The 43,560-nt window shown below is 70.5% G+C and carries 52 protein-coding genes and 2 pseudogenes; 14 read left to right on the forward strand and 40 right to left on the reverse strand.

The window, feature by feature from the left end; all coding sequences use genetic code 11:
- From IE142_RS32860 to IE142_RS32955, 20 genes and pseudogenes are all read right to left on the reverse strand, one after another.
- A pseudogene (locus tag IE142_RS32860) lies at positions 1-275 on the reverse strand (hypothetical protein); the annotation flags it as partial.
- Positions 272-700, reverse strand: coding sequence for a RapZ C-terminal domain-containing protein (locus IE142_RS32865; protein ID WP_229831108.1), 429 nt, complete (start codon positions 698-700; stop codon positions 272-274). The gene IE142_RS32865 and the pseudogene IE142_RS32860, both read right to left, overlap by 4 nt.
- 97 nt (positions 701-797) lie before the next feature.
- The gene (locus tag IE142_RS32870) at positions 798-1,220 is read right to left on the reverse strand and encodes an NUDIX domain-containing protein (RefSeq protein WP_191889117.1); all 423 of its coding nucleotides are present in this window, start codon (positions 1,218-1,220) and stop codon (positions 798-800) included.
- A gap of 22 nt (positions 1,221-1,242) precedes the next feature.
- Positions 1,243-1,431, reverse strand: a complete 189-nt coding sequence (locus IE142_RS32875) for a DUF8839 family protein (RefSeq protein ID WP_191889118.1) — start codon at positions 1,429-1,431, stop codon at positions 1,243-1,245.
- On the reverse strand, positions 1,431-1,913 hold the full coding sequence (locus IE142_RS32880) for a hypothetical protein (RefSeq protein ID WP_191889119.1): 483 nt from the start codon (positions 1,911-1,913) through the stop codon (positions 1,431-1,433). Before IE142_RS32880 ends, IE142_RS32875 begins: the two co-directional genes overlap by 1 nt.
- A complete protein-coding gene (locus IE142_RS32885; protein WP_191889120.1) occupies positions 1,910-2,119 on the reverse strand; it encodes a hypothetical protein in 210 nt (69 codons plus the stop codon). The genes IE142_RS32880 and IE142_RS32885 overlap by 4 nt, the downstream gene beginning before the upstream one ends.
- A gap of 20 nt (positions 2,120-2,139) precedes the next feature.
- The gene (locus IE142_RS32890; RefSeq protein WP_191889121.1) at positions 2,140-2,442 is read right to left on the reverse strand and encodes a hypothetical protein; all 303 of its coding nucleotides are present in this window, start codon (positions 2,440-2,442) and stop codon (positions 2,140-2,142) included.
- Complete coding sequence (locus tag IE142_RS32895; RefSeq protein WP_191889122.1) at positions 2,439-2,879, reverse strand: ASCH domain-containing protein; 441 nt, start codon at positions 2,877-2,879, stop codon at positions 2,439-2,441. Before IE142_RS32895 ends, IE142_RS32890 begins: the two co-directional genes overlap by 4 nt.
- A complete protein-coding gene (locus tag IE142_RS32900; RefSeq protein ID WP_191889123.1) occupies positions 2,876-3,553 on the reverse strand; it encodes a GGDEF domain-containing protein in 678 nt (225 codons plus the stop codon). The genes IE142_RS32895 and IE142_RS32900 overlap by 4 nt, the downstream gene beginning before the upstream one ends.
- Before the next feature lie 90 nt (positions 3,554-3,643).
- A complete protein-coding gene (locus IE142_RS32905) occupies positions 3,644-3,949 on the reverse strand; it encodes a hypothetical protein (RefSeq protein WP_191889124.1) in 306 nt (101 codons plus the stop codon).
- A 111-nt stretch (positions 3,950-4,060) separates the two neighbouring features.
- Positions 4,061-4,366 (reverse strand): hypothetical protein, encoded by a 306-nt coding sequence (locus tag IE142_RS32910; protein ID WP_191889125.1) that lies wholly within the window; start codon positions 4,364-4,366, stop codon positions 4,061-4,063.
- Between the two features lie 14 nt (positions 4,367-4,380).
- Positions 4,381-4,575, reverse strand: coding sequence for a hypothetical protein (locus IE142_RS32915; protein ID WP_191889126.1), 195 nt, complete (start codon positions 4,573-4,575; stop codon positions 4,381-4,383).
- Positions 4,572-5,072, reverse strand: a complete 501-nt coding sequence (locus IE142_RS32920; protein ID WP_191889127.1) for a hypothetical protein — start codon at positions 5,070-5,072, stop codon at positions 4,572-4,574. The genes IE142_RS32915 and IE142_RS32920 overlap by 4 nt, the downstream gene beginning before the upstream one ends.
- 110 nt (positions 5,073-5,182) lie before the next feature.
- Positions 5,183-6,025 (reverse strand): hypothetical protein, encoded by an 843-nt coding sequence (locus IE142_RS32925; protein ID WP_191889128.1) that lies wholly within the window; start codon positions 6,023-6,025, stop codon positions 5,183-5,185.
- A gap of 84 nt (positions 6,026-6,109) precedes the next feature.
- Positions 6,110-7,090 (reverse strand): ATP-binding protein, encoded by a 981-nt coding sequence (locus IE142_RS32930; protein WP_191889129.1) that lies wholly within the window; start codon positions 7,088-7,090, stop codon positions 6,110-6,112.
- Positions 7,087-7,428 carry a hypothetical protein gene (locus tag IE142_RS32935; RefSeq protein WP_191889130.1) on the reverse strand — a complete coding sequence of 114 codons (342 nt, stop codon included), beginning with the start codon at positions 7,426-7,428 and terminating at the stop codon, positions 7,087-7,089. The genes IE142_RS32930 and IE142_RS32935 overlap by 4 nt, the downstream gene beginning before the upstream one ends.
- The gene (locus IE142_RS32940; RefSeq protein WP_191889131.1) at positions 7,425-8,021 is read right to left on the reverse strand and encodes a hypothetical protein; all 597 of its coding nucleotides are present in this window, start codon (positions 8,019-8,021) and stop codon (positions 7,425-7,427) included. The genes IE142_RS32935 and IE142_RS32940 overlap by 4 nt, the downstream gene beginning before the upstream one ends.
- Positions 8,022-8,135: 114 nt before the next feature.
- A complete protein-coding gene (locus IE142_RS32945) occupies positions 8,136-8,594 on the reverse strand; it encodes an RRQRL motif-containing zinc-binding protein (RefSeq protein ID WP_191889132.1) in 459 nt (152 codons plus the stop codon).
- A gap of 291 nt (positions 8,595-8,885) precedes the next feature.
- Positions 8,886-9,656 (reverse strand): hypothetical protein, encoded by a 771-nt coding sequence (locus IE142_RS32950; protein WP_191889133.1) that lies wholly within the window; start codon positions 9,654-9,656, stop codon positions 8,886-8,888.
- A gap of 121 nt (positions 9,657-9,777) precedes the next feature.
- Positions 9,778-10,344: a DUF6197 family protein gene (locus IE142_RS32955; protein ID WP_191889134.1), complete on the reverse strand. Its 567-nt coding sequence runs from the start codon at positions 10,342-10,344 to the stop codon at positions 9,778-9,780.
- A gap of 152 nt (positions 10,345-10,496) precedes the next feature.
- Here IE142_RS32955 and IE142_RS32960 point away from each other — a divergent pair, with 152 nt between their 5' ends.
- The gene (locus IE142_RS32960) at positions 10,497-10,658 is read left to right on the forward strand and encodes a hypothetical protein (RefSeq protein WP_191889135.1); all 162 of its coding nucleotides are present in this window, start codon (positions 10,497-10,499) and stop codon (positions 10,656-10,658) included.
- Here IE142_RS32960 and IE142_RS32965 read toward each other — a convergent pair whose 3' ends face one another.
- From IE142_RS32965 to IE142_RS33040, 16 genes are all read right to left on the reverse strand, one after another.
- Positions 10,659-10,847: a hypothetical protein gene (locus tag IE142_RS32965; protein WP_191889136.1), complete on the reverse strand. Its 189-nt coding sequence runs from the start codon at positions 10,845-10,847 to the stop codon at positions 10,659-10,661.
- Between the two features lie 82 nt (positions 10,848-10,929).
- Positions 10,930-13,068, reverse strand: a complete 2,139-nt coding sequence (locus IE142_RS32970; RefSeq protein ID WP_191889137.1) for a chromosome segregation protein ParM — start codon at positions 13,066-13,068, stop codon at positions 10,930-10,932.
- An 88-nt stretch (positions 13,069-13,156) separates the two neighbouring features.
- The gene (locus IE142_RS32975) at positions 13,157-13,573 is read right to left on the reverse strand and encodes a conjugal transfer protein TraB (protein WP_191889138.1); all 417 of its coding nucleotides are present in this window, start codon (positions 13,571-13,573) and stop codon (positions 13,157-13,159) included.
- A 20-nt stretch (positions 13,574-13,593) separates the two neighbouring features.
- Positions 13,594-15,825, reverse strand: a complete 2,232-nt coding sequence (locus IE142_RS32980) for an ATP/GTP-binding protein (RefSeq protein ID WP_229831110.1) — start codon at positions 15,823-15,825, stop codon at positions 13,594-13,596.
- A gap of 127 nt (positions 15,826-15,952) precedes the next feature.
- On the reverse strand, positions 15,953-16,261 hold the full coding sequence (locus tag IE142_RS32985; protein WP_029394214.1) for a hypothetical protein: 309 nt from the start codon (positions 16,259-16,261) through the stop codon (positions 15,953-15,955).
- The gene (locus IE142_RS32990) at positions 16,258-16,731 is read right to left on the reverse strand and encodes a hypothetical protein (protein WP_191889139.1); all 474 of its coding nucleotides are present in this window, start codon (positions 16,729-16,731) and stop codon (positions 16,258-16,260) included. The genes IE142_RS32985 and IE142_RS32990 overlap by 4 nt, the downstream gene beginning before the upstream one ends.
- Before the next feature lie 114 nt (positions 16,732-16,845).
- Positions 16,846-19,017, reverse strand: coding sequence for a hypothetical protein (locus IE142_RS32995; protein WP_191889140.1), 2,172 nt, complete (start codon positions 19,015-19,017; stop codon positions 16,846-16,848).
- Between the two features lie 65 nt (positions 19,018-19,082).
- On the reverse strand, positions 19,083-19,460 hold the full coding sequence (locus IE142_RS33000; RefSeq protein WP_191889141.1) for a hypothetical protein: 378 nt from the start codon (positions 19,458-19,460) through the stop codon (positions 19,083-19,085).
- A 112-nt stretch (positions 19,461-19,572) separates the two neighbouring features.
- On the reverse strand, positions 19,573-19,959 hold the full coding sequence (locus tag IE142_RS33005) for a hypothetical protein (protein WP_191889142.1): 387 nt from the start codon (positions 19,957-19,959) through the stop codon (positions 19,573-19,575).
- 112 nt (positions 19,960-20,071) lie between these two features.
- A complete protein-coding gene (locus tag IE142_RS33010; RefSeq protein ID WP_306432641.1) occupies positions 20,072-20,263 on the reverse strand; it encodes a DUF5999 family protein in 192 nt (63 codons plus the stop codon).
- A gap of 189 nt (positions 20,264-20,452) precedes the next feature.
- The gene (locus tag IE142_RS33015) at positions 20,453-20,758 is read right to left on the reverse strand and encodes a WhiB family transcriptional regulator (protein ID WP_191889144.1); all 306 of its coding nucleotides are present in this window, start codon (positions 20,756-20,758) and stop codon (positions 20,453-20,455) included.
- 64 nt (positions 20,759-20,822) lie between these two features.
- On the reverse strand, positions 20,823-21,002 hold the full coding sequence (locus IE142_RS33020; protein ID WP_191889145.1) for a hypothetical protein: 180 nt from the start codon (positions 21,000-21,002) through the stop codon (positions 20,823-20,825).
- On the reverse strand, positions 20,995-21,195 hold the full coding sequence (locus IE142_RS33025) for a hypothetical protein (RefSeq protein WP_191889146.1): 201 nt from the start codon (positions 21,193-21,195) through the stop codon (positions 20,995-20,997). The genes IE142_RS33020 and IE142_RS33025 overlap by 8 nt, the downstream gene beginning before the upstream one ends.
- Positions 21,195-21,635: a hypothetical protein gene (locus tag IE142_RS33030; protein WP_229831113.1), complete on the reverse strand. Its 441-nt coding sequence runs from the start codon at positions 21,633-21,635 to the stop codon at positions 21,195-21,197. The genes IE142_RS33025 and IE142_RS33030 overlap by 1 nt, the downstream gene beginning before the upstream one ends.
- A gap of 147 nt (positions 21,636-21,782) precedes the next feature.
- A complete protein-coding gene (locus IE142_RS33035; protein WP_191889147.1) occupies positions 21,783-22,058 on the reverse strand; it encodes a hypothetical protein in 276 nt (91 codons plus the stop codon).
- A 273-nt stretch (positions 22,059-22,331) separates the two neighbouring features.
- Positions 22,332-22,940 (reverse strand): hypothetical protein, encoded by a 609-nt coding sequence (locus IE142_RS33040; RefSeq protein ID WP_191889148.1) that lies wholly within the window; start codon positions 22,938-22,940, stop codon positions 22,332-22,334.
- Between the two features lie 357 nt (positions 22,941-23,297).
- Between IE142_RS33040 and IE142_RS33045 the strand changes: the two genes are divergently transcribed.
- The 5 genes from IE142_RS33045 to IE142_RS33065 all read left to right on the forward strand — a co-directional run bounded on the left by IE142_RS33045 (position 23,298) and on the right by IE142_RS33065 (position 29,462).
- A complete protein-coding gene (locus IE142_RS33045; RefSeq protein ID WP_191889149.1) occupies positions 23,298-24,056 on the forward strand; it encodes a GntR family transcriptional regulator in 759 nt (252 codons plus the stop codon).
- Entirely contained in the window at positions 24,053-24,763 is a 711-nt protein-coding gene (locus IE142_RS33050) for an ATP-binding protein (RefSeq protein ID WP_191889150.1), read from the forward strand. Before IE142_RS33045 ends, IE142_RS33050 begins: the two co-directional genes overlap by 4 nt.
- A gap of 235 nt (positions 24,764-24,998) precedes the next feature.
- Positions 24,999-26,231: an NsdA family TPR-like regulatory protein gene (locus tag IE142_RS33055; protein ID WP_191889151.1), complete on the forward strand. Its 1,233-nt coding sequence runs from the start codon at positions 24,999-25,001 to the stop codon at positions 26,229-26,231.
- An 834-nt stretch (positions 26,232-27,065) separates the two neighbouring features.
- A complete protein-coding gene (locus IE142_RS33060) occupies positions 27,066-28,574 on the forward strand; it encodes a helix-turn-helix domain-containing protein (RefSeq protein ID WP_191889152.1) in 1,509 nt (502 codons plus the stop codon).
- Positions 28,575-28,583: 9 nt separating this feature from the next.
- The gene (locus IE142_RS33065) at positions 28,584-29,462 is read left to right on the forward strand and encodes a DciA family protein (RefSeq protein WP_191889153.1); all 879 of its coding nucleotides are present in this window, start codon (positions 28,584-28,586) and stop codon (positions 29,460-29,462) included.
- Positions 29,463-29,540: 78 nt separating this feature from the next.
- Here the strand turns inward: IE142_RS33065 and IE142_RS33070 are convergent, their stop codons facing one another.
- On the reverse strand, positions 29,541-29,792 hold the full coding sequence (locus tag IE142_RS33070) for a hypothetical protein (protein ID WP_229831117.1): 252 nt from the start codon (positions 29,790-29,792) through the stop codon (positions 29,541-29,543).
- A 328-nt stretch (positions 29,793-30,120) separates the two neighbouring features.
- Between IE142_RS33070 and tap the strand changes: the two genes are divergently transcribed.
- The gene (tap, locus tag IE142_RS33075; protein ID WP_191889154.1) at positions 30,121-32,358 is read left to right on the forward strand and encodes a telomere-associated protein Tap; all 2,238 of its coding nucleotides are present in this window, start codon (positions 30,121-30,123) and stop codon (positions 32,356-32,358) included.
- Between the two features lie 12 nt (positions 32,359-32,370).
- Positions 32,371-32,928 carry a telomere-protecting terminal protein Tpg gene (gene tpg, locus IE142_RS33080; protein ID WP_191889155.1) on the forward strand — a complete coding sequence of 186 codons (558 nt, stop codon included), beginning with the start codon at positions 32,371-32,373 and terminating at the stop codon, positions 32,926-32,928.
- 100 nt (positions 32,929-33,028) lie between these two features.
- Here tpg and IE142_RS33085 read toward each other — a convergent pair whose 3' ends face one another.
- Together IE142_RS33085 and IE142_RS33090 are read right to left on the reverse strand one after the other, a co-directional pair.
- Positions 33,029-33,451, reverse strand: coding sequence for a MarR family transcriptional regulator (locus IE142_RS33085; RefSeq protein ID WP_031066160.1), 423 nt, complete (start codon positions 33,449-33,451; stop codon positions 33,029-33,031).
- Positions 33,448-34,146, reverse strand: a complete 699-nt coding sequence (locus IE142_RS33090; RefSeq protein WP_191889156.1) for a hypothetical protein — start codon at positions 34,144-34,146, stop codon at positions 33,448-33,450. Before IE142_RS33090 ends, IE142_RS33085 begins: the two co-directional genes overlap by 4 nt.
- 860 nt (positions 34,147-35,006) lie before the next feature.
- On the opposite strand from IE142_RS33090, the gene IE142_RS33095 reads away from it, so the two are divergent.
- The 3 genes from IE142_RS33095 to IE142_RS33105 all read left to right on the forward strand — a co-directional run bounded on the left by IE142_RS33095 (position 35,007) and on the right by IE142_RS33105 (position 37,902).
- Positions 35,007-35,297, forward strand: a complete 291-nt coding sequence (locus IE142_RS33095; protein WP_191889157.1) for a hypothetical protein — start codon at positions 35,007-35,009, stop codon at positions 35,295-35,297.
- Between the two features lie 127 nt (positions 35,298-35,424).
- Entirely contained in the window at positions 35,425-35,730 is a 306-nt protein-coding gene (locus IE142_RS33100) for a hypothetical protein (protein WP_229831119.1), read from the forward strand.
- A 309-nt stretch (positions 35,731-36,039) separates the two neighbouring features.
- Positions 36,040-37,902: a pentapeptide repeat-containing protein gene (locus tag IE142_RS33105; RefSeq protein ID WP_191889158.1), complete on the forward strand. Its 1,863-nt coding sequence runs from the start codon at positions 36,040-36,042 to the stop codon at positions 37,900-37,902.
- A gap of 454 nt (positions 37,903-38,356) precedes the next feature.
- Here the strand turns inward: IE142_RS33105 and IE142_RS33110 are convergent.
- Positions 38,357-40,960 (reverse strand): annotated as a pseudogene (locus IE142_RS33110) (AfsR/SARP family transcriptional regulator); the annotation flags it as partial.
- A gap of 20 nt (positions 40,961-40,980) precedes the next feature.
- Here IE142_RS33110 and IE142_RS33115 point away from each other — a divergent pair.
- From IE142_RS33115 to IE142_RS33125, 3 genes are all read left to right on the forward strand, one after another.
- Complete coding sequence (locus tag IE142_RS33115) at positions 40,981-41,163, forward strand: hypothetical protein (RefSeq protein ID WP_191889159.1); 183 nt, start codon at positions 40,981-40,983, stop codon at positions 41,161-41,163.
- Positions 41,164-41,321: 158 nt separating this feature from the next.
- The gene (locus IE142_RS33120) at positions 41,322-42,470 is read left to right on the forward strand and encodes a ParA family protein (protein WP_191889160.1); all 1,149 of its coding nucleotides are present in this window, start codon (positions 41,322-41,324) and stop codon (positions 42,468-42,470) included.
- Positions 42,467-43,441 (forward strand): ParB/RepB/Spo0J family partition protein, encoded by a 975-nt coding sequence (locus IE142_RS33125; protein WP_191889161.1) that lies wholly within the window; start codon positions 42,467-42,469, stop codon positions 43,439-43,441. Before IE142_RS33120 ends, IE142_RS33125 begins: the two co-directional genes overlap by 4 nt.
- Positions 43,442-43,560 lie beyond the last annotated feature (119 nt).

Consider the following 43,560-nt stretch of genomic DNA (forward strand, 5'->3'; position numbering starts at 1 on the left):
TAGAGGTGCAGGTTCCGCCACCCGTGGACGCGGGCCATGTACGCGGCGGCGGCCTCGATGATGCCGGCCCACCGCTGGTGTCCGAGGACGACGAAGCCGATCGGGAAGAGGCGGTCCTCGGTCGGGTCGTCGATGCCGGTGACGTACAGGCCGCGATGGACGATGAAGCCGTTCTCCGCTGCGTCCTCGCCGGGCGTCCAGAGCTGTTCGGCGGGGTGCATCATGCCGTCGTCGCCCTCGCTGGTCACGAGGTCGTACAGGCCGGTGGTGGTCATGCGCTCGCTCCGTTGCTGGTGTCGGCCGCTTTGAGAACGCGCGGGAGATGGACGTGGAGGTGTTCGACGTTGACCTGGCGGCCGCGGTCCCGGAGTGCTCGGGCCAGGAGTTCGGTGAGACCGCTGGCACGGTGCCGGCCTCCCGCGCAGCCGATGGCGATGCGGCGGGGGCCGGCGGGGAGGTCGGCGTAGTCGGCGAGGTTGGCGAGCAGCTCGCGGGCGCCGGGGGTGTTGAGGACGACGTCCTGGACGCGGGGGTCGAGGCCGTCGAGGTCGAGGATGCCGCGGGCGGCGGCCGGGTCGCGGAGCCGGTCGCGAACGTCCTCGATCCGGTCGGCGCCAGGCGGGATGGGAGTCCCGTCGGGGCCGGTGGGCAGGTGCAGGTAGCCGAACGAGATCAGACGGATCGGATGGGTCGGGCGCACGAAGGGCCTCCAGGTCGCTGGTGAAAAGCGGGAGCGCCAGAGCGCCACGCCTGTCCGGGGAGGGCAGGCGCGGCGCTCTGGTGGGGGTGTGTGGTGTTCAGGGGGTCGATGCCACGGCCGTGCTGAGGATGTGGGCGTGGTCGAACGCGAGGCGTTCCGGCAGGTCGTTCAGGGGCCACCAGCGGGCGGTGCGGGCGTCGTCTCCGGCGGTGATCGTGGTACCGGTGGGGACGACGGCCGCGAAGGCGACGGTGACGTACCGGCCGCGAGGGTCGCGGTCGGGGGCGTCCCAGACGCCGATCGGGCGCAGGTCGTCGACGGTGACGGTGACGCCGGTTTCCTCCGCCAGCTCGCGGGCGGCAGCTGCGAGGCTGGTCTCGCCGGGGTCGACGTGGCCGCCGGGGAGCGCCCATGCGCCTTCGTGCGGCGGCCATCCGCGCTGGATCAGCAGGACCTCACGGTCGGGTGTCAGGGCGACGACGTCGGCGGTGTAGCGGATCGTCTCGAAGGTCTCGGTCATGGGTGCCTCTCGGTTGGGTGGGCTAGTGGACGGTGTCGGTGACCACGAGGAACTGGTCGGTGCGCAGGTCCATCACGACCCGGGCGTCCGGGTGGCCTTGGGTGCGCTGGGCGGCGGCGTACTCTTCGGCCGGCCAGGAGCCGCGGGGGCTTCCGGCGGGGAATCGCTCGAGGACGGTCCGGGGCGGGGTGCTGGTGTCGGAGGTGGTCATCAGGCGTCGCCGCCGTTCACGCGCTCGTGGATGTCGATGAGGGTGGCGATGGCGTCGGGGTTGTCCGCCAGGCCGACCCACTGGCCGTGCGCGGTGAAGACGGGCACGGCGTCGGTGTCGGCGTTGAAGACGACGCAGTAGTCGCCGTACCGGTCCATCACCATGTCCCGCAGGATCGGGACCAGCGCGGTGTCCAGGACCTCCAGGGCGTCGACGGTGAGCCGGGCGGGCTCGCCGGGCGACGGCGGCTGGACCAGGGTGCCGGTGACGCGGACCAGGTCGCTGGGCTGTATGCCGGTCAGCAGCTCGTGGGTGATCCGGGCGTCCTCGCTGGTGCAGGACACGATCGTGTCGGGGGCGTCCTTGGCGACGGTGTCCGGGTCGTCGGGTCGGACGACCAGGTCGAAGGTGGCGGTGCCGCGCGGGCCGGGGGCGGGCGGCACGTCGATCCAGCCGTCGACGGTGCAGTGCTTGGTGGTCATGAGTGGGCCTCCGCCAGGGTCTCGGTGGGGCGAGGGGAGCGGGGTCGGGTGGTGCGCTGGGCGATGTCCAGCAGCTCGCGGTTGCGCCGCTTCTGGGCGTCGGTGAGCGGGCGGGCCGTCGCGCCGCCGTGGCGGTGCCAGAGCGGGGAGGCGGGCGGCTCGGGGTAGGCGAGGGCGTGGTCGACGTCGCGTTCGGTTCTGCTCATGGAGGTCCTCCAGGTGGAGGTCAGGCGTGGTCGCCTTGGCCCTTCTTGGACTTGGACTTGGGCTTCGGCGCGAGGTCGGAGGCGAACCGCCCGAGGCGGGCCTCAACGGGGTTGGCGGTGATCCAGTCCTCCGCGCATGCCTTGTGTACGGGCTCCTCGGAGTGGGAGCGCATGGGCGTGGGCTGGCCGCACAGCGTGCAGGGGAGGTCCTGCCAGCGGTCGAAGTGCCGGCTGTCGCGCCAGACGAGAAGGTGGCCGGGAGCCGGGATCAGGCCCGGCTCGAACGGCGGCTTCTTCTCCTTCTTGCGTCCCTGGCGGGTCACGGCCGGAAGTTGGGCAGCTGCTGGAACACGCGGTGCAGCAGGTCCGGCGACGGCTTCCAGGGCACGACCTGCCCGCGGGCGGGGACCGGCAGCGGCAGCTCCTGGACGTCGTCGAGCACCAGGTGCCAGGCGGCCGGGTGCGCCCACTGCGAGCAGAGCGGCGCTCCCTCGGGGTCCTGGTGGCAGTCGGTGATCCGGGCGACACCGACGACCGCGCCCGTGACCAGCTGGCGGCCGCGGATGGTGCGGCCGATCAGCGGGATGCGCAGGGCGGGCTGTTCGATGGTCTTGCTGGTGTGCAGCAGCACCCAGCCGGTCCGCCACCGGCCGGGACGGTTCTCGATGGTCTTGGCACCGGCGAGGATGCAGGCCGCGTACGGTTGCCGGATGCTGATGCCGCGGATCCAGTCGCCCTCGGGCAGGGTCGCGCTGCTCATGCGGCTCGCCCCCACACGGCCGTGCCCGGACGGCCGGCCCGGCGTCCGTTGACGGACGGCACCGCGACGTGAGCGGCGTCGGCGACGATCGCGCGGCCGGAGTGCTTGCCGTCGTACAGGGCGGCGTCGGCGGTCCTCTGCAACAGGCTCAGGTCGCGGGAGCCGACCGCGGCAGGGGTCGCGGCGCCGACTGATGCGGCGACGTCGACGGTGCGCCCGTCCTCGAGGACGACGGGGGTGTGCAGCATGCGGACCAGTTGCGCGAGGCGCTGCTCCAGGCGGGTGGCGGGCAGCTCCAGGACGACGGCGAACTCATCGCCTCCGAGCCTGCCCACGGCCGCGCGGGGGCCCGCCCACGCGGTGAGCCGGGCGGCGGTCGCGGCCAGGACGGCGTCGCCGGCGGCGTGACCCATCGTGTCGTTCACGGCCTTGAAGTGGTCCTGGTCGACGAGGACCACGGCCGTGTTGTCGCCGTGGCGGGCCAGGAGCCGGCGGGCGCGGGCGGTGTAGGCGTCGCGGCGCAGCAGGCCGGTCAGCGGATCCTTCCGGGTCGCCGCGAGTCGGCGGTGCAGCGCGACGGCGTGCAGGGTCCAGCCGGTCAGTGGCAGCGCGGCGGTGGTGATCAGGAGGGTGCGCGGGCCGATCCGGCCCTGAACGCGCAGGACGGAGTCCATACTGGGGTTCTCCCTCTCGTCTCGTACGGGTTGGGTGGGCCCGGGACGGGCGGTTGGTTTGGACGCCGTGTCGTCCGTCCCGGGGCGTAGCTACAGCTCGAAGTCGCTGCGGGTGGTCCAGCTGTAGGGGCTCTTCCAGGGGCCGGCCTTCGCGGCGTGCCAGTCGAGCTCCCAGCCGGGCCGCAGCCCGTGCGCGGTCCAGTTGTCCGGCTGCTGGCCGGGGATCTCCAGTCCGGCCTGCTGCGCGGCGAGCGTCGCGTCGTACGCCTCGTGGGCGCGTCGCAAAGCTGTACTGCGGGAGTCCGCCTCGCCGGCGAAGACGTGCAAGCCCCGCAGGGCCGGGTTGCTGGTGTGGTGTATCGGGACGTCGACCTCATAGACCTCGCGGTGCGGCATGACGACCCATCTCCTCTCGCTCTCGTGGTTGAGGGGCCACTGCGACCGCCCCGGCCCCGGCGGGTGCGGGGTCCGGGGCGGCACAGAGTGCGCTCAACTCGAAGGCGGGGTTCAGCTGGCCATCGTGACGGCGTCGCGCAGGTGCGTGCGTGCCCAGGCCAGCAGCGACGCCTGGTCGCCGTCCGTGCTGGTCAGTGCGTCGGTGAGGTGACTGGCGGCGCGGTCCAGTTCCTCGCTGGCCTCCCGCCAGGTGCCGATGCTGGACGCGGCGAGGACGTCGCGGACCTCTTCGATCAGGCCGATGAACGCGTTCGGCGTGGTGCCGCGCGGCGCCTGGTCGCCGATGAGGGCGGCGAGGTCGGCGGCGAAGCAGTCACGGAGCGCGGCGACGGTGTCCGTGCGGGTCTGGGTGGCCATGAGGGGTCTCCTTGTCAGTAGTCGAGCTGGATCGTGATGGGGCGCCGGGGGTCTCCGGTGTGGGTGTGGACCGTGCGGCGGTGCGCGGCGAGGCCGGCGGCCCCGCCCTGGATGGGCAGAGGGCAGTCCGGACAGCCGTGCCACCAGTCGTCTCCGGCCGGGAGGTCGACCGGGGTGAGCGGGTGGGGGTGCGGCGGCTGGGCTCTCATTCCGTCTCCCTTGAGCCGGGGACGTAGTCGATGGCCGTGGCGACGTGGTGGATGTGCATGAGGCTTCCGGCGTCGTCGATCCGGTCCCGCAGCCTGTCCAGTTGCGCCCACGCCCGCCGCAGCTGCTGCGTGAGCCACTCGGTGTCGGCAGGGGCGGCGGCGACGAACTCCCCCAGCGGGAGGTGTTCGGGGCCGCTGGTGCCGAGGACGGCGACGGGCCGGCCGTCGTCGTCCTCGATGACGCCGGTGTCACCGCCCCTCTGCCGCCAACCGCCGGGAACGGCCTTCAGCCGGGCCTCGATGGCGGTCAGCCGGTCCGCGTCGGGGTGCTGGGCGGCCAGGTAAGCGGTGGCCCGGGTGGCTTCCTCGTCGGTGAACAGTTCGGCGAGGCGGGTGCTGTCGGCGTACCGGGCGCGATGCAGGTACTCCTGGGCGAGCTGCCAGTCCGTCCGGTCCGGCTGCGCGCTGGTTTCACGGTGGGCCTGCTGGTTCGGCATGACGTCCATCCCTCTCTGGTCCTGGTCCCGGGGATTGTGCTGCTTGAGGGACCACCGCGACCGCCCCGGCCTCCGTCGTACGGAGAGGCCGGGGCGGCACGGAGCGTCCGTCAGGCGCGGTAGACGGGAGGGCGGACTCCGGCACGCAGCTCGCGGATGATCGAGCAGGGGCCCTTGGTGGCGCAGAATGCGTCGTCGGTGTCCGGCAGGGCGTTGCCCGTCGTGCCCCACATGTCGCGGGCGAGCGCGTTCACGGTGCGCAGCATCTCGCCGTTGTTGGGGCGGCAGGCGCTGTGCTTGTCGCCGACGCCGTGCCGGTGGGCGCTGATGATGTGCTGGCGGGCCTGGCGGGCGGCCCAGCGGCGGCTGCTGGGGCCGGTGTTCTCGTGGACGTGCCCGCTGTCGTAGAAGGTGTCCAGGTGGCAGGCGGTGCAGTGGTAGGTGACCAGCTGCTCCGCCTCACTGTCAGGAAGCCACTTGCCTTCGAATTCGTAGACGATGACTTCGGCGCCCGGGGTCTCGGTGTGCGCGAAGGCGGTGACCAGGCCGACGCCGTCCGCGATCGCACCGCGCGCCTGCACGTTCCAGAAGGTGCGGGGGATGAACGTGTCCCAGCCCTTGCCGTGGGGCCACTGGGCGTACAGGACACCCTGCGAGGCGTCGAAGGTCGCCTTGCCGTCGACGTTCTCGCGCTTGTACTGCTCGATCTGCTCGATCGACCCGAAGTATGTCGCGGAGAACTCCTCGGACTCCAGGAAGATCAGCCCGTACCCGTCGCGGGTGTCGTGGCCGTTCTCCTTGAGCATGTCGACCATGTCCTCGTAGCCGGGGGTCGTGGGGGTGATGGTGGCGACGAGGGGCAGCCGGTAGTAGTCGCAGCTCGTGACGTGGGCCGGGTGGTCCTCGCTGACGTGGTGCGGGGTGCCGTACGTGTTCGTGATCGTGATGCCCATGACGGGGTGTCCTTCCTGGGAAAACGGCGGGCGCCGGGTGAGCCCGGCGCCCTGTGGGGTGGTTCGGCGTGGCGGCGGTACGCCTCACGCGCGGACCGCGTCGGCGTACTGCGCTTCGAGGTCGGCGCGGCCCTCGGGGTCGTCGTCCTGGAGGTCGTGGTCGTCGGCCTCCTGGTCCACGCCGTCGCCGTGGACGGTGCAGACGAGGTCCGGGTCGTTGTCCATGGCGCCGGTCAGCGCCCGGAACAGGCAGCTGACGCTGTAGGCCGGCGCCCACGCCTGCCCGTCGCACTCCGGGTCGAAGGGGCACGGCAGCAGGATGTCGAAGCCGAAGTCGCCCTCGCCGTCGACGTCCTCGCGCAGCGCGAGGGTGAGGTACTGCTGACCGAGGCGGATCTCCGCGACGCGGTCCCGGCCGGTCACCAGGTCCGAGCCCGGCCGCCACCGCCACAGCGGCAGGATCTCCGGGCCGAAGAAGCGGCGGGCCAGCCACAGGTCGCCCAGGCCCTCGCTGCCGTCACGCCCGAGGTCGGCCTCCCGCACCTGCGAGAGCCGCTCCAGGAACGGCTCCAGCCGGTACAGGGCGTCGGCGAAGACCACCGTGTTGAAGCCTTCGGCCGCGAGCCGCTGATGGGACGCGACCATGGCCTGGTGCTGGGCGCGGACGACGTCCTCGGGCACGCGCCGGTTGGCCGGGCGCGGGCCCTGGCGCTCCAGGCAGACCGGCAGCGGCGTGGCGACGATGACCGCGACGGTCGGCATGCCGTGCCGCTTGGCGGCCATCACCAGTTCCACCCGCACGCTCTGTTCGACGTTGGTCGCGTCGATGACCGTGTTGAGCTTGCGGGCCATCCGGCGTTCCAGGATCAGCTTGAGGACGTCGGCGGCATCGGCCGTGGCGTCCTGCCGGCCGGGGTCGTCGCTGACCGTGCCGCGCAGGTCGTCGAGGGAGAGGACCTGGGAGGCCTGCCAGGTGCGGGCCAGCGTCGACTTGCCCGAGCCGGAGGCACCGATCAGGACGATCAGCCCGTTCTCCGGCAGGTCCGGGTACAGCACCGAGGTCATTCGACGTCTCCTTGCGGGTCGAGGGAGCGGGCCGCCCAGTTCAGGCGCTGCCCGGCGTTGTCGGTGAGCAGCGCGGCGGCCTCGTGCAGGGGACAGGAGGCATCGCCGTCGCGGTCGGGCTCGAGCTGCTCCGCCCGCCGTGCGGCGGTGCTGACCAGCTGCGCGAGGGCGGGGAAGAGGCCGCCGGGGACGTCGATGTCCTCCTGGAGCTCGCGCAGGATCGCGGCGAGCTCGCGGGCGTCGACGTCGTCGGCGTTCAGGTCGTCCTCGATCTGCTGGAGGGCGAGCTGGGCGATGCCGAGCGAGGCCCGTACGCGGTCCAGGCGGGTGCGGCTCACCGGCGGCCGCCGGGGCGGGTCGTGAGCCAGGTGGTGACGGCGGCGGCGCCGATGCCGATGGCACGGTGAAGGGCTGCGTCCAGCTCCATCCATGCGCTACCCGGCCCGGTCACCTCCTTGGTGACCACGCCCTCGTCGTCGAGACGGACCGCCTGGCAGTGCTCGATGTAGCCGGTCTTCTTGGTCTTCTTCGCCAGCCACAGCAGTAAGGCGCCGCGGTCGATCGCGGCGTGCGTTCCTGCATTGATGGCCGCACCGGCGAGCAGCGCGGTCGGCGTGAGGCGATAGCCGAACACGCGGGTGATGCCGATGGTCGCTGCGACCTGCACGGCGGTATAGGAGGCAACGTGGCGGGTCACGTGGTGGCGGCCAAGGATGCTTGCTCCCCAGACCGGTTCACCACTCTCCTCGCGGGTGGGGTCCTGGTCGACGCGGGTGCCATCCCGGTAAACGAGGTGGTCGCCGTACAGCCGCTTCAGGGAAGCCGACGTGGATCCCTGAGCCCAGTGGTCGCAGAGGGGATGCAGCTCGCCGAAAGTGGCCAGCAGGGTGCCGAAGACGGCGAGGCGCTCGGTGGTGAGGTGACGGGGCATGCTGGAGGTCTCCTGATCTCGAAGGGGTGAGGGAGCGGGCGGCCGGCCTTTTGCCGGTGCTGCGGCCGCCCGGCGGGCTCCGTCCCGGCCTGTATGGCCGGGACGGGGCCTGCGTTACGCGGCCAGCCGGTGAGCGGCGGGGGCTGCGGGTGCGAGGTAGCTGCTGGGGTCCACGGGCGTGCCGTCGAAGCACTCGATGCAACAGCCGAGCTTTTTCGAGAGGCAGCAAAAGAACCGCCTCCCGCAGTCCCCGCAGGTCTGGCGAGCGGCCATGGCCCGGTCCAGGGCCCATTCCTGAGCGAGCGTCGGGACGCGCTTGGGCACGGCCAGGTCGACGCGGAGCAGGAAGCCGCGGGTGGGGTGGTTACACGACCACTGCGGCCGGTACGAGCACCACTTGCAGCGCAGGATCGCGACCGGGTCGTTGCCGCCGGGGCTGAGGCCCATGTCCCTGAGCTGACGCCGCGTGACGAGTCCTTCGGGGACCGCGCCGCGATCGAACTCCGGCAGGAACGCCTCCGAGCGGGGCACGCGCTTGATCTCGCGGCGCCGCTTCCTGCGCCTCCTGGGCATCAGCGGCTCCAGGCGCCGGGCAGCCGGTCGGGGCGCTGCGGGTAGCGGGGGCCGGGGCGCTGCGGGCGGGGCCGGCCGATCCGGCGGCGCGGGCGGGGGATGAGCACGAGTGATCTCCTCCAGTCGTCGGTGGGCAGCGCTGCGCCCCGTCGACGTGGTGCTGGTGTCGGCGGGGCGCGGCGGGTGGTGCGTTCGGCCGGGCGGCCTGTCCCGTCCTCGCCCGGCCCCTGGGTGCGGGGCGGGCGAGGACCGGGCAGGGCGTCAGGTCTTCAGTGGGTGCGGAGCGTGCGGTCAGCGGTGGAGCGGGTGGACGTTGTCGTCGAAGTCGTCGCCCGCCGGGGCCGGGGCGGGGAGGGTGGCGTGCAGGTGGAGCTCGGGGTTGAACTGCGGCATGAACTGCGGCGGGTGGTTGTGGACGATGGGCCGCAGGGTCAGGCCGCGCAGCGCGAAGGCGCTGGCGAGGGCCCACATCAGGGCGGCGAGCCCGGTCGCGGCGGCGCGTCCTCCGGCCGGGGCTGCGGACCAGATCATGGCCAGGCTTGCCAGGCCCCACAGCGTCCAGGCGATGCGAGCGCCGGCGTTGCCGAAGAACCCGCCGATGAGCCCGAGCAGTCCGGCCAGTTGCCAGAACGCGTACAGGGCGGCGGGCGCGACGGTGAGGTGGGCGGCCTGGTCGGCGAGGAACGCCCGGATCGGGTGGTCGACCGTGCCCCACAGTCCGCTGCCGTCACCGGCGTCGGTGGCCTGGACATCGGAGAGGCCCGCGAGTGTGGCGGAGGCGATGTCGCCGGCGGCGTCGACCATCATCACGATGAGGCTGAGCCCGGCGAGCAGTCCGGCCGTTTTGATCCACACGGCGATCTCGTGCCATCCGGCGTGCCGGGCCTGGAAGATCTCCTCCCACCGCTGGTGGAGGAAGCCGCCTTCCTCCCAGGACTTGCGCCAAGCGGTACGCAGCCGCGCCAGGCGCTGCGTGCCCTTGCGGGCGGGTGGCAGTTCGAGCTGGTCGAGGATGCTGTTCGGGCGGTGCTGGCCGTTCATCTGCCTGTCGTTGTGGGACATGGGGCAGTCGCTCCTTCGTCTGGGAAGTCGGTGGCGTGCGTGGTGTCCGGCCGGGTGGCCTGCCCCCGCGTCCGGCCCCCCGGGTGCGGGGTTCGGGCGCGAGGCAGTGGACCCGGAGCGGTTACAGGCCGCGGGCGTCGGCGAGGCCGGCGGCCTGGTCGACCATGCGGATGGGGACGCGGCTGCTGCCGTGGGCGTCGTTGAAGGACGGCACGGAGTCGACGTCGCCGAACTTGCGGCGGATCGCGTCCAGGAGCACGGCGGCCGCGTCGGCCTCCAGGCCGCTGTCGCCGCGGGCCTCGGCCCGGATAGCACCGAGCATGCAGCGGGCGCCGTCCTCGTCGACCAGCGCGCCGGAGCACCAGCCGCCGGTGAGCAGCCGGTGGTGGGCGCGCTGCAGAAGGGCCGCGACCGGCGTCGGGTAGGACTCCGGCGGCGGCTGGAGCGTCGGGGTCAGCGGGACGGTGACGACGTCGGCCAGGTCCACGGGCTCGGTGGGGATGTGCGCCGTGTTGATCTCGTAGGCGACGGCCGCTTCGTCCAGGCGCGCGGTCATCTCCGCCTTCACGAGGGTGAGGCGTTCCTCGAGGGTCAGCTCCGCCGGCGGCGCGGCGGCCGGGACGGGCTGTATGGGCTGGGTGGTCGGGGCGGGGTGGTCTATGGCGGGGGAGAGCGAGGCATGGGACATCGGGGCTCCAGGCAAGGGCGCCGAAGGGCGCCGCCGGGATGGGTTTCCGGCGGCGCCCTTCGGCGTTGCGTAGTGGGGGAGTGGGCGTTTGGGTGTCGGCGCACCCGTGTCCCGGGCATCCTCGGACCATCAGGCGCGGGGAAGGGGCTGGGGTGGAGTTCGTCTTCGATTGCGGATGGTGCGGGGGTGACAACTACTTCGTGGGCAAGCAGGTCGGCTTCTGGGTCGACAAGTGGGAAGTGCCCGCGGAGTGGGACTGCCGTTTCTGCGACGGGCTCAACTACACGCCTGACCCGCCGTGGACGGAGGCGTAGTCAGAGGCTGGAGATCAGTCCGGCGAGCGAGGCGAGGCCGCTGTTGATGGTCGGGGCCAGGCCGGTCGCGGCGAGGGTGAAGCCGAACAGCGTGCAGGCCAGCGCGGAGCCGACGCGGACGTAGCCGCCCTTGACCAGGACGACGACGATGATGCCCAGCAGCGCGGCGGCGGAGATGGACAGGGCCACGGTGGTGGTGCTCCTTCAGAGGGAGTCGGGTGGGGCCGGCCGCGCTCGGGCGGGCCGGCCCCGGGGGATGGATGGGGTGTGATCAGGCGTCGGTGAGGCTCTTGATGGCCTCCAGCGCCTGGCGGGGTGAGGCGACCTGCTCGGAGCGGCGGCTGCCACGCTTGCTGCCGCCCTTGCCGCCGCCTCCCCCTCCGCCGCCGCGGCGGCGAGACTTGCCGTCACCGTCGTCGTCCTCGTCGGGCTCGGGCCAGAACTCGCCGGGCCGCACGGGCTCGTTCCAGTCGAACCACAGGCCGCGCTTCTCCAGCTCCGCGATCTCGTAGTCGGTGAGCCGGTTGACCTCGTCGGGGAACAGGTTGGACAGGTCGGTGTCGAAGTCCGCGTACAGCGACCGCATGAGCACGGCGCGGCCGTTGTCGAGGACGATGACCGCGACGCCGCCCGTGGAGACGCCGTTCTCCGGGTCGGCCTCGCCGCGCATGGCCCGCTCGATCGCGGAACCTTCGCTGCGGGAGTAGCGGGCCGGGATGGTCGGCACGTCGTAGGCGTTCTCCATGGTGCCCTCCGCCGCCTTGCGGGTGGCGGCGGGCGAACCCATGTTGAAGATGACCGGCCTCGAGTTCTGGCGCAGGTTGTCCTTCATCTCGGTGGAGAAGCCGTTGTGCGCGAACGGCGACTGCCCGGCCGGGTTGAAGCCGATCCCGTACTTCAGGCCGGTGACCGTGAGGTCCTCGCCGTCCTTCTGGATGAACTCACCGAAGTCCGCGTCCTGCGCGGCGGTCATGAACTCATCGCCGTAGACGTTGAGCTGCCGGTACGGGCAGCGTGTGTCACCGGGCTTGTAGTCGTGCGGCTGACCGTCGTGCGGCCAGGGCATGTCCGCCCGGATCTCGCACAGTGCCTTCGCCGCCCGCAGCGAGCGGGCCATCCACAGGGCGTTCGAGCCCTGCCGGTCGATGTACTTACCCAGCACGCTCGTCTTTTCGTCCTTGCGGACGGTGCCCAGCCACACGACCTGGCCGTCCAGGGACTGGGCGGCCATGTGGATCGCGAAGAACTGCGTCTTGCCGGACCGGGACACCCCCAGCGTGAGGCCGTGGGCCGGGGCGTTCTTGTCGTGCTGGTACACCATCGTCTTCACCGGCTGGCCGGTGATGGTGAACCCGCACACGTACATGCCCTTGGCGTCCGGGGTGAGCAGCTCGCGGGTGGCGGGGAAGATCGCGGACAGCGGCGGAGTGTCGAACGCGCTGATCAGGAACTCCGAGCCGTCGATGAGGACGAACACGCAGGAGTCGTCCTCGGGCAGGTCCAGCGCCCGGCAGACCTTGGGCAGGTCGATGCGCGGGGACTCGGTGGAGTCGCTCATCTTCGCCCGGTAGAAGGTCACCCCGCGCTCATCGTCGCGGGTCTTGTGAACCAGCTCGGAGCCGGGGGCGCCGCCCTTGGGGCCGGCCACCCGGTCGATCCAGCGCTCCTGGTCGGTCGGCTTGGTGCGCCGCCGGGCGTTGGCCTCGGGGGTGATGAGGGCCTCCATCCAGCCGGGTCCGCCCTGGCGGCCGGGTTGGATGGCGACGTCCGCGAGGGTGACGTCGGCAGCGGACACGCCGAACGCGGCTCCGACGATCTCGGGGGAGAGGCCGGTGATCGGCCGCCCGGTCTCCGAAGCGCGCAGCAGCAGGGTGAGGTCGTGGCGCATGGCGGGGTGCCGGGTGGCCTTGACGACGTGGGTACGGGCGGGCATCCCGGCGCGCTCCCACAGCATCCGCGCCTCGCGGGTGAGCGTGTCCGCTCCGTCGTCCGGCTGCGCCACGGTCGGCTCCGCGGCCCGGGCGGGCGCCGGCTGCGGGGCCGGGGCGGCGAGCGCGGGGCGGTTGCGACGGCGGGTGTGCCGGGAGAAGGGCAGCACGAAGGAGCCGGCCGCCGCCCATCCGGCGGCGAGCAGTCCGTCCAGCCAGTACGGGCCGAAGCCGGTGGTGTGTCCGGCGGCGACGTCGACGGCGGCGGCCAGGACCAGCGGCGTCCAGCGCAGGATCTTGCGTCCGGCGCCGGTCTCGTCGCTCTTGGCGGCGAGGAAGATGCCGCCGATCCCGGCGGCGCCGGCCAGCTGCACGACGGAGCTGACGGGGCTGTCGGGGTAGACGTTAGGGGCCACGGCCAGCACGGGCGCGGCGAGGGTGTAGGCGAGGCGTTCGAGCACGACACTGCGCGGCGTGGTCACCGGTGGTCTCCTTCTCAGAACGGGCACGGGCGGCCCCGCACTGTGTGCGGAGCCGCCCGTGGTGAGGGGTGGTGGGTGGGGAGTGGGGTCAGCGGTTGAAGAAGCCCGGGCGGGGCGTCTTCTCGCGCCGGTTGGAGCGGATGTCGTCCAGCGCGCCGTAGAGCTTGGCGTGGGTGCGCCGGGTCTCGTGGGTGAGGTCGACGGTCTCCTGGGCGGTGTCGGACAGCTTGCGAACCTCCCGGGCGGCACCGTCCAGGGCGGTGGCCACGTTGGCGGTGAGGACGACGAACTTCGGGTCCAGGTCGGCGTTCTCGATGTCGGTGGCGACGCCGTCGGTGTGCTTGGCGTTGGCCAGCATGCTGCGCCACAGGGCCACCAGATCGAGGGTGGCGTCGTCCAGGACCTTGCTGAGCTTGTCCAGCTTGGCCTGGACGGCCTTGTACCGGTTGTCGTCGTCCACGGCGGGCTCGGCGTTGCCGTTGCGGGGCTCGAGGTCGCTGCTCATCGGCGCTTTTCCTCTCGTGCTCAGTCGTGGTGGGCGGCGGCCGACGCGTGCTTGAGGCCGGCGTCGTCCATGGCGGCCATGTCCTCGCCGTAGACGCGGGCGACCATCACGGCCGCGAGTTGGGCTGCCTCCTTGGCGAGGCCGCACTGCTCGGCGCAGCGTTGAGCCTGCCGCTTCATGGTGTCCGCGGAGTCGGCCAGGTCCGCGATCATGTCGGTGACGTCGGTTTCGATGTTGTGGTCGCCGACCAGGTCGGCGGCCATGTCCCGCAGGGCGTCGGCGACCTTGGTGAGGGCCTCCATCAGGGCTTCGGCGCGCTCCTGGTCGGAGGCGGCCTTGATGGCGGTGTTCGCCATCTCCATCAGGTACTGGTCGAACGTGATGTCCGTTCGGTGCTGGACACCCAGGCCGCTGTGCCCGGACGGCCTGCTGACTTGCGAGCTGCTCACGCTGCTCCCTTCCGTGCTGGTGGGTCGGCTGTTGGTGGCCAATCGGCCGGCGGCGGCCTGATCGCTCTGATCGGGTGCGTCGGTGGGGTCCGGCCGGCTGGTGCCGGGGCGCTTGATGACCCCTCGCCTGACGCGCGGTTGCCTGGGCGCGCGGGGCAGACCGGGCCGGCGGGCGGCGTACCAGCCGAACGGGTCGCCTTCGTCGTCGACGATCACCGCGTCCGGGACGTCCTCGCTGGTGTCCGGCTTCGGGGTGGGACGGTTCGGGCGGCCGTCGGCCCATTCCACCGTCGGGTCGGGATCGTTCGCCCCGTCCCACGCCCAGCCGCGGCGCCGACGCCGGAACCGGCGCCAGCGCCGCTTCTTCGAGTCGCCAGACGACCCGTCACCGGCCTTGGGGCCCTTCCCCGGCTCATCGGACGCCGGGGCGTCCTCCGTGGTGCTGGAGGCCCCGTCAGGGCCGTCCGCGGCGTCCTTCTCGCCCTTGCCGTCGGAGCCCTCCTTCGCGGTTTCCTCTCCCTTGCCGTCGCTGGCCTTGCCCTTGGAATCCTTCTCCTTGGATTCCTTGTCCTTGGTCAGGCTCACCTTCTCGGTGCCGGCCTTCGCGTCCTTGGCTGCCTTGGCGGCCTCCGCGTCGGCGCGGCGCTTGTCCCAGCGTCGCTGGGCTTCCTCACCGACGGCCTTGCCCAGCGTGGTGCGGCCCGGCGTGGCCGACGCTGCGGCTTCCCGCTTCGCCTTCCGCGCCGCGTCGCGCTCCTGCCGCTTCGCGCGGCGGTCCTCCCATGCCTGCTGCCGCTGGGCGCGGGCCTGGTCGCGGTCCTTGGTCCGGTCGGCGACGCCGGCGGCGTGCCCGGCGCTGCGGCGTTCCTGCCGCCCGGCCTGCCTGGCCCCGGCGCGCTCCTGGCGGCCGCGGGCCCGCTCGGCACGGGCACCGGACGCCGGACCGTTCTGCGACCGGCCGCCGCCGTCACCTTTCGAACCGCCGCCCCGGCCGGAGCCGCCAGAGCCCGTCTGAGAGCCTTTCGAGCCCCCGGACGGACCGTTACGCCCGGAACCGGCTGCACGGCCGCCAAGGCCTGACGGAGAGCCCTTCGCGCCGCCCTTGCCGCCCCCGCTCCCCCCGGTCGATCCAGACCCGGACCGACCGCCGGGGCCGCCGGACCGGTTCGCTCCCGAGCCGGAGCTGGTGCGGGACGGCCCGCTGCCGCCACCGCCGCGCGAGGACCCGCCCCCGCCGCCGGCCTTCGAGCGGCCTTTGTCCGACCCCAGTCCGGAGGCGGACGACTTCGCGCGATCGGCGTCCGCCTTTCCGCGTGCCGCCGTCTTGTCGCCCTTCGCTTTCATCATCGCGGCGTGGAGCTTTCCGTTCTGCTCCATCATCGCGACTTCCTGCGCGGTGCGGCCCTCCAGCAGCGCAGCCTTCCGCGCTATTTCGGCTTCGCGGAAAGGCGCTTCACCCTCATGGAGCGCCCGCGCCCTTTCCAGCCGGAATTCCAGCCAGTCACCGAGCCGGTCAGCGAGAGAACGAGGCTGCTCGTATTCGCCTTCCTCGTATTCTCCGTCATCTTCACCGGTTTCCGGTGCCGTAATCCCTTCGGAACGCAGGGCCGTCGACGGGTCCGGGGCGGCCGGAATCGGCGGCAGTTCCATTGTTGTCTCTTCCGGCGATTCCGGTGGTGCCGGGGGAATGTCTTCCGGCGGCGGAATGGTGTCGCCGTAATCCGGGATCGGCGGTGGCACGTACGTGGAATCACCGCTCCAGGGGCCTTGGACCAAGGTCCCTGTGCCGTCCTTGTCGGACACGGTGCGCCTCCCTCCTGGGACTTGACAGAGCGTGGGGTCTTGTGTGCACGCGTGTGCACGTGCACACGTGCACGCTTTACGCGCGCGAGGCCCCGCCGGAGCCCGGCGGGGCCTTCGCTGGTGACGTTCAGTGACGCGGGGGGTGCTTCGCCACAACCTGCTCCGCGTACTTCAGCAGGTCGTTCCAGATCCGTCCGTCGCCCTCCACGCGCTGGTCCATCGCCGTGATGAACAGGCGGCAGATCAGCGCGAATCCGGAGTAGACGTCGCCGCGACCGGCTTTTACGTCCTTGGCCATTCGGGATCGTGCCAGGCGGAGCCAGAATTCCATCTGCCCTGCCTCGCCGCGAGACTCGCGGGCTTTCGTCGCCTCTTCCTTCAGCCAGTTCTGACGCCGCTGAACGGAGCGTTCGGCGCTGCTGAGGGGGCGGTTCACGCCGACTCCCGACCCATGTCGTAAATCGACGTGGGACCACCATAGCCGAGATTCTGACCCTGTGCACCCTGCTGCGGCGGATTCGGTGCGGCCTGGAGGGTCGGCGGGTTCTTCTTACGCTCCCTTTCCAGCGCCTTTTCCTTCCTTCCCTTGGCCGTATTCACCACGGCCTCGTCGTGAGCGCGGCGCTTATAGGCGCTCTTTTCCAGGCCCTCGGTGAGGTTGTTCAGGTTCTTGAGCACGTTCCCGAGGGCCTTTTCCACGGGCATCGCGCGCAGCCTGGCGTGGTACCAGCGGTCGCCCTCCACGTGCGTGTCGCGCAGGTGCACGCGGGTCTCGTGGGCGAGGGTCTCCAGGTTCTTGCCGATGTCCAGCAGGACCCGCTGAACGTCGGCCAGGTACCGGGCGGTTGCCTCCGGGTTCTGCGCGACATCGCGCAGAGGGGAGTGGTTCGGGTCGTTGCTGTTCACGGCGGGGTTTCCCTCCTGGTGTACTGGTGGGGCTGTCGACTGCTTCCGGCAGTCGCAGCGAGGGCCAGCCCGATTCCCGCGGGCTGGCCCTCACTGGTGTGTGCCGGACGTTGATCAGGTCAGGTACTTGTCCGCGTCCTCGGGACGCAGCAGGCCGGCCTCCTTCAGCAGCCGGATCGCGCGGGGCTGGTTGACGTTGAGCTGGGTGCGGACCCGGCTGATGTTGACGAAGCCGTCCGTTTCGCGCGGCAGAGCCTGTACGAGAGGGAGCAGTTCGGCGTCCGTACGAGCGGGCGTCGCTGTACCAGTACGCCCGGCGGTGGCCGTTCCGCTTGTACGCGAGCGGGCTTCCGTCGTACTGGTACGCGCGGACGGAACGCCGTCAACCGGGGCCGTACGGGCGGTGACCGTACTGGTACGCGCTCCGCCCTCGTACGCGGCGGCGCTGGTACGGCCGGTGTGCTCCGTACTAGTACGCGCGGCCCCGTTCGAGGCGGCCTGTACGCCGCTTGTACGGTCGCTGTACGCGCTGGTCAGCCCCGCATTCGCTCCCGCCGGAGCGGGGTGGTACGGGGCGGCGTGTACAGGCTCCGTACGAGTAGTGCCGTGGGCCGTACGAGCGGAGGCCGTACCGGCTGACGCGCCGTACGAGTCCGTACCGGACGGGCTTGTACGGGCGTGCTGTGTACCAGTCGCGCCATCCGTACGAGCGGCCGTACCGGTACGGCTGTCCGTTCCGGTCGCCGTGTCCGTACCACCGTGTCCGTCCGTACCGGCGTCGTCGTGCATGAGCGCGTGGACGCGCCAGATGACGGCCACGAAGATCAGCACGACGAACGTCGTCAGCGGCCACGGAGCCGACTGGCCTTCCTTCACGAGGTGGGCCTGCTCCGCCAGGTGGTAGGTCACGTTCGCCGACGCCATCAACGCGAGCGCCGCCGGGATGTCCCGCTTGGCGCGGAACGCGGTGACGCAGTAGACGTCGATGCTGACCGGCAGCAGCGGGGCGACGTACTCGTTGATGCCGACCATGCGGGCCAGCTCGTACTCGCCGGAGGCGGCGAGGCCGACGCCGGCGGCGAGCGCGATCCACGGTGCGGTCTTCCACGCCTTGCGACTGAGGTTCTGGTGCCAGCCCCGGAAGCGGGAGTTGGCCCGCTTGGCCTCGCGGGCCTCCTCGAGCATCCGGCGGGCGCGGGCCTCGTCGGCCTGCGCCCGGTCGGTGACACCCTTGGCCTTTCGCTGCGCCTCTTCGGTGATGCGGTCGGCCTCCTTCTGGGCGGCCTCCCGCATCTGCTGCGCGACGGTCTTAGCTTCCTCCCGCAGCCGCTCGCGCTGCTTGTCGCACGCCGTCTTGAGCCCGGCGAGTTCGTCGGCGAGGGCCTTGCGCTTGGTGGCGGCCTCCGCATCGAACTCGTCAGTGAGCTTGCGAAGCTGCTCGCGCAGCTCGGTGCGGGCCTGCTCCGCCTCAGCATGCGCGGCGGCGACCTGCTGGTCCGCCTCGCGGCGCCGTTCGTCAGCGGCCTTGACCGCGTCCGCGTACAGCGCCTCCGCCTCCGCGCGACGGGCGTCGTACTGGCCGGCGGCCGTCTCAGCGAGCTTCGCGAACCGCTCGCGGGCCTGGTCGATCTCCCGCTGCGCCGTGGCCACCAGTTCGTCGGCCTGCTCCTGGGCGCGGGCGAGGATCTGCCCGGCCTCGGTGCGGCGCTGGTCGACCAGGGAGCTGATCTCTGTGAGGTCGGCTTCGGCCAGGCGCCGCAGCTCGGCAACCGCGGTGGCCGTGGCCGCCCGGTCGGTCGCCGCCAGCTCGGTCAGGTCGGTGACCTGCGCGCGTGCCTCCTTCACCAGGGCCTCGGCCCGGTCGCGGGCCTCCGCCAGGAGCCGGTCGGCCTCGCCGCGCGCTGCCTCGAGGTCGTTCGTCGCCGCCGCACGCTGGGCGGCGGCCTCCTGGTCGGCGTCGGCGGTGATGCCCGCGGCGCGGTTGTGCGCCTCGGCCAGCAGCCCGGTGACCTGCTCGTGGGTGTCGGCGACGGTGCGCGCCGCCTGGCCCTCGGCTTCCGCCTGGAAGGCGGAGGCTGCCTCGCGGGCGGTGTCGATGATGTCGGCGGCCCGGTCCCGCGCGTCCGCGACGCGGGCCAGTGCCTCCAGGTTCAGGCCGGTGTTCGTCGCTTCGGCCGGGGCCGGGAACGCGGCGGAGGTGGTGGAGGCGGTGGGCTGCGGAGCCGGACGGGCCGCCGGCTTCTTACGGGCGGTGGGCCTCTTGTTGCGGGTTCGAGTGGCGGCCACGCCGCCTCCTTCCAGGTCGGGTGCCGCCCCGAAGGCCGGGGCGGCGGTTGTGCGGGGTGGGTGGGTCAGCCGCGCGGGGCGGGCAGCTCCGGCGGCGTGTTGGCGGTGGCGTGCTGCTGGGCGAGCCAGGCCATCGCGGCCGCGGTCATGCCGTCGGCGGCGTCGGCGGTGTTCAGCGGGGCGGTGTCGATGTCCCGCATCGCGTCGAGCGGCGGCAGCAGCCGCATGTACTCGCCCTGCGCGTTACGGATCAGGCCGCCCGTCACCGGCGCGAGCGTGTAGCGGATCGTGCCGCTGGTGTACCGCTCGGCGTAGGTGACGCGGCAGACGACGGTGTGGCCCGGCTTGCCCGCCCAGAACATCTCGGGGTCGCGGTACAGCACGAAGTCGTCGACCTTGAAGGCGGTGGCCGCCGTGGTGGCGGCCGGGGTGGAGAAGGGCATCCGTAGCTCCTTGATGATCACGTGGTCCGGACTGTCCGGCTCCCCGCCGCCCTGTCCGCGCCGTCTGGTTCGACGGTCCGGGCAGGGGAGGCAGTCGGCAGGCCGACGCGCATCAGCGCACCCAGCGGCCGTTCTTGATGACCTGGCGGCCGTCCTTGAGCGTGAGGTCGGTGATGAAGGCCGACAGGGTGGTGCCGTCCAGCGCGCGGCGGGTGTAGTCGGTCGCCCACACGTCCTCGCCGTCCCGGCGGCCCATCAGGTGCACCCGGGTTTCGTAGGCGGGCTCCAGGGCTGCGGCGGCGTTCTCGGCCCGGGACTGGGTGGGCAGCACGATGGAGCCGCAGTTGTCGTTGATCCCGATCAGGAAGAGGTCGTGCAGCTCGAAGCCCCGCACATCGAGGATGCTCAGCACGGGCTCGAGCGAGCCGTGGGTGTGGACGTTGTTCGGGTGGGTCTTGACCCAGCGGCTGCCACCGAACTTGCTCATGTCGAAGGCCATCACGAACTCCCGTCGTAGAAGGGCGGTCCGGACTGTCCGGCTCCCCGTCACCGCCCGACCCGGCCGCCACGGTGGTGGGCGGGTCGGTGCGGGCGGATCAGGCAGCCGTCAGTCAGGCCGCGACCGCGAGGGGCCGGTGCGGGGCAACGACCTTGCCGTCGGGAAGCAGCTCGCCGGTGTCCTCGAAGAGCACGACGGCGTTGCACAACAGGCTCCAGCCCTGCTCCGGGTGGCCGGCCACGACGGCGGCGGCCTCGCGGTCCGGGCTGTCGGCCGACGGGCACTTGGGGGTGTGCGTGCACAGTGAGTCCGGCAGCCGGGTGCCGGTGACGGTCGTGGTGGTGCGGTCCATGAGCTCTCCGGGGGAGGAAGGGAGCCCGAGGCTTTCCCGGGCTGGAGGCGTGCGAAAGACCGGCCGCCCGTGGTGCGGGCGGCCGGTCGATGGCAGTGCTGCGGGGCGGGCCAAAAGTTGCCCGCCGGTCCCGTCCAGCAGTCAGGCGGCGGCGCGCTTGCGGGCGCGGCGCTTCATCCTGCGCCGTTCGTCCTCGTCGAGGCCGCCCCACACGCCGTGCTCCTGGCCGTTCTCCAGCGCCCACTGCAGGCAGCGCTCCATGACCGGGCAGCGACGGCACACGGCCTTCGCCTCCTCGATCTGCAGCCGTGCGGGGCCGGTGTTGCCGATCGGGAAGAACAGGTCGGGGTCTTCGTCCTTGCACACCGAGTGGGTCCGCCAGTCGGTGGTGACCGGCAGGTCGGCGGCGGAGGCGCGGCTGGGGCGTACGAGGTAGTGGCGGTTCATCAGGGCCTCCATGGGTCCAGGTCGAGGAGATTGCTTGGTGCTGCAGGTCAGCCGCTAGGACTGCTCAAGTCGGCTGCTGGCTGCGCTGGCGCTTCAGGTAGGCGTCCTGCGCTCGCGTGAACTGGTCCCAGAGCCGCTGCCCCTCGGCGCAGCGGGCGGAGAGGGTGCACTCGGGCGGGGTACAGGTGTGCTGGCGGTAGGCGTCGAGGCCGTCCTGGTAGCGCCGGTACAGGGGGTCAGACATGTGGTGCTCTCTCGTGGTGCCTGCGTGGTGGGTGGAGGTCGGCGACGCGGTGTCCTGCCTCCCACGCCGCTGCTGCGGTCACCGCGGCGGCCGCGAGGAGCAGACGGGTCAGGGGGTGGCCGGTACCGACGTGGGCGGCGGCCCGGGCAGCGCGGTGCTGCGCGGCCCGGGCCGCCTGTATGAGGTGCGGCATCAGATCCCGAGGGCCATGCAGGCGTCGCACGTCCAGGCCGTGGCCGCCGTGCCACCGGCGTGCGCGTTCGTCGGCGCCGGGGCGGCACCGAACACGCCGCCGCACACGTCGCACTGCATCCCGGTGTTCGCCGTGGCGGGCGCGGGAGCGACGGAAGAGGGCGGGCAGTTGTTCGGGTCGCAGTTCCACCGGCCGCAAAGCGGGCAGGAGTCGTCGGCCATCACCGGGCGGTACAAGGTGAGCACCGGCTGCCGCTCGTAGCCGGGCATCATCTCCTGGAGCGTGCGGCGCGCGCGGCGCTCGGCGGGGATGCGGCTGTCGGCCTGGCGGGCCATCCGCGCCAGGAGGTCACCGAGCTGGCGGTGCGCGGCACTGGCGCCGGTGTGGGGTGCGGCCACTGTCGTACGGGCCACGGTCCGTGTCATGATCGCTGCGGTCATAGGGGACTCCAGATCCTTGAATGACCAGACAGCCCCGGAGCTCTCACCTTCCGGGGCTGTCACCTGTGACCGGCCGGACGGCCAGCCACGGCCCGGCTCCCGCCCCTCGACGCTCTGGTGGGGTGGGAGCTGGACCGTGGCCATCCGTCAGGCAGCCGGGGCGTACGCGGTCCGGGCGGGCCGGACCAGGTAGTCGGACGTCGTCCAGACGCTCCCGACCGCGAACGGCTGGCCGTCGGGGCGGAGGGTGTCGCGGACGATGAGGGCCCACCGAGCGGCCCGGTGCAGCAGCTGCGCCGCTTCGGCCGGGTCGGTGATGAGGGCCAGGACCTCGAAGCGGCCGTCAACGTTGGAGTAGATGGCGCCCCGGAGACGGGGGCCGATCTCCTCCTGGACGCTCGGGCGGGATGGGATGCTGTGCATGCGGGTCGTCCTCTCCGAAAGGGTGACCAGCGACAGAACCCCAGGGCTGCATCCCCTGGGGTTCGTCGCGTGAGTGCGTCCTGAGCACTCCGTCGTGCGCTGTCCGGGCCCTGAGGGGCGGACAGTGCACGGCGGGCAGCTCAGGCTGCGGGGATCGGTGGGAATGGGCACGTGGTCCTCCTCAACGGATGCTGGACTGCTGTACGAGCTGCCACGGCCCCGGCCGCCCCTCTGCGGGGTGGCCGGGGCCGTGGTCGTTCGTCCGGAGCAGCTTCAGCTCGTGCGACGCACGGGATGCAGTGTCTTGAGCGGCACCGGCGGGGCACCCAGCGGCACGGCACCGGCGGGCAGCTGCGCGCGGCGGATGTCGGTGTCGCGCACCGTGGACGCGGTCGCCGCCCACTGTTCCGTGCGCAGTCGCCACAGAGGCCGGCCGTCGCCGGGCTCGTCGGCCGTAGGCGTCTGCTTCTGTGCGGCGATCTGACTTACGGCCGGGGCGACCGCGACCTTGGGCCGTCGCCGCACGGTGGTCCGGCGGCGGTGCACGGTCTCCGAGTTGCCGTCCGTCAGGCGCTCCTCCCACTTCCGGACCGTGACGTCGACCGTGACCAGGCGGTTGCTGCCCAAGCGGCAGCGGACGGCCCCGTCCTTGCCCGCGCGGCCGGTGTCGTGCGGCACGACCTTGGGCCTCTTGGTCTGGAGGCCGGTGATCGGCACCCACGTCTCGCAGTCGGGGCAGACCAGCGACGCACAGGCGGGACGCAGGTCGTACTGGTGGGGTCGGAGGGTGGAGAGGACCAGCGCCGGGCGGGCGTTGACGGTGCGGGAGCGGGTCCGGCTCCGGCGGGGGCGGGCGGTGCGCTCAAGGGTCGACGCAGACATTTGAACTCCTCACGGACGGAGCGGCGGGGGCGCGGGTCGCGATGCTCTCTCCGCCCTCCGGGCCGCACGACACGAGGCCGGCGTCCCGCAGGACAGACAGCGCACAGCGCTGCGACGTGCACACAAGTCGTCGCGGCCGTCAGGCTCCGGGGGAGTTCGATGGTGCTCTCGCGCCCTCGGTGACCCGAGGACTACCCCGGCCGCCTCGAAGGGCGGACGACTACTGCGGTCCTGCTGATGCTCACTCGGTGCTCCCGGAGGATCACCGACGCACATACATCAGGTTGCATCAGTTGCTCTCAGGTGTCAAGCGGTATAGTGAGGCACCCGGAAAAAAGTTGAAGGAGGCGAAGGCACATGTCAGGGCCACCCCGAGCCGACAATCGGCCGCCGTACGCGCGGATCGCGGGCCACTACCGCGACCTGATTAGCTCTGGGGAGCTCTCGCCGGGTGACCTCCTGCCCAGCATCAAGACGCTGGCGACCGAGTGGGAAGTCAGCACAGCCACCGCAGACCGGGCGATGCGACTGCTGCGTGAAGAGAAGCTCGTGCAGGGCATCCCTGGCGTCGGCACCGAGGTGATGGCGCGACCCATCTCCCTGTCCTCCGGAGCAGAACGCCACGACCGCAGCGGTAGAACGCAGTCGTCGTGGGGAGTTGGCGAGAAGTCGTCCGGCCACACCGCCGGCATAGTCGAGGCTCCCGAAGACGTGGCCGCGGTCCTGGATATTCCGCCTGGTGACGACGTGATTCGCCGTAGTCGCGTCTACCGGGACGGTCATGGGATCGTCTCCCACTCCACGTCATGGATCCCAGCGGAGTTCGCCCAGGCCGTCCCCGAGTTGACTCGAAGCAAGCGGCTCAAGGGTGGGCTGTCACTCGACTTGATCGCTCGGGCAACCGGGCGGCATGCCGTGAAGCGTGTGGATGAGGAGACGGCTCGCATCGCGACGAACCGCGACCTCGAGCTCTTGGAGCTCGAGGCTGGCACCGTCGCAGCGATCCTGGTGCTAACCGCGCGCTTCCTGGACGCCGACGGCGAGCTGCTGGAGTACGGCGTGGACTTGGGCGCCCCGGGACGCACCCGTCGCACGACGTCAGAGGTGCTGCGATGACCACGCAGAACGGCACCGCTCTCGACGAAACGCTCACCTCCTGCCTCGAAGCCCGCCTCAGCCAGCTCCTTCGAGCCGAGCACACCGACACCCTCACATTGGAAGGACGATTCGAGATCACGCGCATCGCCGCCGCCTTGTCCGGCCGACCGGACCCTGCACCTCGCGCGATCCTCATGTCCGGTCTCCAGGGCTCTGGCAAGACCACCCTCGCCCGCGCCCTGGAGAAGGCCGGCTTTCGACGCCTGTGCCCTGACGAGGAGATGTTCCGCCGCTACGGCCACTACGGCAGGGACTTTCCCCGCGGCGAGTTCAGGGTCCGGGAAGCGCCCGTACTCAAAGACATCGCCCTCGAGCTCCAGGACCTCCTGACGGCCGGACGCGACACCGTGGTCGACCACGGCTTTTGGACCCCAGAAGAGCGAGCCCAGTGGGCAGCGACCGTGATGGAGGCTGGGGGCGAGCCTATTCTCATCTACTTGCCTGTGCCGCATGAGGTGCGCTGGGACCGAATCCGGAAGCGCAACGAGCAGTCGCTGGTCGATGCGAACAGCATCGAATTCAGTGAGGAGGACCTGCTCAGGCACGCGGGCCGCTTCCGCCCGCCGACCGCTGATGAGCCACACATCGTGTACGACGGTCATCCAGAGAACGTGCTGGCCGTGCTCCGCCGTGCACGTCCACTCATGGATAGCGGCCCCCATTGACCCCTACCTCCCACACGCAGCTCCCGGCACTTGATGACCATGACCGTGCTCGCATCCTGCAACTGCGGAAAGTGACATCGGCCGGTGACATTCGGAATGTCACCACCACTTGTCACCTCCGCGCGATCAAGAAGGCGTGCCATGCTCGGCCGCAGAAGGCCTGCTTCCGCTCTGCGGGCATCCCCCTGTCGGGGCGGAGGCTGCGCCGCTAGACCATACGGAGAAGGGGGTTTTGATGCCTGACGAGCGTCCTGACTGGGCTCGCCGGATGGTGGAGGAGCGTGCTGCTCGTGAGTGGTCGCAGACCGACGCGGTGCGCGCGCTGATGGTTCGGCTCCCGGTCGACCAAGTCGTGAGCGAGCAGGACCTCCTCCGCCAGTGGAAGCGGTGGGAGGCCGGCGAGGCACAGCCAACGAAGTACCGGTCGGCAATCGCTCAGACCTTCGGTACGACCACAGGCGCCTTCTTCCCTGAGCGGAGCCGCCGCGACGGCCGCGCCGAGGTCTTGCAGGTCAGCGGTATGGACACCGTGGACATCATCGCCCGGCTGCGGGCCTCAGACGTGGACGTCGCAACGCTTGATGCGCTGCGGATCACGGCGGACCGGCTGTGCTGCGAGTACGCGTACATGCCCGCCGACCAGCTGCTCACGGAAGGCAAGGCATGGTTGGCCCGGGTCGTCGGACTCCAGCACCAGCGCGTCAGCCTGGCGCAGCACCGCGAGATCGTCGCCCTCGCCGGGAAGCTGGCGCTCCTGGTGGGCTGCGTCGAGTACGACTCCGGGCGCCCACGCGATGCGGAGGCGACTCGGCAGGCGGCGCTGATGCTCGGTCAGGAGTCCGGCGAGCTGAGTGTGCAGGGCTGGGCGCACGAGATGCGCGCCTGGTTCTCCCTGACCCGGGGCGACTACCGCGGCGTCATCGCGGCCGCGGAGGCTGGCATCTCCGTGGCACCGAACGAGAGCGTGGCCGCGCAGTTGTACGCGCAGCAGGCGAAGGCGTGGGCGCGGCTAGGGGACCGGTCACAGACCGAGGTGGCGCTGGACAAGGGGCGTCAGCTCCTGGAGCGACTGTCGTACCCGGAGAACATTGAGGACCACTTCGTCGTCGACCCTGGCAAGTACGACTTCTACCGGATGGACGCACTACGCAGGGTGGGAGAAAACCGCCTCGCGGAGCAGTTGGCGAACGAGGTGATCCGGGCTGGGACGGACTTCGACGGCACGGAGCGCTCGCCCATGCGGAACGCGGAGGCCCGGGTCACCCTCGGTGTTGTCGCGGCCCGAGAAGGCGATCTTGACACCGCACTCGCGTACGGGGAGAAGGCGCTCGCCGGCGACCGCAAGTCGCTGCCCTCGCTCGCGATGGTAGCCGCCGACCTCGGACAGGCCCTCCAGGCACACTACGCCAACGCCAGTGAGGCCCAGGCATTCGTCGCTCACCTTCGCGAACTGCGGGGTGACCAGTGACTCTTCCGTACGCGCGGTATCTCCGAGCGCACCTCCTTCTGGTGAGTGATGGGGATGTTGCACTCCTGGCTCAGCGCGAACTACCTGATTCATTGCGTGGAGTGACACGGCATCACCGCGAGTTTGCGACACGGGATACCCAGGCGGCTCACAACGTCCGCGGAGGAGTAGCGTGGCCTCAACATTGATCAAAAAAGCGAAGGCCCCCGCGACCTTAGGCAAGTCGAGGGGGCGGGCCGCAGGACATTGTCGAAGGTGTCCGACGGCCAGCCGACCACCCTTTTCAGCAAGGTCAAGGTGATCGACATGGTCCAGGGTACCCGTACCCGTCACCAGACACACTGCACCCCGCCGTGGCATCAGCAGCGCGTGAGCGATCGCTGGTCCTTCGACGGGGTGTTTGTGCTGCCCGTGCATACCCCTTGCCCCCTTTGTCGAGGGGGCGGGATGACGTAGTCGTCAAGGGCGGCGCCCGCTATGCGGGTCCTTGAGCCGCCGGGACGCCCGGCCACCTCGGTGACTGCAATTCACCTCGGCTGATGACGTCCCATCTGCCACCGGAAGGGCTTGGGAGGCCCTCCGCAGGGATTGTCCGCCCGGTTGGGAGCCGGTCGAACAGTTCGATCTTGGTTCTCGGTGAACCACGAAGCGCCAAAGAGCCCTTCGTTATGCCCTCTCACTGCCAGAGAGAAGGACAGACCTCATGTTGCAGCATCGTGTTGCTCTTTGTCAGCCCATCCATGCCCTGATAGCCCCATTTGTGACGTCTTCCTGGTCACAGTTTCACTCCCAACCGCGTATCTGGCCTGCCGGGCACCCGACTGCGAGCGTCTCGTGAGCGCCGTGGCGGCACCAGCCACCGTGCTGCTCCCTTCCCCGCGTTCGTCGGTCAACGACGACGCCATCTCCGTGCTGCCCGGCGTATTCGTGCCCGAGGCGGCGCAGTGGCTGCCGATGTCGTCGGGCCGGATCGCGTCGGACGGCTACTCCTGGATGCAGGCAGTCCACTGGGTGGCTGGGTCCGGGCTCTACAAGCCGCGGAGGCACAGGTCGCACGGCCCGCGCAGCTTCGGACCAACGACCGTGCGCGTCGCCCAGGAGCTCGCGCAGCTCGTCCCATGCCGTCCGGGAATCGAGTACCTGGTGCGCCGCACCGGCCTGTCCGAGCGGTCGGTGGAGTACCACCTGGCGATGCTGCGGGAGACCGGGCTGCTCGCGTACATCGTCAAAGGCACCCGGGTCCGCGGTGAGGGGGCGCTGGCCAGCGAGTTCGCGCGGATGATCCCGGTGGAGTTCGACGCCGCGCTGGGAATCCGCACGGTGCGGCGGGATGAGGATGCTCCGGCGTACACGCGGGCGGCGTCCGGGATCGCGGAGTCCGGCCGGGAGCTGATGGCGAAGCTGGCGAAGAAGGCGTCGCGGAAGGTGCGCAAGCCGCGCTCGAAGACGTCGTCGAAGGCCCCGGCGAGGGGTGCCCGGAAGGGTGCTGAGCAGGGGGTTGTGACGGCTGTTTCGGATGAGGCCCGTTGCACCCCAATGCAGGTCGGTACCTCAACTGTTTCTTCTGCGGGTGGTACTTCCTTCCCCCCTGAGAGCAAGCTCGCAAGCGGGGATGCCAAGTCCCCCACCCCGAAGAAGTCGAAGGCGAAGGCCGGCGGCCGCCGGAAGCTGAACGTCGTCGGGCGCCGCTTCCAGCTGGCCCGTGAGCTCACCCAGGAGCTGGACTGGCTGCGCGGCTGCTCTGTGGCCCGGATCGCCTGGGTGGCCCGGGGCGTGGCTGATGCCGGATGGACCGTGACCGACGTGAAGGGCTGGCTGCACCTGCGCGGCGAGGCGGCCCGGGTCCGCCGTGGCTCGGGTCTGCTTGCCGTGCTGCTGGCCGGTGCGGAGACAGTCCTCGACACCCCGGCCAAGCGGGCCGACGCCGTCGAGCAGTGGCGCGGTGCCCAGGAAGCCGCCCGCCGCCACCGCATCCAGCAGGTCCGCGCCCGCACCGAGCGCTACGAGGGCGACTGGGATGCCCCGACCAGCCGCGCCGTCCAGCGGCAGGTCGACGAGGCGTTCGCCGCCTCGTTCCGGCCCAAGCCCTGGGCTGCCGCGCCCGACACGGAGGCCCTGCCCGAGGTGTCCGGCGTGGGCGGCCTCGAGGACGACGTGGTGGCCGAGGCCCGTGCGGAGGCCCGGCAGCGGCTGATGGTCGGCGACACCTCGCTGATCACCGTGGCGGTCGACGCCATGGGCCGCGAGACCGCAGAGCAGCTCTACGGCGCCGACCTGGTGCGCCGCGCTCTGCAGCTGGCGAGCGGCGCCCGCAGCTCGCTGATGACGTACGGACGCCGGTAGGAGGCCGAGATGACCGAGACGACCACCCCCATCGAGCAGCCCGCCGCCGACGGCCCGGAGCTGTCCGGCGTCGACCTCGCCCGGGTCGCGCTGCACGCCGCTCGCGAGGCCGCCAGGAAGCGCGGCGAGAGCGAGGCCCGCGCCCCGCGCCGCCGCCGGACCCGGATCGTGCAGCGCGACGGCCGGGAGCCGGCCGGGTTCGCCGCCGTACTCCAGGGCCTGATGGCCGACCGGGCCTGGGACGTCCCGGCCGCCGGCGGAACCGTCCTGAACCGCTGGCCCAACATCGCGGCCGCCATCGCCCCGCAGCTTCCCGACCACGTCCAGGCCGTCGCCTTCCACCCGGAGACCGGCCAGCTGGACCTGCGCCCCGACTCCCCGGCCTACGCCACCCAGCTCCGCCTGATCAGCGCCCGCATCGTCGCCGCGGCCAACAAGTCGGCCGACACCGACGCCGTGCGCAGCGTCCGGGTCCTGGCCGTCGGCGCCGCCCCGGACCCCCGGCCTGCGGCGCAGACGCAGGCCACCGCACCGGACGTTCCTCCGGCCCCGGTGAAGACGCGCGAGATGGCCTCGCCGGGCTTCCACCAGGCCCTCGCCGCGCACCAGGCCGTCGCGCCTCCCAGCCGTATCGACCCCTCGATCGCGGAGGCAGTGGAGCGGCAGACCGCGGCGATGCGGGCGCTCAGCCTCCAGGCCTTCCCGGAGCCGGAGCCGGTGGCCGACGACCAGCCGGCCCCGATCGAGCAGGCCCGCATCGAGCGCCGCCGCCAGGCCGACGTCTCCCACGCCGCAGCCCTGCGCCGGGCCCGTGCGGAGCGCGCGGCGAGGGAGGCCGGGACGGCGGCCGCGGTCCCGCAGCCGACGACGCTGGGCAGGACCGCGTGAGCTCGAGGCGTCAGGGGCGGCGGGCGAGGACGTCGTCGATGCGGGAGGCGCCGGCGACCCACGTTGCCGCGGCCGGCGCTATGAAGCCAAGCACGGTCTGGATGTCGTCCCGGCGGGCTTCGAGGGCCGTTTGACCGGGTCCTCCACCGTGGTCAGGGCACGGTTGGGGGCGTAGGGGAAGGCGCCCGCGAGGTCGGGCCACAGGTTGGTCTTGTACTGGCGGGCCAGCAGGAAGCGCCAGAAGCCGAAGCTCAGCTCCGCGATGACCTTCCCGCGCGGCGGTTTCCAGCTGACCCCTCGCAGGGAAGGTTGAGCATTCTCACCGAACATTGAGCGCGGGCCGCGCCGCAGGTCAGAAGCCTGTTCAGCCCTCGGTGCGCGCGTCCGCGTGCGAGCCGGCGCGCGGCGGGAGTCACGACGCCCGCCTCTGCCGCTGATCAGTACAGCGCTCTGACCAGCGCGCTTAACCATCGGTGAGAAAGAAACCCGTCACCAACCTTCGCTGAGAATCACTCAGCCTTCGTTGCGAGAGATCACCAGCCCTTCCCTGGCCAGGACCATCCTCACCGCTTTCGCCCGCCGGTAGTACGCGATTCGTACGGATAATGTGCGCCATTTGTACGGTTCTTGGGGTAGGGTGTCGGTCAGGAGGTGTTCCATGTCCGAGTTGTTCGACGCGGTCGACGCACTGGTCGCGTCCCGCTCGCCGCTGCCGCCAGCGGAGGAGCGCAAGCGTCTACGGGTCGCGCACGGTCTGACGCTGGACGAAGTCGCCGCCGCGCTGAAGGTGCGCCGGGCCACGGTGTCCGGCTGGGAGTCGGTCAAGAAGCCGACCGAGCCGCGCGGCCCGGAGCGCGAGGCGTACGCCCGGCTGCTACGGCAGCTCGCGGAGCTCTATCCGGCACCTGCAACGCCGCAAGAGCCGACTGCCCCGGTGCCCGCCACGTTCACCGGCGCGCCCGACCCGGCGGGAGCGCGGACTCTGTCCACAGGGGAGGCGTCCGAGGCTGCGGCCATGACTGCAACCGAGAACACCCAGACCCCTGCCCCTGTCACCGCTGCTCCGGCGGCCGCGTCCCGGCCGGCGCGCACCACCAGGACGTCGTCGACGTCGCGCCGCCCGGGTGCCAAGAAGGCAGCCCCGGCCGGAACCCCGGCGGGCGGCGCCGACCCGCGGTTCGAGAACGGGCCACTCGCGGTCGTCGACGTCGAGGACGGGAAGGTGCTGGCGTACTGCACCGGCGGCCTGGTCCTGGACGTGCCCGCCAAGTCCCTGCCGTCCCTGGTGGAGTGGACGCTGAAGGAGGCGAAGCTCGGGCAGCCGAAGCTGTCCGGGCCGGGCAAGGACGCCGACCCGCTGCTCGTGCTCACCGAGGCCGCTCTCGAGCGCTACGGCCTGCCCGCCGCCCTCACGGAGGAGGAGCGGCCCGCCGGGCGCCTGCCGGAGGGGCACAAGGTCATCAAGCAGCTCGCGCGCGCGGAGTGGAAGCTGACCAAGCGCGGTTTCGGGCCGTGGGCGCGGATCTACCGCCCCGCTCAGGGTGCGGAGCGGGCCTGCGTACAGCTGTGCATCCCCTCGTGGCACGCGCTGGACACCCGGCACTGGGGCGAGGCCGGGCAGCTTCCGCCGGCCGAACTCGCCCGCGTGCTGGGCGTGTACGCGTCCCGGGTGATGACGCCGCGCGGCTCGACCGCTGTGACCGGCCTGGAGCTGATGACCGCGTTGCACCCGCCGACCCGGGCCTCCGAGCCCGACGCTGCGGGGAAGCGGCACTCCGAGCACAACCCCGGCAGCCTGGGCAAGGACCCGGTGGACTGCGCACCGTGCGAGGCACCCGACGGGCACCCGCTCCTCAAGGACCTGCCCCGATTCCATGTCCGCGGCCCCGGGGAGAAGCTGTTCGAGGAGGCGTACGACTGGGCGCGGCCGATGACCGATGCCGAGTGCACGCTGCGGTACCTGGTCGGCATCGACGTGAACATGGCCTTCGCGGCCGGTGCCAACGGCCTGGTCGTCGGCCTCGGCGCACCGACGCACGTCAGGAACCCCGCCTTCGACCCGAAGCTGCCCGGCTCCTGGCTGGTCGACCTCTCCCACGTCGACCTGTCACGGGTGAAGGTCGGCAAGCAGTGGGCGGAGCTGGACGGCTCGCTGCTTCCCTCTCCGTTCACACCGAAGGGTGACCGCCCCGAGGGGCCAGCCTGGTACGCGACGCCGACCGTCGCCTACGCCCAGGAGTTGGGCTACGAGGTACGGCCGCTGGAGGCGTACGTCCGGTACGAGAACGGCCGGTACCTGGACGGCTGGTACAACCGGCTGCGCGCCGCCTACCTCGCCACGATGGCCGACCTCGGCGTCGACGCCGACCTCGCTCCCGAGGACTTCCTCGCGGCGATGGACGGTTACAAGGCCCGCGACCCGGAGCTCGCGATCGTCACCACGGCGATCAAGGCGACGGTCAAGGGCGGCCTGGGCAAGCTCCGCGAGCGGCCCCGCGGCGAGGGCTGGAAGCCGGGCGAGCCGTGGCGCGCCCTGTCCCGCCCGACGTGGCGGCCGGACATCCGGGCGGCGGTCATCTCCCGCACCCGGATGAACCTGCACCGCAAGATCGTCAAGCACGCCGCCTTCACCGGGCAGTACCCGATCGCGATCCTGTCCGACTGCGTCGTCTACGCGGCAGGCGGCGAGTCGCCGCTGGACTTCCTGCCCTACCGGGACGGCAAGCCGCTGCCCGGCGGGTTCAAGCTCGGCATCAACCCCGGCCTGGTCAAGCACGAAGGCACCCAGACCGTCCTGTGGGGCGAAGAGGTCCGTGAGCGGTTCAACGCCCCCGATCTCAACCTTGCCCGGTACATCAAGGACGGCACCGTCACCGACGCCGACAACGGAGAGTAGGAGAAGGCGACGATGAGCCTGTTCGGCGACGGCCTGGAAGCCGCGGTCCAGAAGGCGTTCACCCGCCCAGCGCCCAAGAGCGCGCCCGCGCAGATGCGCTACCTGGTCAAGCAGCTCAAGGGCACGAAGGCGGTTGCCCAGGTGCTGCGCATCTCCCAGCGCACCGTCGAGCGGTACGTGAAAGACCAGATCAAAAAGCCCCGCCCCGACCTCGCCGCGCGCCTGGAGCGCGAGGTGAAGAAGCGCTGGCAGCCCCAAGTCCGGGCCAGGGCTCGCCAGAAAGCGGCGACCACCGGCGGCATCGTCATCGACACCCGAGCCCGCATGGGCTACACCGCACCGATCGGATCGACGGACCAGGACCGCATCCGGCACCTCACCGTCGCCCTGCCCCCGCAGTACGCCGCCCGCCTCTTCGCCGCCCAAGACGCCGGGGCCAGCGACCAGCAGCTCCAGCAGATCGCCGCCGAAGCACTCAAAGAGGTGTACTTCCAGGACAACGGCCGCCGCGCGGGCAGTCTGGAAGAGGTGCGCTTCACCGACATCGAGCACCTCGAGTTCGACCTGTAGAACCACGCCCCAAACGGCTCGAGCCCGGACCGATGCGGTCCGGGCTCGCTGGCGTATCCGCGGGGGGTCGGATGCTCATGCACGCGATGCCGCTGCGTGCTCATGCGACGCGCAGCTTTTTGCGGCGGTCGCGTGCAAGCTGCTCGCGGTAGTCATCGACGGCCTGGTGGTAGCGCTCGACGAAGTAGGGGTCGTCCAGCCGGTCGGCAGGGTCCATTGCCTCAACGGCGGCCCTGGCATCAGCTGGTGTCTCGTAGGCGGCGAGCATCTCGTTGATGCGGTAGACACCGTTACGCTGCTTCTTTACCAACCGAGCCAGTATCAGCTCCCGAAGACCAGAGGTGACGCTGGGCCGGCTCAGGCCGAGCAGCTCGGCGATCTGGCTCTGCCCCATCTCCACCCTCCCGCCGGGCTCGCTGCGGGAGCGCAGGGTGAACAGGACGCGATAGGCCGGCCCCGGCAGGTCCAAGGCCGCGACGACACCCTCCGCGTTGACCGGTGTGACCAAGAGTCCTCTGCTCACCGATCGCCCTCCTTCTGTGCCTTCGTCGCCGCAAACCGCTCCCGCCGCTCCCGCCGCTTGCGAGCACGCTCTTCGCGGAATTCTTCGATCGCCTCGCGCATGTGCTCCAGCGAGGGGAACCGGACCAGATCCGGCAGCGCCGCGGCCCGCAGTTCTGCCAGAGCGTCGGCCTGGTCCACCTGAACATACTCTGTGCTGCCGTCGGACAGCCGGACCAGTTCAGCGGCGACGTAGGAGTAGGGCGGATTGAACTGGTAGACCCCGCGCGAGCGCTTGATCACGATTCCGTGGCTCATGACCTCCCGCAGGGACTCGTTCACCTTCTGGCGAGGAACGTCCAGAATTTGCGCCATATCGTCCTGCGTGAGCGGGATCCGTCCACCGGCTCGCTGCCCCGCGATCAGCAACAGGATCAGCCGCAGAGGCAGTGCCTCGCGGTAGTACTGGGCGATTACCAGGAAGAACTCCAACGCCACCATCGCGAAGGCGTTGGGGCGCTCGGGGGTGGAGAAGAACTCCAGTTGCTGACGCTGGCGTCCGACGGTGATGTCCCGGCCCGGATAGGTCCGAGCCAGATCGTCCAGTCCCTCGATCTTCCGCAGTCGCTCTCCGAACGCCCGCAGTGGGTCATCCGGCGTGAGGCCTGGATGCGGCGCGGGCCTGGCGGCACGGCGGCGGGGCTGTGACTCGGACACGAGCAGCTCTCCAAAGTTCCAAGGTCCAGGGCGTGTAGCAACGTAGCAGAAGGTCAGTACTTCTGACCTCAAGGTCGGCATTCCTGACCTTCGGCGAGTCCTGTGTCACCCCAGGGGTGACACATCTCCTGCACGAACTCCTGCACCAAGTCCTGGGTACGGGGCAACCGGGAGGTCGAGGGAGGTGACCCTCAAGGTGCAAAGAAGTCAGTAATGCTGACCTTCTGGCCTGCAAAAGGTCAGCGATGTTGACCTTTCAGGTGAGTTGACGTCAGGAATACTGACTTCCTGGGTGGGTTGTGTCTACTCAGGAGGGACATTCGACCGTGCGAGTGTCCCTCCTAGGGTGTCACAAGCGCCTCTCCCTCAACACTGTGACCTGCAAAAGCATGGATCCTCTCCCTATCTAGGTCGTGTAAAGGCTGCGGACCGGACCCTTTTGTGGCTGAGGCGGCTTCGCGTGCGGCTCCGTGGTCCAAGTGCAGACCGTAGGCGGCACCAACGGCTCTGAGTCTCGGGTGGTGCCGGCCGTGACGAACACGCACCAGCAAGGTGTGGTTGAGGCCACAGCCGGGTTCCGCCGCACGGCCCCAGGGGGCCGCACGGCTCCTGTACCTCCGCACGCCGTCTCTCGAGTGCACGCTGTCTGAGGTGCCGTTCTGGGGCTTGGCCAGGGCGAGGGCAAAGGTGACCACTCCCCTAACGACCAGAGTCCGGGCCTCACCGAAACAGGATCAGGTGCAATGTCCCGATCCGACCCTGCGCAAAGCTACGTGCTGGCTAGCCTGGGACCGCGTCGCCGTCGGCGGCTGCACCCTGAGAGGAAGCCAATGACGGACCAGGCAACACGGCCTCCAGCCATGTCAGACCTCAGCACCCTGAGACTGGATTTCCGGCATGCCCACAGCCTTGTTGACCCTGCTGAAGAAGGCGTCCAAACCTGGCAGATCTCGCTTCTCGCCGATGACCAACCCGTGGCCCGTATGCGTGCGACACGCGGCCAGTACTGGAAAGCGCACAACCTCGGCGAGCGCATGGCCGACGAGCCGTCTCTGGCCTCATCGGCCATCCTCTTCCAAGACCACGATGTGCTGATGCTGTTCGACGACTCCCTCGACGGCATCGAAGACCCGGCCGGCGACCCGCCATAATCTCGGGTGTTGAGCGGGCGACAGGCGTGTAGGGCATGTGCCCTCAGTGGATCGTGCCTGACAGGTATCTGTGGGTCGCTCAGGTACGTACGGCGCGTTCGCAACGCCAGTGGACTTCGCTCATGCCGTGTTCGAGTACCCCCTCACGATCGCTGCCGAAGCGGATCCGTTGGTGCTCGCCAACGGCCTACAGCTCGCCGAAGATCTCTGTCCGAGCGCGTACGACCCCGGGGTGCGGGTGGCGTCGCTGCGTGGAGTGGACGCGGCCCATCTCGTCCTGGCCGACCTGGACCTCTGGGAATGTCTGTTCGCCGGCACGGTCCACCTGGACCAACTCCGTCTGGAGGGAGCCTGCACTTTCAACACAGCTCCGCCCGCCGTGCACTGGCGGCGCTGGCTTATCTCGGGTGTCGAGCGGGTGACAGGCATGTGAGGCATGTGTCCGTCAGTGCGCCGTGCCTGACGAGTACCTGTGGGTCGTTCAGGCACGTCCGGCATATGCGCGAAGTGTGAGCCGATCCATGACTTGACTCGGTTCGAGTCACATCGGATGCCATCGCCTGGCCACAGCCCAGGAGCACAGCCGAGTTCCTTCCCGGGCCTCCTTGCTGCTGATAGGCGACTGCATACCGAACTGGTCGGCGGAATGGACGGCGACGCTGCCTGTCACGGTCAAGCCTGAACCGCTCCCGCTCCCCAGAGCGTCCATACGGGCACCCAGACACCGTGGAGCCGCCGCACCATGAGCACATCCGAACCGCCACCCTGGTCGCACTGCGCACACGGCGCAGACCCTGCTGCCGAGCCTGTCGGCTGCCGCGGCATCCGCGTCCCCGGTCGCACCGCGTGCCTCGCCCACCTGACCAACGCCGCCCGCGACGCCTACCTGGCCGAGCTGACCCCCGGCACCGACATCGACCACCGCGGCACTCCTTTCACCGAACCCCTTCTCGACGGCCTTCTCAACGCCCTCCGCAATCCTGCCACCGGACACGCACACCTCGGTGACGCCCAGTTTGACTTGGCGACCTTCCAAGGTGACGCCCAGTTCGCGTCGGTGACCTTTCAAGGCGACGCCCAGTTCGCCTCAGCGACCTTTCAAGGCGACGCCAGGTTCGAGTCTGCGACCTTCCAGGGCGTTGCCTGGTTCTATGCGACAACTTTTCAGGACGGCGCTTGGTTCGAGTCGGCGACCTTCCAAGGCGACGCCTGGTTCGGGGAGGCGACCTTCCAGGGCAGCGCCTGGTTCGATTCGACAACCTTTCAGGGCGAAGCCAGGTTCGGGGGGGCGACCTTCCAAGGCGGCGCCTGGTTCGGGGAGGCGACCTTCCACGAATCCGCCGGCTTTGGGGCCGTGACCTTCCAAGGAAACGCCAGGTTCGAGTCGACCACCTTCCAGGGCGACGCCTGGTTCGGATCGGCGACCTTCCAAGGCGACGCCAGGTTCGAGGCGACGACCTTCCAAGGCGACGCAGAGTTCGGGTCGGCGGTTTTCGAGCGATGGGGCAGTTTGGGACCGTTGATATGCGCTGGACGAGTGGACCTGTCCGGGACGGTGTTCAACGGCCCAGCGACTCTGGCGTTCGCTACGCGCCGTCTGGAGTGCCGGCGAACCCGCTGGCTGTCCACGGCCGAGATGCGGCTGCGCTACGTCACGGTGGACTTCGCCCACGCAGTCTTCGAATATCCCCTCACCATCGCCGCAGAAACCGGCCCCTTCGTGCTTCCTGACGGACAGGCGTTGCCGGAACAGGCTCTCGCTCAGGCACCGAACGCCTCGGTGCGGATAGCTTCGCTGCGCGGGGTGGACGCGGCGCATCTGGTCCTGGCCGACGTCGACCTGTCGGGGTGCCTGTTCACCGGGACGGTGCACCTGGACCAGGTGCGACTGGAGGGCGACTGTTCCTTCGACGCGGTCCCGCCCGGCATGCACTGGCGGCGCGGGCGCCTGGTGTGGTTCACCGAGCGCCGCACCCTCGCCGAGGAGCATCACTGGCGCGCGAAGCAGCCGGACGCCGTCCCGGGCTGGAACGTGGCGGTGCTCAGCCCCAGGCCCGCCGGGCCGACACAGTTGGCGCCGGTGTACCGGGCGCTGCGCAAGGCGTTGGAGGACAGCAAGAACGAGCCGGGAGCGGCGGACTTCTACTACGGCGAGATGGAGATGCGCCGCCACGATCACACCACCACCTCCCCTGCGGAACGAGGCCTGCTGCATGCCTACTGGATGCTCTCCGGCTACGGCCTGCGCGCCCTGAGAGCTCTAGGCTGGCTCGCCGCCACCATGCTCGTCACCCTCGTGCTGCTGATGGGCTTCGGGCTGCCGAAGGAGGACCCGAAGCAGGAGGCGACCGGCACCGTGCCGCCCGGCGGAGGCAAGGTCACCTTCGAAATAAAAAAAGGCGATCTGCGGAACCCCACCGGGAACCGGTTCACCGGCAAGCGCTTCGAGAAGGCCTTGAACGTCACGTTCAACTCGGTCGTGTTCCGATCCAGCGGACAGGACCTGACCACCGCCGGCACCTACATCGAGATGACCTCCCGCTTTATGGAACCCGCTCTCCTCGCCCTAGCCGTCCTCGCCGTCCGCGGCCGCATCAAACGCTGACTGCCCCGGCCCGGCATGGCCGAGTCCTGGGAACGGTTCGACCGAACCGTTCCCGGCTACGTGCCCTACTTGCCTGCACCGTCGACCACGCTCTTGAACTGCACAGAACTTCTGCGACCCCTAGATAATGGGGCCGCCCGTGCGGTTCACCACGCGCCGCGTCCTGGCTGAGGAACACCACTGGCGCGCCAGCCAGCCGGGGGCAGTGCAGGGCTGGGTCCTCGGCGCAGGGCGGGCGGGGCCGCTGCAACTGGCTCCGGTGTACCGGGCGCTGCGCAAGGCCTTCCCGTCCTCGCCGTCCGCAACCGCGTCAAACGCTGACAGCCCTACCCCGGCCAAGCATGGCCCTGTGAACGCTTCTGGATGACCACGACGGAGACGGATTTAGCCCGAAGCCGATGCGCGCGGCGGTCCGTGACGACGTGCGTCCCACCTCACGCTGCCGGAACGGCGATTACAGAGCCTTGCGCGTCACACTGCCAGCGTTGTTGAGGAGTTCCTTGATGAGTTGTTCAGTTTCCGTCTCCGGGGAGCAGTCGAGTTCCCGGTTGACCTGCTGGACGCGGGTGATCGCGGTGTGCAGTCCCTGCCGGTTTCCGGCCGCGTGCTCGAGCCGGCACCAGTCGCGGTAGAGGAGCTCGGCGGTGCTGTCGACGTCCAGGCCTGTCGCGACGGCCTGGCGGGCGGCGCTGAGATCCCGGTGGGGACCGGGGGCGGTGCGGTAGGTGGCCACGGTGTGCGCCACGTCGACGATCCGGGTGGTCATCTCCTGCTGGTAGGGCTCGGCCCACGGCAGCGGGGTGCCACCAAACGGTTTGCCGCGTACCAGGGAGAGTGCCCGCTCGAGGTCGGGCAGGCCGGCCGGGCCTGAGGGCAGGGCGCGTTCGACGAGCTGCAGGAAGCGGGTCCAATCGCATCGCACGGCGGGCGAGAGACGGTAGGGGTCGTTGCCGGTCTTGCGGCGCGGCACGTAGGGATGGCCGTCGGGATCGTTTCCCAGCGAGCGACGCAGGCCCTGCATCCGGGCATTGAGGGTGCTCAGACTCCAGGGACGGGCGGGGTCCATGTCGGCACACAGCGTCTCGGAACTGCGCCCCGGCCGGAAAAAGAGCAGTGCGGCGAGCTCGGCCAGTCGGGGACCGTGGCCGGCGCCGGCCACTCCCGTGACCTCGATGGGACCCAGGACGCGGATCTCCGGCGCGTGCAGATCACGGGCCGTACCCGCGGCCGCTCCCGTCTCCGCCGTCGTGCTCGCCGCGCTGGTCGTCTGTTCGATGTCGGGCTTGTCTTCGCCAGGGGCCGGGGACGGGGCGACGAGGCCCGGGAACGGTGCGGTACGAGCAGCTGGAATGTCCGTGCCGGGGGAGTCCTCCTCTTGAGGCTGCGCCGTCGGTGCGGCCGCGGGCAGGAGAGGCAGACTGGCGGGGTCGGTGGCGGCGGCAAGCAGCGCAGGGAACACCTCGCTGCCTGCCTTCGTGTCCTGCACTACCGCGTCGCCTGAAACCGTGAGCGGCCCGGGCGCGGCCGACTGCTCCTCATGCTCGCTCCGGTCCACGCCGGTGGCCTCGTCCGGAACTTCCTCCCACGCGCCTTCGGCTGCGTGGGCGGGCTGTGCGGCTACGCGCAACGCAGCGGTGATCTGCAGGTAGGCGGCGTGTTCCAGACGCTGGACCGTAACCGCTCGGCCGACGGAGTCGAGGGTCTGCGGGGTGCTGAGGGAGGCGTTGAGGATTTCCGCGTCGGGGAAGTGCGGGGCGGCCGTGCTGGCCGGGGCGACCAGGGTGACCGGGACGTCGCCTGCCTTGTCGAGGACGTCGGCGAACGCGAAGGCGGTGTCGGCTTCCAGGACGGACGCGCACAGCAGTAGGTGGGGCTGGTGGGCGGTGTCGGGCAGCTGGTGGGCTTCCAGGAGCCGTTCGGTCAGGTCGCGCAGCGCGTGCGTGGGCTGGCGCATGTGGGCGATCCGCGTGGTGGGCAGCAGCTGCGGCAGGTCCTCGCCGAACCCGATCGTGACGACTTCGACGTCGCCCGCCCAGGGGCTCATCGCGAGCTCCAGGGCGAGTGAGGTGCACACCTCGGTGATGTGCACGGGGTTGCCGTCGAGCAGCAGAGCGGAGGTCCGGGCGAGATTGAGCAGCACCAGGTCCCCCGTCTCCATGTTGCCGATGGTGACCAGAGCTGGGCAGGGCGCCGGCACGTCACGGGCGGCGTCCTCGTCGAGGAGGACGGCGTCCGCGTCCAGAACCCACCACCCGTCCTTCCCAGGCACGAATGGCGCCGGCGGCTTGTGGGAGAGGTCCTCGGGCAGCACGTGCACCGTGCGGGCACCGATCCGCGCAGCCTGCACCCCCGGCACACCTGCCCCGTCCTCCTGCCGTGCTGCCTGATGAGCCATGGTTCGCAGGGCAACGTCCAAGCGCGTAGCGCCGGCGGGTTCGGCGGCCGCCGCCAGCTGCGCCTCGGCCGGGCTGGTCTCGTCTGCGATGGCGATCGTCTCGCCGGGCTTGCGGCGACGGCGCTGCAGCGTACGACGCAGAGCGAGCGCGCCGGTGATGGCAGCGGCCAGCAGCGCCCCGGCCCCCAGCACGATGCGCAGGTTCAACGGACCGTCGGCCCGGGTCGGCGCCGCTGAATCGCCGGAGCCGGGGGAGGTCGCCGCGGGGTCCGGTGTCTGGGCCGGCACGGACGGGGCGCTGGTCCTGGGCTGCGGCGCCGCCGGAGCCGTGGCGGAGGGCGAGCGTTCCTGGCTGGGCTGCTCGGCAGACGGACTGCCCGAGGGGCCCGGCGAGCTGGGTGCGGGCGCCTGCCCGCTGCCCGACGCTTGCCCGTTGTCCGGTGTCTGAGCGGGTGGGGGAACGCGGTCCTGGTGGTCCGATTCGCCGCCCGGGGGCGGCGTCTGGTCGCGCTGCGCGCCGGGGACGGTGATCTGCTGTCCCGCGTAGATGACATCTGGGTCGGTGATGGCGGGCAGGCCGTCGGGCTGCGGCTTGCCATGGCTGGCGGCGAACAATGTGGGCCACTCGGTGCTGTCGCGGAGCGCCTCCTCAGCGATCTTCGAAGGCGAGCAGCAGGGCGGCCTTGCTGTCCGTGCGGCTGGTCAAGAGCCTCCAGCGAGCACCGGGCGTCTACGAGCTGACCTGGTCCATGGGCACCGGTCCCGCAGGACGCGCGACGTGGGAGTACGGGCCCGCGTGCCGCCCCGGCACACCGCACATCATCTGGCGCCGCATCGGAGGCCACGACATCCTGACCGGGCCGTAACCCGGGGCGCACGGGCGAATTTGCCCGCGAGCGCTCAAGTCAGCTCGAGCAAGGGCGCTTCGACCCCTCAGAAGATCCGTCGGTTCACCCGACGCGAGCCGCATGAGATGCCGCAGGATGCTGAGCGAGCGAGGGCTTGCCTAGTAATGTTCGGCCACATGAGCATCCCCAACCCTCGGGGAGAGCGAGAGAAGCTAATTACAGCCCTCACTCCCCAGCTACGTAGGCATCTAAAGATCCGCGCCTTTGAGCACGGCATGGACATCCAGGACGCCACCGAGCACGCGATTAACGCCTGGTACTCAGCAGAAGGCCTGCCCGAGGTCAAAACCGATGGGGCGAAGACCTGGGGCACGTTCCTCCCGGTGGGAGAGCCGGACAAGTTCAAGGCGACCTGTTCGGAGCGCGGCGTCACCTACGTCCAAGGGCTGGCACAGGCTCTCTCTCTGTGGCTCGACAACCACCCCTCCCCCACAGCTCCGTTGGTGGCGCAGCCCGTGGTGCGGGTGATAGTGGCGAACCAGAAGGGCGGCGTCGGGAAGACATTCCTGTCCTCCGGCATCGCGCAGGCTCTCGCAGAGGCCGGCCATCGGGTTCTGCTCGTCGACTACGACCCACAGGGGCACCTGACGGCGGAGCTGGGCTTCGAGGACCTCATGTACGAGGACGACGTCGAAACCCTGATGATGCATATGGACGGCAGCGCCAAGGGCGACATCCATGACTTGCTGGTGGCTTTGGACGGCGAGCGGTTCGGGGAACGGCTTCACCTGCTGCCAGCGTCTGACGACGCGTTCCTGCGCGACGTGGCTCTGTCCAAGGTGAGCTTCAGCGAGGCCGCGCTGGAGCGGGCGCTGGAGCCGCTGGAGGCGGACTACGACGTCATCATCATCGACGGACCGCCCAGCCTCGGGCTGAACATGGACACCGCCCTGTACTACGTCCGGCGTCGCGACGGTGAACTCGCCGACCGTTCCGGCGTCATCACGCCCGTCTGGGCAAACAAGGCGTCGCACCGAGCGTTCCGGCTCCTGAAGTCCCAGATGGACGATCTCTGTCGGAAGGGTCGCATCCAGGTCGACTACCTGGGCCTGATCATCAACGCCTACGACAGCCGCCGCGGCAAGCTTGTGAAAGAGAACAAGGATCAGTGGGAGAAAAGCAGCTCCCCGTCTGTCCTTGCCGTAATCGGTGATCTCAAGGAGGGGCGTGAGGCGGCAGACGGCGAGATCCCGCTGCTGGAGTACGCCCCGGATAGTGAGCACGCGCAGGTGATGCGCGATCTGGCAAAGGAGCTGGCCGTATGACGCCTCCGACGCAGCGGGTCACCCGTGGCTTCAGCATCGATGAGGACGGTTCGGACTCGAAGCCTGCCCCCCGTCGGGTCCGGACTCGGCAGCAGATCATGAGCGGGGAAGGGAAGCGTCCGCCGGCGGCTGTGCCGCTGTCCGTGCTGGCGCACAATCCGCTCAACCCTCGCGATGAGCTGACCGAGATCGAAGAGACCGCGGCCTCGCTGAAGGAGAAAGGCCAGCTTCAGCCCGTGGCGGTCGTCCGGCGAGCGGCCTTCTTGACAGCCCACCCCAGCCGGGAAGAGGAGATTGGGGCGGCTGAGTACGTCGTCATCGACGGCAACAGGCGACTGGCGGCCGCGTCCGTCGCGGGTTTGGCAGAACTGCGGATCGACGTCAATGACGATCTCGCTGCCAGCGCGGAGGACATGCTTGAGAGCGCGCTGATCGCCAACGTTCACCGGGTCGACGTCCCCCCGCTGGACCAGGCGAAGGCCATCCAGGAGCTCCTCAGCAAGCACGGCAGCCAGGAGAAGGTAGCCAAGAGGCTCGGGAAGTCGGGGGCTTGGGTGTCGCAGCGCCTGGCGCTGCTCGGGCTGAGTGAGGACCTGCAGGAGAAGGTCGAGTCCGGCGAACTGACCGTCAAGGATGGACGCCGCATTGGTCGGCTCCCTGCCGACCAGCAGCAGACCGAGGCCGCCGCCGCCCTTAACCGGGTTAAGACGCCCCGGAAGCCGCGGTCCAAGGAAGCGAGTGTCCCGTCCGGGGACGCGGTGGCTTCTTCGATCCCATCGCAAGCGGCTGGCGCGAAGGAAGCAGAAGGGACGGGCACCGTAGGTCTTAACCCGGTTAAGGGGGAGCAGGCGAACAACAGCGGGCCGGACCTCCCGTGGAACGACCCGAAGTGGTTCAACGACCAGCTTCGCGCCCACATGTCGGCCGAGCATCGCGAGGAACTCGTGCTGCTCCTCATGGCGGACAGCTGACCCTCGGGGTCTTAACCCGGTTAAGGGTCCGAAACGCAGAAAAGGCCCGGCACCTCCCCCAGTTCGGTCTGGGGAGGTGCCGGGCCTTCGGTTGTCAGGCTGCCCAGGTCGCGGGCGCG

It is taken from the genome of Streptomyces mutabilis (assembly GCF_014649815.1).
Taxonomy (GTDB): domain Bacteria; phylum Actinomycetota; class Actinomycetes; order Streptomycetales; family Streptomycetaceae; genus Streptomyces; species Streptomyces mutabilis.

Bases quoted from the DNA above. Each gene is read 5' to 3' on its own strand.
- IE142_RS32870 (WP_191889117.1), bottom strand. From the start codon at position 1,220: ATGACCGAGACCTTCGAGACGATCCGCTACACCGCCGACGTCGTCGCC.
- IE142_RS33125 (WP_191889161.1), top strand. From the start codon at position 42,467: ATGACGCCTCCGACGCAGCGGGTCACCCGTGGCTTCAGCATCGATGAG.
- IE142_RS32875 (WP_191889118.1), bottom strand. From the start codon at position 1,431: ATGACCACCTCCGACACCAGCACCCCGCCCCGGACCGTCCTCGAGCGA.
- IE142_RS33050 (WP_191889150.1), top strand. From the start codon at position 24,053: ATGACCACGCAGAACGGCACCGCTCTCGACGAAACGCTCACCTCCTGC.
- IE142_RS32930 (WP_191889129.1), bottom strand. From the start codon at position 7,090: ATGACCTCGGTGCTGTACCCGGACCTGCCGGAGAACGGGCTGATCGTC.
- IE142_RS32950 (WP_191889133.1), bottom strand. From the start codon at position 9,656: ATGTCCCACAACGACAGGCAGATGAACGGCCAGCACCGCCCGAACAGC.
- IE142_RS33045 (WP_191889149.1), top strand. From the start codon at position 23,298: ATGTCAGGGCCACCCCGAGCCGACAATCGGCCGCCGTACGCGCGGATC.
- IE142_RS32975 (WP_191889138.1), bottom strand. From the start codon at position 13,573: ATGAGCAGCGACCTCGAGCCCCGCAACGGCAACGCCGAGCCCGCCGTG.
- IE142_RS33030 (WP_229831113.1), bottom strand. From the start codon at position 21,635: ATGACCGCAGCGATCATGACACGGACCGTGGCCCGTACGACAGTGGCC.
- tpg (WP_191889155.1), top strand. From the start codon at position 32,371: ATGAGCCTGTTCGGCGACGGCCTGGAAGCCGCGGTCCAGAAGGCGTTC.
- IE142_RS32925 (WP_191889128.1), bottom strand. From the start codon at position 6,025: ATGGGCATCACGATCACGAACACGTACGGCACCCCGCACCACGTCAGC.
- IE142_RS33120 (WP_191889160.1), top strand. From the start codon at position 41,322: ATGAGCATCCCCAACCCTCGGGGAGAGCGAGAGAAGCTAATTACAGCC.
- IE142_RS32920 (WP_191889127.1), bottom strand. From the start codon at position 5,072: ATGCCGAACCAGCAGGCCCACCGTGAAACCAGCGCGCAGCCGGACCGG.
- IE142_RS33105 (WP_191889158.1), top strand. From the start codon at position 36,040: ATGAGCACATCCGAACCGCCACCCTGGTCGCACTGCGCACACGGCGCA.
- IE142_RS32940 (WP_191889131.1), bottom strand. From the start codon at position 8,021: ATGCCCCGTCACCTCACCACCGAGCGCCTCGCCGTCTTCGGCACCCTG.
- IE142_RS33015 (WP_191889144.1), bottom strand. From the start codon at position 20,758: ATGAACCGCCACTACCTCGTACGCCCCAGCCGCGCCTCCGCCGCCGAC.
- IE142_RS33005 (WP_191889142.1), bottom strand. From the start codon at position 19,959: ATGGCCTTCGACATGAGCAAGTTCGGTGGCAGCCGCTGGGTCAAGACC.
- IE142_RS33055 (WP_191889151.1), top strand. From the start codon at position 24,999: ATGCCTGACGAGCGTCCTGACTGGGCTCGCCGGATGGTGGAGGAGCGT.
- IE142_RS33095 (WP_191889157.1), top strand. From the start codon at position 35,007: ATGTCAGACCTCAGCACCCTGAGACTGGATTTCCGGCATGCCCACAGC.
- IE142_RS33065 (WP_191889153.1), top strand. From the start codon at position 28,584: ATGACCGAGACGACCACCCCCATCGAGCAGCCCGCCGCCGACGGCCCG.
- IE142_RS33035 (WP_191889147.1), bottom strand. From the start codon at position 22,058: ATGCACAGCATCCCATCCCGCCCGAGCGTCCAGGAGGAGATCGGCCCC.
- IE142_RS32905 (WP_191889124.1), bottom strand. From the start codon at position 3,949: ATGCCGCACCGCGAGGTCTATGAGGTCGACGTCCCGATACACCACACC.
- IE142_RS33070 (WP_229831117.1), bottom strand. From the start codon at position 29,792: ATGTTCGGTGAGAATGCTCAACCTTCCCTGCGAGGGGTCAGCTGGAAA.
- IE142_RS33000 (WP_191889141.1), bottom strand. From the start codon at position 19,460: ATGCCCTTCTCCACCCCGGCCGCCACCACGGCGGCCACCGCCTTCAAG.
- IE142_RS32880 (WP_191889119.1), bottom strand. From the start codon at position 1,913: ATGACCACCAAGCACTGCACCGTCGACGGCTGGATCGACGTGCCGCCC.
- IE142_RS33040 (WP_191889148.1), bottom strand. From the start codon at position 22,940: ATGTCTGCGTCGACCCTTGAGCGCACCGCCCGCCCCCGCCGGAGCCGG.
- IE142_RS32955 (WP_191889134.1), bottom strand. From the start codon at position 10,344: ATGTCCCATGCCTCGCTCTCCCCCGCCATAGACCACCCCGCCCCGACC.
- IE142_RS33025 (WP_191889146.1), bottom strand. From the start codon at position 21,195: ATGCCGCACCTCATACAGGCGGCCCGGGCCGCGCAGCACCGCGCTGCC.
- IE142_RS32910 (WP_191889125.1), bottom strand. From the start codon at position 4,366: ATGGCCACCCAGACCCGCACGGACACCGTCGCCGCGCTCCGTGACTGC.
- IE142_RS32900 (WP_191889123.1), bottom strand. From the start codon at position 3,553: ATGGACTCCGTCCTGCGCGTTCAGGGCCGGATCGGCCCGCGCACCCTC.
- IE142_RS32895 (WP_191889122.1), bottom strand. From the start codon at position 2,879: ATGAGCAGCGCGACCCTGCCCGAGGGCGACTGGATCCGCGGCATCAGC.
- IE142_RS33020 (WP_191889145.1), bottom strand. From the start codon at position 21,002: ATGTCTGACCCCCTGTACCGGCGCTACCAGGACGGCCTCGACGCCTAC.
- tap (WP_191889154.1), top strand. From the start codon at position 30,121: ATGTCCGAGTTGTTCGACGCGGTCGACGCACTGGTCGCGTCCCGCTCG.
- IE142_RS32915 (WP_191889126.1), bottom strand. From the start codon at position 4,575: ATGAGAGCCCAGCCGCCGCACCCCCACCCGCTCACCCCGGTCGACCTC.
- IE142_RS32945 (WP_191889132.1), bottom strand. From the start codon at position 8,594: ATGCCCAGGAGGCGCAGGAAGCGGCGCCGCGAGATCAAGCGCGTGCCC.
- IE142_RS32885 (WP_191889120.1), bottom strand. From the start codon at position 2,119: ATGAGCAGAACCGAACGCGACGTCGACCACGCCCTCGCCTACCCCGAG.